Source organism: Streptomyces jumonjinensis (genome assembly GCF_009600885.1).
Taxonomy (GTDB): Bacteria; Actinomycetota; Actinomycetes; order Streptomycetales; family Streptomycetaceae; genus Streptomyces; species Streptomyces jumonjinensis.
In genome coordinates this window covers 16,006-70,663 of sequence record NZ_VCLA01000066.1, presented here as the reverse complement: position 1 = coordinate 70,663, position 54,658 = coordinate 16,006, and the positions used below count along the sequence as shown (strand labels likewise).

Below are 54,658 nucleotides of genomic sequence, written 5' to 3'. Positions count from 1 at the left end.
AGGGCACCCGCCCTGGGGCGGGTGCCCGCCACAGCCCCGATGCCCCGGCCCCGGGGTGCGGCGGTGGGGTGCCCGGACTCCGCCGGGTCACCGACCTCGGTGACCGGCAGAAGCCCGGGAGACCCCGCGCATGCCCGCAGAGCCGCCGGGGAGAAGCGCCTGGGCAGGCGGGACTCCGCCGAGGGCCCTGCCCAGGTCCTCCGGGGAGATCGGCGGCCGGGCCTCGCCAGGGGTGCCCCCGGCTCGCGGGCTCACGGGCTCGCGGGCTGGGGGAGAGGCACCGGGCGGACGGCGCGGCCGGGGAAACGGCCGAGGACGGTCAGCCGTTGCGCGGGCCGGGGAAGGCGCCCGGGCGGGCCTCCTCGCGCAGGGGGCCCGCGGTGACCGGGGGCTGAGGCGGCATCGCCCGCGCCGCCGGGACCGCCGCCGGAAGGCCGGGCCCCGGCAGGGTGCGGGTCGCCCCCTGCTCGACGACGCGGTCATCGCCGGCCACCGCCGGCTGGGCCGCTCTGCGGGCGCCGTACCGGCGGTGCACCGCCTGCTTGGTCACCCCGAGCGCCGAGCCCACCGCGTCCCACGAGAAGCCCAGCGAGCGGTCGAAGTCCACCGCCGCCGTCACCAGCGTCTCGACGCTGTCCCGCAGCTCCTGTGCGAGTCGGACCGTCGGGGCAGGGGCCCTGCCGTAGACGACGAAGCCCGTGGAGGGCCCGGAACGGCGCGGGCGGTAGACATTGCCCAGCTGGGCGGTGAGCGTGCGCAGTGCGTCCACCTGTCGGCGGACCCGCTCGATGTCCCGCACCAACAAGTGCAGACTCGCCCGGGCTTGGGCGTCGTGGGTTGCGTGGTCGGCCATTGGGAAGCCTCTCGAACCGGCGTTGGCAGGGGGTCGGGCCGCATGGCATCGGGTCGGCCCGCTTCGGTCAATCTCTCTTGACCAACGCGTCACCCGCCGATGTGGTCACGCTCCAGGGGCGTAAGCGCATATTCACAGGGCGCGCGGGCTTCCGTACGCCCCCTGTGGTGATCGCCCATAGACTGGGTCGCCGCCCGGCATCCGTACGCCGCCGGCCCACCCGGCGCGCGTCGCCCGCTCACCGAACCCACCCAGCCTGAGAGGCACTCAGCACCGATGAAGCTCGTCTTCGCAGGCACCCCCGAGGTCGCCGTACCCGCCCTGGACGCCCTGATCGCCTCCGGCCGGCACGAGGTCGCCGCCGTCGTCACCCGCCCCGACGCGCCCGCCGGACGCGGTCGGCGGCTGGTCGCCAGCCCCGTCGCCCAGCGCGCCGAAGAGGCCGGGATCGAGGTGCTCAAGCCCGCCAAGCCGCGCGACGAGGACTTCCTCGCCCGGCTGCGGGAGATCGCCCCGGACTGCTGCCCGGTCGTCGCGTACGGCGCGCTGCTGCCCAGGACGGCCCTCGACGTGCCCGCGCACGGCTGGGTCAATCTGCACTTCTCGCTGCTGCCCGCCTGGCGCGGGGCCGCGCCCGTGCAGCACGCCGTGCTCGCCGGGGACGAGCTGACGGGGGCCGCGACCTTCCTGATCGAGGAGGGGCTGGACTCGGGCCCGGTCTACGGCGTGATCACCGAGCGGGTCCGCCCCACCGACACCAGCGGCGACCTGCTGACCCGGCTCGCCTTCGCCGGGGCCGGACTGCTCTCCGCCACCATGGACGGCATCGAGGACGGGACCCTCAAGGCCGTTCCGCAGCCCGCCGACGGCGTATCGCTCGCGCCGAAGATCAGCGTCGAGGACGCCCGGGTCGACTGGCACGCCCCGGCCCTGCGCGTCGACCGGGTCGTCCGCGGCTGCACCCCCGCCCCCGGCGCGTGGACGGAGTTCCGCGGCGAGCGGCTGAAGCTGGTCTCCGTACGGCTGGACCCGGAGCGCGCCGGTCTCGCCCCCGGCGAGCTCGTCGTGGGCAAGAAGGACGTGTACGCGGGCACCGGATCGCACGCCGTCGAGCTGCTCTGGGTCCAGCCCCAGGGCAAGAAGCCGATGAGCGCGGCCGACTGGGCGCGCGGTGTGCGGATCGCCCCGGGCGAGCGCCTGGGCATCTCTCAGTAGCGGCCCCAGCCGGTCCCCAGCAGCGGCCCCGCGCGCGGCGGCACCCGCCCGTCAGGCCGCCCGGGCCTTCACCCGGTGATACCTCCCCGGCACGGTCCCCTGCCCCGGCCCCTCCCGGCCCCCTCCCGGGCCGCGGCACGGCACCGGGGGCGCCCGCCCGGGAGGGGGGACTACGCTGGCAGGGTTCGGACCCTTTCACAGCGGAGCACCTTTGAACGACCAGGCACGCGCCAATAGGCCCCGCCGACCCCACAAGCCCTACCGCCGCCCGCAGAAGGACCCCGTGCGGGTGCTCGCCTTCGAGGCGCTGCGAGCCGTCGACGAGCGTGACGCGTACGCGAATCTCGTCCTGCCGCCGCTGCTGAGGAAGGCGCGGGAACAGGGCGGCTTCGACGCCCGCGACGCGGCCCTCGCCACCGAGCTGGTGTACGGCACGCTCCGCCGCCAGGGCACCTATGACGCGATCGTCGCGGCCTGTATCGACCGGCCGCTGCGCGAGGTCGATCCGCCGGTGCTCGATGTGCTCTCGCTGGGCGCGCATCAGCTGCTGGGGACCCGCATCCCCACCCACGCCGCGGTCTCCGCGAGCGTGGACCTGGCCCGCGTGGTGCTCGGCGACGGGCGTGCCAAGTTCGTCAACGCCGTCCTGCGCAGAGTCGCGCAGGACGACCTCGACACCTGGGTGGCGCGGGTCGCGCCGCCGTACGAGGCGGACGCGGAGGACCATCTCGCGGTCGTGCACTCGCATCCCCGGTGGATCGTCACCGCGCTCTGGGACGCGCTGGGCGGCGGCCGGGCGGGGATCGAGGATCTGCTGGAGGCCGACAACGAGCGCCCCGAGGTCACCCTCGTCGCCCGTCCCGGCCGTTCCACCGCCGATGAGCTGCTCGACGCTCTCGGCGAGGAGTCCGCGCTGCCGGGCCGCTGGTCGCCCTATGCCGTACGTCTCACCGAGGGCGGCGAACCCGGCGCGGTGGAGGCGGTCGCGCAGGGCCGGGCCGGAGTCCAGGACGAGGGCAGCCAGCTGGTCGCCCTCGCCCTCGCCAACGCTCCGCTGGAGGGCCCAGACGCCCGCTGGCTCGACGGCTGCGCCGGCCCCGGCGGCAAGGCGGCCCTGCTGGCGGCGCTCGCGGCGCAGCGGGGCGCCTCGCTGCTCGCCTCCGAGAAGCAGCCGCACCGCGCCCGGCTGGTGGCGCGGGCGCTCACCGGGAACCCCGGGCCGTATCAGGTCATCGCCGCGGACGGCACCCGCCCGCCGTGGCTGCCGGGCGTGTTCGACCGCGTCCTGGTGGATGTGCCCTGCTCCGGGCTCGGGGCCCTGCGCCGCCGCCCGGAGGCGCGCTGGCGCCGTCGTCCGGAGGACCTGGAGGGCTTCGCGCCGCTCCAGCGCTCGCTGCTGCGCGAGGCGCTGAGCGCGGTACGGGTCGGCGGCGTGGTGGGGTACGCGACCTGCTCGCCGCATCTCGCCGAGACCCGGGTGGTCGTGGACGACGTCCTGCGCGGACGGGGCGGCCCGCCCGTCGCGGCGGAGTGGGTGGACGCCCGGCCGCTGATGCCGGGGGTGCCCGCGCTGGGAGAGGGGCCCGACGTCCAGCTCTGGCCGCATCTGCACGGGACGGACGCGATGTATCTCGCCTTGCTGAGGCGCACCGCTTGAGACGCGGCCGTACGGCCCGCTTGAGAGGCGGCCGTACAGCGCGGAACTGCTCCGCGAAGCCGCCGGGCCGGGCCGGGGAGACGCCCGCGGGGCATGTCACCAGGCCCGGCCCGACCGGCGGAGACGTGCGGCCGGGCCGGCGCCGACGGCCCCGTATCCGCTGTCTCACCTCCTCAGCAGTGGGGGAAATGCGGTATTTGCATGGACTCTGCTCCCGCGGAATCATGTTGGTCCGTACCGGATACCCCGCCTGGGCGGGGAAGCGCCCCGGAACATGGCAGGCTTGGGCCATGGCCGTACAGATCAATCCGAGCATCCTCTCCGCCGACTTCTCCCGCCTGGCGGAAGAGGCCAAGGCCGTCGAGGGCGCCGACTGGCTCCATGTCGATGTGATGGACAACCACTTCGTCCCCAATCTGACGCTGGGCGTGCCGGTCGTGGAGTCGCTCAGCCGGGCGACGGATATCCCGCTGGACTGCCATCTGATGATCGACGATCCCGATCGCTGGGCGCCGCAGTACGTCGAAGCGGGGGCCGGATCGGTCACCTTCCACGCCGAGGCCGCCGCGGCGCCCGTACGGCTGGCGCGCGAGATCCGCGCCAAGGGCGCGCGCGCCTCGATGGCGCTCAAGCCGGCCACCCCGATCGAGCCCTACGAGGATCTGCTCCCCGAGCTCGACATGCTGCTGATCATGACCGTGGAGCCCGGCTTCGGTGGTCAGGCGTTTCTCGACATCATGCTGCCGAAGATCCGCCGCACCCGGGAGCTGATCGCCAAGCACGGCCTCGAACTCTGGCTCCAGGTGGACGGCGGGGTCTCGGAAGCCACCATCGAGCGCTGCGCCGAGGCGGGCGCGGACGTGTTCGTCGCCGGCTCCGCCGTCTACAGCGCGAGCGACCCCGCACAGGCGGTCGGCTCGCTGCGCGACAAGGCCGCGCGGACCATCGCCACGGCGGGCTGGGCATGCCATCACTGAGAGAGCCGTAGGTGCGCACACTGAGCCACCGCGCACCCGGCCACTGAGCCATAAGCAACTGAACTCGGCCCATCGGGGCTGATCAACATCCAGCGGATCTGACAGGATGACGGATCCGTAGTGTGAACAGCAGTGAGGAGATCGCGGTGTCGACGGGCCGGTCAGCTGCGCGAATGGGACCCGCGGAGCTGGTGCAGGCGGCGGCCATGGCCCGCCGCTTCTATCTAGAGGGCAAGTCCAAGATCCAGATCGCGGAGGAGTTCGGCGTCAGCCGCTTCAAGGTCGCACGGGTCCTGGAGACGGCGCTGGAGCGTGATCTCGTACGCATCGAGATCCGCGTCCCCGCCGAACTGGACGCCGAGCGCTCGGACGCGCTGCGCGCGCACTTCGGGCTGCGGCACGCGGTCGTCGTCGAGTCGCCGGCGGAGGCCGAGGAGTCGCCCGACCCGGAGAACCTGGGCGAGGTGGCCGCCGATCTGCTCGGCGAGCTGGTCAACGAGGGCGATGTGCTCGGGCTGGCCTGGGGCCGGTCCACCATTCACATGGCCGCAGCCCTCGACCGGCTGCCACCGTGCACGGTGGTCCAGCTCACCGGGGTGTACGACGCCGGGACCGCCGAGCGCGGCTCGGTGGAGGCCGTCCGGCGTGCCGCCCAGGTGTCCGGCGGCGACGCGCACCCCATCTACGCGCCGATGCTGCTGCCCGACGCGGCGACCGCCGCGGCGCTGCGCAACCAGACCGGTATCGCCCGCGCCTTCGAGTACTTCGACAAGGTCACCGTCGCGGCCGTCTCCATCGGCTCCTGGGAGCCGGGCATCTCGACGGTCTACGACATGCTCAGCGAAGAGGAGCGCGCGCGGTACGCCTCGTACGGCGTCGCCGCCGAGATGTCCGCGCATCTCTTCGACCGGGACGGCCGCCGGGTCGGCCGTGATCTGGGCGAGCGGTGCATCACGGTGGAGGCCGACCGGCTGCGCCGTATCCCCGAGGTCGTCGCGATCGCGGGTGGAGCGCGCAAGGCGGAGGCGATCGGGGCCGTACTGCGGTCGGGCCTGGTCACCAGCCTGGTGACGGACACGGCGGCGGCCGACCAGCTGCTCTCGGGGCCCGCGGGCCCGCGCCCGGCGCTGGACCGGACGGACCCCGACGACTGACCCGGCGATCCACGGCCGCCGCCGGTCCCCGACAGGGCGCAGGCGGCGGCCGTGGACCGACCGGCTGCGCCGTACCCCGGTGCCGAGCCGCCCCGGAGCGTCACAGCGCCGCCGACGCCGCCGAATGAGGCGAGCGGCAGGCGGAGACGGCCCCCGGGGAGGGCAGCCAGGAAGCGAGCGGCTCATAGCCGCTCAGTACATCGGAGCACTGCCGGACGGCGACGTCGCAGAAGGCGTCGGCCGCGCCGGAACCGGCCTGGCAGTAGGGGGAGAGAAAGCTGATCTCGTAGTCCGCCGCCGCCAGCGCCAGCCGATCCGTCCCCCGGTGCGCCGCCCGGCCCAGCTGGAGCCAGACCGACCCGATGGGGAGATGGGGCAGCAGATAAGGGACGACCGCCTCGTCCAGAATGCGCGGGTCGCGGAATGCCGTGACGGTGATGTCGGTCCGCGCCAGCCGGGAGGCCCACTCGCCGCGGGCGGCGCTCACTTCGGCGCATTCCGCGGCCGCGCGGCCGTCGCATTCCCCGGGAAGAATCCAGGTCTGGGCGGGTACCCCCGCGATGAACAGCCCGTACGAGATGCGATGGGCATCGGGAGCGGAGCCGAGTACGGCTGCCCGGTGGAATAACATATCGGCGACCTCGTCGGAATACAGAGAACCATTCTTGAGCGGGTATCGCGGTGGGGCGTTTCCGAGGGCTTCGGAACACCCCGCTCGTCCGGGCGGTTTCGGGCATCCGGTGGATGCCGCACCCGCCGCACCCGCCGAACCCGTAACGAAAACCGGCTGCCGGAGAACGCGCGCACCACCTTTCGCGCCGGGCCCGGACCGATGAACGGATCCTGAAGCGCCGGTCAACAATTCTTTACCCTACGCGCTCCCGCCCGGACGGCGCAGGCGTCGCGGAAGGAATGTACGCGTCCTGGGCCGCGGCCCACAGGCACCGGCCCTCATCCGCCCCGGCGGAGCGTGCGAGGGGCCGCGCCGGAGTTCCGAACGGGCGCTTCACCACCGCGATGAGACGGCTCGTCAGCACTTCTTGACCGGCTCCGTCCGCCGCGCGGATACTTCTGCGGTCGGGTTCTCCGCGGGCGGCGGCGCGGGAATCGGCCGACCGCGTCCGCGGTCCGCACCGCTCAGTGCGCGCGGTCAGGGAGGTCCCCAGCGCATGACGGATCCGTCCGGCGCGATGGACGCGATGGAGCTGCCCCGGCGTGTGGCGGCACGGCTCAATCTGCTCTTCGAAGCGGTCCGGCCCGCGGCCCTCCAGCGGCCGTGGACCAGCGAGGAGGCCGCCGAGCGCGCCGGAGTCGACCTCGGCTATGTCGAAGCCCTGCGCGCGGGCACGCTCCCGCCCCCGGAGGTGGACCCGCCGATCGACCAGGGGCAGCGCGAGAAGCTGTTCGCCCAGCGCCTCGACTGTCTGTTCCGGACCCGGCTGTCCCCCCGGACGGGGAAACGGGTCACCCAGACCGAAGTGGCCCAGGCGCTCCAGACCAACAAACAGCATGTCGGGAATCTCCGTAACGGGAAGAACAACCCGTCGATCGTGCTCGCCCAGAAATACGCCGACTTCTTCGAGGTCGACGTCGGCTATTTCTGCGCGGACCCGCTCAGCGCGGTCGCCGCCTGCTTCGGGCACGCGAAGGAAGTCCTCGTCCTGGCGGACGACGACCCCTATGTCGTCCGGGCCACCGCCGATCTCCGGCTGCTGCGGGCCATGGCGGACCGGCGCGTCCGGAAGGTGGTCGGACGGCTCGTCGACCGTTACGAGGCGTCCGCCGGGGACCCCGCCGGGGAGCCAGGAGCCGACCCCGGCGCGGACCCGGACGCCGACCCCGCCGGGTCCGGCTCGCCGCCGCCCGGGCCCCGCGGATGAGCCGGCCGGAGGCCCGCCCGTCGCCCGTCGCCCGCCGTCCGCCGTCCATCGCCCACGCACTCGCCCGCCCGCACCGGGCGAGCGCCCGCCTTTGGAGGATCCGCTTGCCGCCCCGCCCCGGAGCTGGAGCTTTCTCCCACCGCCCGCACGGCCCGCCCCATGGGACAATGAAGTACGTGCGATTTCCCCGGCTGAGATGCCCGGGGGCCAACTCCGATCGACTGGGATGTTCAGCACGTGCGTTTCCTCAATGATCTGAAGCCGCCGTACGACCTCACGTATGACGACGTCTTCATGGTGCCGCGCCACTCGGCCGTGGGTTCCCGCCAGGGCGTCGACCTCTCGTCCCGCGATGGCTCCGGCACCACCATCCCGCTGGTCGTCGCCAATATGACCGCCATCGCGGGCCGCCGGATGGCCGAGACGCTCGCCCGCCGCGGCGGTCTGGTCGTCATCCCGCAGGACATCCCGATCGAGGTCGTGACCGACGTCGTCTCCTGGGTCAAGACCCGCCATCTGGTCCTCGACACCCCGATCGTGCTCGCCCCCCACCAGACCGTCGCCGACGCGCTGGCCCTGCTGCCCAAGCGGGCGCCTGCCGCGGGCGTCGTGGTGGACGCCGACCACCGGCCGATCGGCGTCGTCACCGACGCCGATCTGACCGGAGTGGACCGCTTCACCCAGCTGACCGAGGTCATGTCCACGGATCTGCTCCTCCTGGACGCAGACATCGACCCGCGTGACGCCTTCAACACACTCGACACCGCCAACCGGCGGTACGCCCCCGCCGTCGACGAGGACGGCCGGCTCGCCGGAATCCTCACCCGCAAGGGCGCGCTGCGCGCGACCCTCTACACCCCGGCCGTCGACGACCGGGGCAGGCTGCGGATCGCCGCCGCCGTGGGGATCAACGGCAATGTGGCGGGCAAGGCGAAGCAACTGCTCGACGCGGGCGTCGACACCCTGGTCGTGGACACCGCCCACGGCCACCAGGAGTCGATGATCTCCGCGGTCAAGGCCGTCCGGGGGCTCGACCCGGACGTCCCGATCGTGGCGGGCAACATCGTCGCCGCCGAGGGCGTACGCGATCTGATCGAGGCAGGCGCCGACATCATCAAGGTCGGCGTGGGCCCCGGCGCCATGTGCACCACCCGGATGATGACCGGAGTGGGCCGCCCCCAGTTCTCGGCGGTCCTGGAGTGCGCCGCCGAGGCGAAGAAGTACGGGAAGCACGTCTGGGCGGACGGCGGCGTACGCCACCCGCGCGATGTGGCCATGGCGCTCGCCGCCGGCGCGTCCAACGTCATGATCGGCTCATGGTTCGCCGGTACCTACGAGTCGCCGGGCGACCTTCAGCAGACCGCGGACGGACGCCTGTACAAGGAGTCCTTCGGCATGGCGTCCGCGCGTGCCGTCCGCAACCGCACCAGCGAGGAATCGGCGTACGACCGGGCCCGTAAGGCGCTCTTCGAGGAGGGCATCTCCACCTCGCGGATGTTCCTCGACCCGACCCGCCCCGGTGTGGAGGACCTGGTCGACTCCATCATCGCGGGCGTCCGCTCCTCCTGCACCTACGCGGGCGCGGGCTCCCTGGAGGAGTTCGCCGAGCGGGCGATCGTCGGCGTCCAGAGCGCCGCCGGATACGCCGAGGGCAAGCCCCTGCACGCCAGCTGGAACTGACCCGCCGTAACACTCCCACGCCGTCCGGCCCCGGAAATCCTGGGCCGGACGGCGTGTTTCTGCGCCGACTCGTCTTTTCCCCGGCATGGAAGGCATGAGCCTGGGTAGGCGCGCGCTGCACTGACCACGGAGCAGGGGAGGACTGAGTGTCCACGGCGAGCCAGGTCGCGACCGGACTCACACAGCCTGGAACACGGTGCCCGAGCACGGAGCTGAACCTTCCGGAAGTGCCTGATCCAGGAGCGGTCGCTCCCCGGGACGCCCGCGAGATCTCACGGATCTTCTTCTCCCGGCTGGCGACGCTGGAGGAGGGCACGAGCGACCACCAGTATGTGCGGAACACCCTCATCGAGCTGAATCTGGCGCTGGTGAAGTACGCGGCGGGCCGCTTCCGCAACCGGTCCGAACAGATGGAGGACATCATCCAGGTCGGCACCATCGGCCTGATCAAGGCGATCGACCGGTTCGAGCTCAGCCGCGAGGTGGAGTTCGTGACCTTCGCCGTTCCGTACATCGTCGGAGAGATCAAACGGTTCTTCCGGGACACCAGCTGGGCGGTCCATGTGCCGCGCAGGCTCCAGGAGCTGCGGATCGATCTGGCCAAGGCGACCGATGAGCTCTCCCAGCGGCTGGATCGCTCGCCGACCATGCGGGAGCTCGCCGAGCACCTCGGGATCGACGAGCAGGAGGTCATCGAGGGCGTCGTCGCCAGCAACGGCTACACCGCCGGCTCGATCGACCTGCCCATGGACGACTCCTCCGACCACAGCTCGACCCCGCTCTCCGACCGGCTGGGCGCACCGGACGCCGATCTGGAGATCGCCGAGAACGTCCAGGCGCTCAAGCCGCTCATCGAGGAGCTGGACGAACGGGACCGCAGGATTCTGCGGATGCGGTTCGGCGCGGAGCTGACCCAGTCGGAGATCGGCGCGGAGCTGGGAGTCTCCCAGATGCATGTCTCCCGGCTGCTGACCCGGATCACCACGCGGCTGCGCGAGGGTCTGCTCGCGGTCGGATGAGCCGGGGCGGACCGCCGCCGGAGCGCTCCAGCAGCGGGCTCAGGGCGCCGGTGACCGCGTCGGCCAGCAGGGCGTGACCCTCGTCGTCGGGATGGATCCCATCGGCCAGCTGCCCGGGGCCGAGCACATCGCGCCCCGGCAGCAGGGCCAGCAGGGAATCCTCCCGGGCCCGTTCGGCGACGGCCCGCTCCAGCGCGGAGCGCAGCTCGGCGAGGGTGGCCCCGAGCCGGTTGGGAGCGTGCTCGGCCGCCGGTCGCAGCACCGGGGAGACCATCAGCAGCGGGACGCCCGGATGCCCCTGCCGTACGACGGTGAGGAACGCCCGGACCGTCTCGTACAGCAGGGGCGGTGAGCACGGCACCTTGGACCAGCAGTTGGTGCCGAAGGCGAGGGTCAGCACGTCGGCGGGCAGGGCCGCGAGCTGTTCGGCGATGGCGAGCTCGCCGTGGGCGGTGCCCGCATAGCCCAGATTGACGGTGTCCAGGGCGAGGCGGCGGCCCGCCGTCGCGGGCCAGGAACGGGCCGGGCGGGTGGACCACCAGCCCTCCGTGATGGAGTCGCCGTGCACCAGCCAGCGCGGCCGGGCCGGTGCGGGGGCGACCGGGCCGCCCACGGCGCGCAGCCCCAGAACGACCGGTGCGCGGGGTTCGGGGAGATAGACGGTGAACCGTCCGCGCGCGCCGGTGGGCAGCGGGATGGTCACCGCGGCCTCCGCCGCCGGTTCGGCGAGGGTCTCCGAGAGGCAGCGGTCCGACTGCCACAGGGCGAAACAGTCCGGGAGCAGGTCGGGACCGGTCATCGCGGCGCGGTACCGGAGCCGGACCGCGCGGGCGCCCCCGGCGGTGAACTCCAGCCGTACGCCGGTCGGCAGCACCGCGCGATCCCAGGTGTCCCGGGGCAGCCGGCCCCGGTCCGCGGGGTCGGCGCGCACCGGCCGGCCTTCGTCGAGCCAGGCCACGCCGTGCAGAAACGGACGGGGATCGAGCCAGGTCACGAGCGCCTCCACAGGGGGATGGGGAGAGATCGGCGGACCGCGGCACCGTGCAGCAGAACGGATCATGTGTCAAGGGGGCCCCTTCAAGCCCTTGAGGCCGCTGAGCTGCTGAATCGCTGAGCTGCTGGGTCGCTGAACTGCTGGTCGCCGGGTCGCCGGCGAGCAGGGAAAGCATGCCGTGGGCGGGCCGGCCGCCACCGCCGGGGCCGGTGGCGTTCACCCGTACGCACCCGCTGTCGAGCGCCGGTACGAGGAGGGGCTTCGGGGCGGTCCGGACCGCCCGTGCGTTCGTGTTCTACTGCTTCTACTGCGGTGACGGCATCGCGCCGCATCCCATCCACCGGCCCCGGCAGAGAAGTGATCCACCCGCAGTGCGACTCAACGACCTCGACGAACGCATCGTCCACGCTCTCGCGGAGGACGCCCGCCGCTCCTACGCCGACATCGGCTCGCTGGTGGGTCTGTCCGCCCCCGCCGTGAAGCGGAGGGTGGACCGGCTGCGCTCCGTGGGCGCGATCACCGGTTTCACCGTACGGGTCGACCCGGCCGCGCTCGGCTGGGAGACCGAGGGGTTCATCGAGCTCTACTGCCGCAGCAACACCTCGCCGGAAGCCATCGAGCGCGGGCTCAAGCGCTATCCGGAGATCGCTTCCGCCTCCACCGTCACCGGCGAGGCGGACGCCATCCTTCAGGTCTTCGCCGCCGACATGCGCCACTTCGAGCGGGTGCTGGAGCGGATCGCGGGGGAGCCCTTCGTGGAGCGCACCAAATCGGTGCTGGTGCTCTCACCGCTGCTGAGGCGCTTCTCCTCGGGCTCACCTGCCTGAGCTACGAGCTCTGAGCCACGAGCCCTGAGCCACGAGCTCTGAGTCCCGAGCTCTGAGTCCCGAGCCACGCGCCACGCGCCCTGAGTCCCGGCTCCACGCACGGGTGAAAACGCCCGTCCCACGGTCTGAGCGGGGCTTCGCGCAATGAATCGCCATGACCGGCGAGGATCACGCAATAAATCGCTCATCAGCGCGCAACGGTCGCGCCTTGTCCGCACCTGAGCCCGGACCGTACCGTTTTGAACGTCTTCCCCGTCCCTTACGCCCCGCAATCATCCGCCGAGGTCAGCCATGCCATCGCTGCGCACCACCCTGCTCCAGAGCTCCGGCCGGCCGGGGTCGGTCGCCAGGAATCTCGCGGCGCTCGACGAGGCCGCCGCGCGGGCCGCGGCAGCCGGCGCGGGTCTGCTGGTGACCCCGGAGATGTTTCTGACCGGGTACGCGATCGGGGACCGGGTGCCCGAGCTGGCGGAGGCGGCCGATGGGCCGGCCGCCGGTGCCGTCGCCGAGATCGCCGTACGCCATGGCCTCGCCATCGTGTACGGATACCCCGAGCGGGACACGGTGGACGGCGGCGAGCGGATCTTCAACTCCGCGCAGCTGATCGGCCCCGGCGGCGACCGGCTCGCCAACTACCGCAAGACCCATCTCTTCGGCTGCTTCGAGCAGCGCTGGTTCACCCCGGGCGAGCAGCCGGTCGTCCAGGCCGAGCTGGACGGCGTCCGGATCGGGATGCTGATCTGCTACGACGTGGAGTTCCCGGAGAACGTGCGGGCGCATGCGCTGGCCGGTACGGATCTGCTGCTGGTGCCGACCGCGCAGATGCACCCCTTCCAGTTCGTCGCCGAGTCGCTGGTCCCGGTGCGGGCCTTCGAGAGCCAGATGTACATCGCCTATGTCAACCGGACCGGCCCCGAGGGGGAGTTCGAATTCATCGGGCTGAGCTGTCTCGCCGGGCCCGACGGTCTGGCGCGGGTGCGGGCGGGCCGCGGTGAGGATCTGGTCACCGGCGAGGTGGACCCGGAGTTCCTCGGCGGGTCACGGGCGGCCAATCCCTATCTGAGCGACCGCCGCCCCGGGCTGTACGCCTCGCTGACCGCCCCGCTCCCCAGGGACCGCTGAGCGCGCATCCGCCGCCGGTCCCTCTTTCTTCTCTTTTTTCTCGTGCAAGGAGTCCGCACCCCATGACGTCCACGGTGCCCACCGCCGTCCAGCACACCGACGCGCAGCCGCCGATCACCATGTTCGGCCCGGACTTCCCCTTCGCGTACGACGACTTCCTGGCCCATCCCGCGGGCCTCGGGCAGATCCCCGCGACCGAGCACGGCACCGAGGTCGCGGTCATCGGCGGCGGGCTCTCCGGTCTGGTCACCGCGTATGAGCTGATGAAGATGGGGCTCAAGCCGGTCGTCTACGAGGCGGACCGCATCGGCGGACGGCTCCGTACGGTGGGCTTCGACGGCTGCGGCGCGGCGGGCGAGGGGGGCGCGCTCACCGCCGAGATGGGCGCGATGCGCTTTCCGCCGTCCTCGACCGCGCTTCAGCACTACATCGATCTGGTGGGGCTGACCACCACGCCGTTCCCCAATCCGCTCGCCCCGGGAACCCCCTCGACCGTGGTCGACCTCAAGGGCGAGACGCACTACGCCGAGACCATCGACGACCTTCCCCAGGTCTACCGCGATGTGATGGACGCGTGGAACGCCGTTCTGGAGGAGGGCGCCGACTTCTCCGAGATGAACCGCGCCATGCGCGAGCGCGATGTGCCGCGTATCCGGGAGATCTGGGCGCGGCTGGTGGAGAAGCTGGACAACCAGACGTTCTACGGGTTCCTCTGCGACTCCGAGTCGTTCAAGTCCTTCCGGCACCGGGAGATCTTCGGTCAGGTCGGCTTCGGCACGGGCGGCTGGGACACCGACTTCCCCAACTCGATCCTGGAGATCCTGCGGGTGGTGTACTCCGAGGCGGACGATCACCACCGGGGCATCGTCGAGGGGAGCCAGCAGCTGCCGCTGCGGCTGTGGGAGCGGGAGCCCGCGAAGATCGTTCACTGGCCGCTGGGCACCTCGCTCTCCTCGCTGCACGGCGGAGCGCCGAAGCCCGCCGTGACCCGGCTCAACCGCACCGCCGGGAACCGGATCACGGTCACCGACGCCTCGGGGGACATCCGGACCTATCAGGCGGCCGTGTTCACCGCCCAGTCCTGGATGCTGCTCTCCAAGATCGCCTGCGATGACTCGCTCTTCCCGATCGACCACTGGACCGCGATCGAGCGCACCCACTACATGGAGTCGTCCAAGCTCTTCGTCCCGGTCGACCGGCCGTTCTGGCTGGACAAGGACGAGACGACCGGGCGGGACGCCATGTCGATGACGCTCACCGACCGGATGACCCGGGGCACCTATCTGCTGGACAACGGCCCCGACGCGCCGGCCGTCATCTGCCTCTCGTACACCTGGTGCGACGACAGCCTCAAATGGCTGCCGCTGTCGGCCAACGAGCGGATGGAGGTCATGCTGAACTCGCTCGGCGAGATCTATCCGAAGGTCGACATCCGCAGCCACATCATCGGCAACCCGGTCACCGTGTCCTGGGAGAACGAGCCGTACTTCATGGGCGCGTTCAAGGCGAATCTGCCCGGTCACTACCGCTATCAGCGGCGGCTGTTCACCCACTTCATGCAGGACCGGCTGCCCGCGGAGAAGCGGGGCATCTTCCTGGCGGGCGACGACATCTCCTGGACGGCGGGCTGGGCGGAGGGCGCGGTGCAGACCGCGCTGAACGCGGTGTGGGGTGTGATGAGCCAGCTCGGTGGAGCGACCGATCCGACCAACCCGGGTCCGGGCGATGTGTACGACGAGATCGCCCCGGTCGAGCTGCCGGAGGACTGAGCCACCTGGCGGCCCTCACCGGGCGGCGCGGCCCGGTGAGGGGTTCGGTCAGGGCCAGGGGGTGAGAAGGCAGCGCCCGACCAGCCCGGCGCCCGTGTCGAGCCGCTCGGCGAACTCCTCGGCCAGGGCCGGGAGCTCCCTGATCCGCCAGAGCAGCCGGGCCGCCGACCAGGCTCCCTCCCTGGCCCGGTCCAGACTCCACGCCCCCATCAGATGGGTGAGCGGATCGGCGAGCTCCAGCAGATCCGGGCCCGGCGTCAGATCGTCGCGCAGGCGCTCCTCCAGCAGGGTGAGCGTCTCGTCGACGCGGTCCACGTCGTTCTCCAGCTCCTCCGGCTCGCACTCCAGCAGCCGGCAGGCGTCCACCACGGCGAGCGCAAGATCATGTCCGACATGGGCGTTGATCCCGGCGAGCGCGAACTGGGCGGGCCGTACGCCGGGGTGGTGGCGGTACTGGAGCAGCGGCTGCCAGCAGGCGGGCGGTCGCAGCCCGAGATCCCCGGCGGAAACCGCCGTCAGATAGCGCTGGGCGAGGAGCGTGTCGAGCACGGTCGTTCCCCGGCGTTCGGGGGAGCCGTCCGCGCCGGTGCGCTGGGCGAGCTCCTCGGTCACCGTCAGATAGATCCGGTGGAAGACCGCGACGCCGTCCTTCGCGGGCAGACGGGAGTGGAGCGCCCGCATCCGCTCCACCGTGTCCGCTGCTGTGTCCGCCGTCGTGTCCGCTGCCTGGGGCGTACTGGCCGTGCCCGCCGTGAGCTGTTCCCTGGGTGCCATGGGGGCAGCGTCCCAGTCGCCGGGCGGATCCGGCGGAGTGCGGCCGGGACTTCCCCGGAACGGGGGAATCCGGCTATCGCTTCACCCGGCTACCGCTTCACCTGGGCGCCGCCGCTTCCCGCACCGCTGCCATCGGAGCCGGAGCCGGAGCCGGGCTCCGAGCCGGAGTCGGAGTCGTAGGTGGAGGTACCCGCGTCCAACAGCGGTTCCCGCTTTTTCATATGAGCCGGGGCGAAGGCCCGCAGCACGTGGTAGCCGGTGATGACCACGATCGTGCCCAGCGCGATACCGCTCAGCTCGAAGTCGTCGGTGATCTTCAGGCTGACCCCGCCGACGCCGATGATGATGCCCGCCGCGGCCGGAACCAGATTCAGCGGATTGCTCAGATCGACCTTGGCGTTGATCCAGATCTGCGCGCCCAGCAGGCCGATCATCCCGTACAGAATCACGGTGATCCCGCCGAGCACTCCGCCGGGGATCGCCGCCACGACCGCGCCGAACTTCGGGCAGAGTCCGAACAGCAGGGCGAATCCGGCGGCGGCCCAGTACGCGGCGGTCGAGTAGACGCGGGTGGCGGCCATGACGCCGATGTTCTCGGAGTAGGTGGTGTTCGGCGGGCCGCCGACGGCGGTGGAGAGCATGGAGGCCGCGCCGTCCGCCGCGATCGCGGTGCCGAGCTTGTCGTCGAGCGAGTCGCCGGTCATCTCGCCCACGGCCTTCACATGACCGGCGTTCTCCGCGATCAGCGCGATGACCACGGGCAGCGCGACCAGGATCGCCGACCACTCGAAGCTCGGCCCGTGGAACGAGGGCAGCCCGATCCAGTCCGCCTTCCCCACCCCGGAGAGATCGAGCCGCCAGTGGTCGGTCACCTTGCCCTCGGCCGTGGGGGAATTGATCATGCCGAAGACCCGGTCGAGGACCCAGGAGAGCAGATAGCCGAAGAGCAGGCCGAGGAAGATCGCGATACGGGAGAGGAAGCCCCGCAGACAGACCACGGCCAGACCGGTGAAGAGCATCACGAGCAGGGCCGTCCACTGGTCCTGCGGCCAGTACGTGCTGGCGGTGACCGGCGCGAGATTGAAGCCGATCAGCATGACCACCGCGCCGGTCACGATCGGCGGCATCGCGGCGTGGATGATCCGCGCGCCGAACCGCTGGACGGCGAGGCCCGCGAGGAAGAGGGCGGCGCCCACCACGAAGACCGCGCCCGTGACGGTCGCGCTGTCGCCGCCGCCCGCCCGGATGGCGGCGGCGACGCCGACGAACGAGAGCGAACAGCCGAGATAGCTGGGCACCCGGCCGCGGGTGGCGAGCAGGAAGATCATCGTCGCGACGCCGGACATCATGATCGCGAGATTGGGATCAAGACCCATGAGCACGGGGGCGACGAAGGAAGCGCCGAACATGGCCACGACATGCTGAGCGCCGAGCCCCGCCGTACGCGGCCAGGTGAGCCGTTCGTCGGGGCGTACGACGGCGCCCGGAGCGGGTGTCCGCCCGTCGCCGTGCAGGGTCCAGCGCACGCCGAGGTTCACGGGCCGCTCCATTTCTGTCCAGGGGGTCGTCGACGACCGGAATGCGATCGATGAACGCGATCGCGGAACGGCGCAATGGTAGTGCGACTTTCGGCCAGAGGTTCCCTCCGTGAATGGTGCGCACGGGATTGTCACCTCTGGCCCGCGGTCCTACGCTCACACGGTCCGGTCCATGAATCTGATTCATATATCTGACAGGGAGTGTGTGATGGCCGCAAATCCCGCACGGCGGTGGGGAGTCGTCCTCACCGCCGTGGCCGCCGCGCTCGCCGTGCTGGCGCCGACGGCTCCCTCCCAGGCCGCCCCGGCGGGCTCCGGCCCGCCGCCCCGGACGGTGGTGATCGACGGAGAGCGGCTCCAGCAGGCGAAGAGACGGCTCGACCGGGGCGACCCCGCGCTGCGCCGGGCGGCGGAGGAGCTCGCCGCCCGCGCGGACGGCTGGCTCGGGCAGGGGCCCTGGACCGTGGTGGACAAGCCCAGACCCGCGCCGAGCGGCGACCCCCATGACTATCTGAGCCAGGCCCCCTACTGGTGGCCGACCAAGCCGAGGACCCCGGAGAACCCCTGGGGCTGTCCGTATGTCCAGCGGGACGGCGAGCGCAATCCCGAGGTCGACACCGGCACGGACAGGCCGGAGATCGGCAAGGTCGTCAACGCGTCCACCACCCTGGCCCTGGCCTGGTACTACACGGGCCGCAAGCAGTACGCCGAGCACGCGGCGAGCATTCTGCGGAGCTGGTTCACGGACCCGGCGACCAGGATGAACCCGAACCTCGACCACGGGCAGTTCATCCCGTGCAAGTACGACGGCCGGGCGATCGGGATCATCGACTTCTCGCAGATGTATACGAGTGTGCTGGACGCCGTCGCGATCCTCGGCGCCGACGCGCCCGGCTGGGGGGCGGGCGACCGGGCCGCGATGCGGGCCTGGAACGTCGCGTTCCTGGAGTGGCTGCGTACCAGCGACTTCGGCAAGGAGGAGGCGGCGGCCGAGAACAACCACGGCACGTTCCACGACATGCAGCTCGCCGCGCTCGCCGTCGCGACCGGGGACCGGGCGCTGGCCCGGCGGATCGTCCGCGACGCCCGCGTCAAGCGGATCGACGCCCAGATCGCGGCGGACGGCCGTCAGCCGCAGGAGCTGCGCAGAACCCGCAGCTGGCACTACTCGACCTTCGGCCTGGTCGCCCACGTCCGGCTCGCCGCGATCGGCGCTCAGCTCGGAGTCGATCTCTGGGCGCACCGGGGCCCGCAGGGGCAGAGCCTGGCGAAGGCGGTGCGGTATCTGCTGCCGGCGGCGACCGGCGCGGCCCCCTGGCCCCACCCCGAACTGACGTTTCTGCGGTACGCGGCGACGGATGTGGTCCACGCGGCGGCGGACGCGGGGGACCCCGGGGCGAGAGCCGCGGTCCCGGGGCTGGAGCCGCCGCCGGGAGGTGACCTCTGGGCGCTGCGGCCCGCCGCCGAACAGCTCGACTCCATCGCGGGATGACCCAGGGCTGCCGCCGGCGGCCCGGCCGTAGGGAACCGTCGTGGCGGTGCGGGGGTGGGCCCGGAGTGCTCATGCCTGGTACGGGGCGGGCGCCCCGGAAGCCGGAACCCCCGGGCGGGTGTCCGTCCGGGGGGTCCTCCTCCTGGACAGGCCGGTCGTCTGTCGCGCGGAGGTCGGCGCGGCACTCGTGCCTTGTGCGGGGGTGCCCGGAAGCCGGACTCCCCGCACCCGGACCCTGGCGTGCCGGAGGCTCCCGGTCCCGCCCGGGGCCCCCGGCGTGAGGATCAGACCTTCGGCCCGGGGACGGCGTGTCCCTTCGGGGCCGCCGTGGCCGCATCGGGCGACACGCCCTCGGTCCGGGCCGAGCGGAGCACCCCCGCGCCCAGGATCAGGCCGAAAGCGAGCGCCGTCACCAGACCGAAGGACACCACCAGGCTCGTCGCGTCGGCCACCCCGCCGATCGCCGACGGCGCGATCAGCCCCGAGGTGTAGGTGATGGTCGCGACGCCCGCGATGGCCTGCGCCGGGCGCGGGCCGCTGCGCGCCGCCGCCGCGAAGGCGACCGGCACCACCACCGCCACCCCCAGCCCGATGAACCCGAACCCGGTCATCGCCAGCGCCGGAGTCGGCGCGATGACCACCAGCAGACCGCCCGCCGTCGCCAGCACCCCGCCGCAGCGGACCGTGCGCACCGCGCCGAAACGGTCCACGACCCGGTCGCCCACCAGCCGGGCCAGCGCCATCGTCAGCGCGAAGGCCGTGGTGGACGCCGCCGCGAGCCCCGCCGAAGTGCCCAGCTCGTCCCGGAGGTAGACCGCCGACCAGTCCAGGCTCGCGCCCTCCGCGAACACCGCGCAGAAGCCGATCGCGCCGATGATCACCGCGGCCTTGGGAGGCACCGCGAAGCGCGGCGGCGGCTCCTCGTCCGGAGTGCTGCGCAGATCCAGTACGCCCTGACAGGCGATCAGCCCCAGCACGGTGAGGGCGACGGCCGCGAGCGCGTGGTGCAGCCGGGCGTCGGTCCCCAGATGCGCGGCGAGGGTCCCGCCCGCCGAGCCGAGCAGCGCGCCCACGCTCCACATGCCGTGCAGGCTCGACATGATCGAGCGGCCGAGCCGGTTCTCCGTCTCGACCCCGAGCGCGTTCATCGCCACATCGGACATTCCCGACGCCGCCCCGTACACGAAGAGCGCGAAGCAGAGCGTCACCGGATTCGGCGCGAGCGAGGGCAGGATCAGCGACAGGGTCCAGAGCGCGAGCAGCCAGCGCAGGGCGGTGCGCGCGCCGAAGCGATGGCTGACCCGCCCGGCCAGCGGCATCGCCAGCGAAGCGCCGATCGCGGGGAAGGCGAGCGCGAGCCCGAGCTGTCCGGCGCTGACCCCCGCGTGGTCCTGGATCCAGGGGATGCGGGTGGCGAAGCTGCCGGTCACCGAGCCGTGCACCAGGAACGCCGCGGCTACGGCGAACCTGGCTCGTTTCAATCGTTGTGGGCCGAAGGCCGCGTCGTCCGCCATGGCGGTGTCCCTCCCTGTCGTCGGTGGAAGTAAACTATCAGGAACCCTGCCTGATAGTTAATGGTCATATCGGGGGGTCTCTGAAAGGATTCGGATATGCCCGCATCCCCGAGCACCGCCCGGGTCATCAACGACCGGCTCGCTCTCCGACTGCTCCAGAGCGAGGGCCCGTTGACGGCCGCGCAGCTGAAGGCCATGACCGGCCTCTCCCGGCCCACCGTCGCCGATCTGGTGGAACGGCTCCAGGAGTCGGGGCTGATCCGGATCGTCGGAGAGGCGGGCGCCCGGCGGCGCGGCCCCAATGCCCGGGTGTACGGGATCGTCGCGGACCGCGCCCATCTCGCGGCCCTCGACGTCCGCACCCAGGGCGTCTCGCTGGTCGTCGCCGATCTGCTCGGCGCCACCCTCGCCGAGGCGTCGCTGCCCATCGGCACGGACACCGGCACCGAGCCCGCCGTGGAACAGGTGGCGGCCCTGCTGGAGCAGACCGCGCGCGACGCGGGCGCGGCCAGGCTGCACAGCGTCGGCGTCGGCGTGCCGGGTCTGATCGACCCGGACAACGGCGAGCTCAGGGACTCCTCCGGGCTGCCGGCCTGGCACCGCAGACTGGTCGCCGCGCTCCAGGAGCGGCTGCCCGCGCGGGTCGTCCTGGAGAACGAGACCAATCTCGCCGCGCTCGCGGAGCAGCGGGCCGGGGCGGCGCGCGACCGGGACACCTTCGTCTTCCTCTGGCTCGGCCATGGCGTCGGCGCGGCGCTCTTCCTCGACGGCCGGCTGCGCAGAGGGGCGTCCGGCGGCGCGGGCGAGATCGGCTTTCTGCCGGTGCCGGGCACCAAGGGACTGCCGTCCGCGTCCGACTGCGGGGGCGGCTTCCACTCCCTGACCGGCTCGGCGGCCATCTGCGAACTCGCGCAGGAGCACGGGCTGAAGGCGCCCGAGTCGGCCGGGCCCGGAGCGGCGGGGCTCGTGGCGGAGGCGGTCGCCTCCGGGCAGGACGCCTTCCTCGATGTGCTGGCCCACCGCCTCTCACTGGGGGTGGCGGCGGTGGTGTCCATCCTGGACCCGGGGTGTGTGGTCCTCGGCGGGGAGGTGGGGCTGGCGGGCGGCGCGGAGCTCGCGTCCAGGGTCCAGGACCGGCTGGCCGAGCTCACCCCGCTGCCGACGCAGGTCCGGGCGGGCGAACTCGGCGGGGCGGCCGTGCTCCAGGGGGCCCTGCTGACGGTCCGCGACCGCGCTCAGGAGGACGTCTTCACCCAGGGCGCATGAGCCGGGGCCGGGGGCGGCTTCCTCCGGTGGGTCCTGTGCCCGGGGGCTGGCCGTCTGCGCTGGGTCCCGTGCCCGGGGTGACCGTCCCTGCCGGGTCCTGTGCCCGGGGGGCCTGTGCCTGGGGGTGACCGTCCCCGCCGGGTCCTGTGCCCGGGGGGGCCTGTGCCTGGGGGTGACCGTCCCCGCCGGGTCCCGTGCCCGGGGGAGCCGGAGTCCGGGGGCGACCGTCCCCGTCGGGTCCCCGGCCCCTCATCCGCCGACGGGCTCCCGCAGGAACTCCTCGAACGTCACTCTCCCCACCGCCCGGTCCGGGGCCAGATGGCCGCCCGCGCGGAAGCCGGCGTACGCCTCGCCGGGAAGCCGTACCGGGAGCACCGCGCGGCGGCGGCCCGTCGTGGTCAGCCAGTGGCGGGCGAAATACGACAGTGGCCGGATCTGCGGGCCGCCCAGGTCCGGGACCCGCCCCGCGGGCGGGCCCAGCGCCAGTTCCGCCAGCCGGTCAGCCGCCTCGGCCGCCGCGATGGGCTGGACGCTCACCCCGGACGGCACCGGCAGTACGGGGAGCCTCGCCGCGCTCGACAGCAGCCGCAGCACCAGCTCATGGAACTGCGTCGTCCGCAGCACCGTCCAGCCGATCCCGTCCCCTGTCCCTGTCCCGGCCCCTGTCCCGGCCCCAGCTCCAGTCCCGGCTCCCGTCCCCGGGCCCGCCCGCTCGATCATCCGCTCGACCTCGCGTTTCATCCGGTAATAGCCCAGCGGCACCCGGTCGACCCCGACGATCGAGATATAGACCAGATGCGACACCCCGGCCTCGCGCGCCGCCGTGAGCAGATGCCCGGCCGCCTCGACGTCGCCGCCGCGCGGAGTCGACGCGCAGTGGACGATCGTGTGCACCCCGTCGACCGCCGCGTCCAGGCCCGTGCCCTCGCGCAGATCGACGATGTAGGGGGAGGAGTGACGGCTGAGCACCCGTACCTCGTGCCCGCCTTGTCGCAGCCGCTCGCACACCAGCCGGCCCAGCGTCCCCGTACCGCCCGTCACCAGGATTGAGGTCATGGCGCCAGCGTAGGCAGAGGCCCGGGCGCCCGGCGCGTCGGATGCCCGCCCGGTCCGCGCCTCGGCGGGACCGGCGCGGGAATGCCCGGCGACGACAAGGGCCGGGACTCCGCCGCCGGGCATCCGTACCCCGCGCGCGTGCGGAGGTCCGCAGAGCGTAAAAGGACTAGACCAGAGGGGTCAATAGGTCAAAATCAAGCCAAGCTGATGATCCATTCCAGGTCAGCTGTGAGTCAGGCCACATGGAGTCACCCGTTTGGCGGACAGCTGCGCATGGCAGACTTGCCCTGTATCAGCAGCAGCGCACTCCGGGGTCGGTGAAATTCCGAACCGGCGGTTACAGTCCGCGACCCGTCCGCAGCCAGCGGCCGGTTGACCAGGTGAAATTCCTGGACCGACGGTTAAAGTCCGGATGGGAGGCAGTGCGCGGCGGGCGGCCTTTTCCGGCACGCCGGCCGTAGACCGCGGCTGATCGCCCCTCAGCGGCGGCGATCGGCGGCTCTCTCGGCCCGGCGCGGCTGTGCATCAGGCGTCCGCTTTCTCTGTCGTCATCGACAGGCCCCGGAGTCCGTGCCCTATGAGGCAGGAGGACCCGGTGGTCACCGCAGCCGACACCGCCGCCATGCGCCGAGCCATCGAGCTCGCCGCCCGCGGCCTCGGCGCCACCAGCCCCAACCCGGTCGTGGGATGCGTCATCACCGACGCCTCCGGCCGGACCGCGGGCACCGGCTATCACCAGCGTGCGGGCGGGCCCCATGCCGAGGTGCACGCCCTGCGCGCCGCGGGCGACCGCGCCCGCGGCGGCACCGCGTACGTCACCCTCGAACCCTGCGACCACACCGGCCGCACCGGCCCCTGCGCCCAGGCGCTCATCGACGCCGGGATCAGCCGCGTCGTCTACGCCGTCGGCGACCCCGACCGCCAGGCCGCCGGAGGCGCCCGCACCCTGCGCGCCGCCGGTCTCCAGGTCGAGTCCGGCCTGCTCGCCGAAGAGGCGGCGGCCGGAAACACCGCCTGGCTCACCGCCGTACGCCTCGGCCGCCCCCATGTCCTGTGGAAGTACGCCGCGACCCTCGACGGCCGGATCGCCGCGGGCGACGGCACCAGCCGCTGGATCACCTCCCCCGAGTCCCGGGCCGACGTCCACCGGCTGCGCGCCGAGGCCGACGCCGTCGTCGTCGGCTCCGGAACCCTCCGGGCCGACGACCCGCAGCTCGCCGTCCGGGGCGTCGACCACGCCGTACAGCCCCTGCGGGTCGTCCTCGACACCCACGCCACGCTCACGCCGGCGGCCCGGGTGCTGGACGGCGCCGCGCCCACCCTCATCGCCGTCGGGGAGCGCGCCGACATCCGCCATCTGCCCGGCGTCGACGTCGTCAGACTCCCGGCGGCCGAGGGCGGCATCGCCGTCCCCGCCCTGCTGGACGTGTTGTACGGGCGGGGCGTCCGCTCCGTGCTCCTCGAAGGCGGACCCACCCTCGCCGGAGCCTTCGTCGCGGCCGGGGCCGTCGACAAGGTCGTCGGCTATCTCGCCCCCGCCCTGCTCGGCGCGGGCCCCGCCGCCCTCGCCGGTGGCGGAATCACGACCATCACCGAGGCGTTGCGGCTCGATATGACCGACGCCGTACGGCTCGGCCCCGATCTGCGCATCACCGCCGTCCCCGCCATCGCACCCAAGGAGCGCTGAGTGTTCACCGGAATCGTCGAAGAACTGGGTGAGGTCACCGCCGTCGAGAACCTCGGCGACTCCTCACGCTTCCGGCTGCGCGGTCCCCTGGTCACCGAAGGCGCGCGGCACGGCGACTCCATCGCCGTCAACGGCGTCTGCCTCACCGTGGTCGAGACCGGCGACGGCGAGTTCACCGCCGATGTGATGGCCGAGACCCTCAAGCGCTCCAGCCTCGGCTCCCTCACCACCGGCTCCCGGGTCAATCTGGAGCGGCCCACCGCGGTCGGCGACCGGCTCGGCGGCCATATCGTCCAGGGCCATGTCGACGGCACCGGAGCCATCGCCGAGCGCACCCCGTCGGAGCACTGGGAGATCGTCAGGATCTCCCTCCCCGCCGGGCTCTCCCGCTATGTCGTGGAGAAGGGCTCCATCACGGTCGACGGCGTCAGCCTCACCGTCGTGGACGCGGGCCCGGACCACTTCACCGTCAGCCTCATCCCCACCACGCTCGCCCTGACCACCCTCGGGCTCAAGGAGAGCGGCGACCTCGTCAACCTCGAGGTCGACATCATCGCCAAGTACGTCGAGCGGCTGCTCGGGGACCGCGCCCCGGAGGCGACGCCATGAGCGCCCTGTCCACCCTGAACTCCGTCGCCTTCACGGCCTTCGGCCAGGACATCAAATGGTCCGACATGGTCGGCAACGTCATCGGTCTGCTCGCCCTGGCGCTCGGCTGGCGGCGCTCGATCTGGACCTGGCCCGCGCAGCTCGTCTCCGGCCTGGTGCTCGTGGCGGCCTACGCGTCCGCCGAACTGAGCGGCGGGGTCGGCAAACAGCTCCTCGTCGCCGGCGTCGCCCTCTGGGGCTGGCGCCAGTGGACCCTGGGCCGGCAGCGGGCCCGGGACGGCTCCATCGCCGTCCGCTTCGCCACCTGGCGGGAGCGCGCCCTGCTCACCGGCGGCGCGATCGCCGGGACCCTCGCCGTCGGCGGCCTCTTCACCCTCTATCCGTCCCTGTCCTGGAGCCCGTGGGCCGACGCCTATATCTTCGTCGGCACCCTGGTCGCCATGGTCGCCCAGGCCCGTGGCCTGGTCGAATTCTGGTTCGCCTGGCTGCTCGTCGACATCGTGGGCGTGCCCCTGGCCTTCAACAGCGGGCTCGCCTTCTCCGGCCTGGTCTACGTGATCTACTTCGCACTCGTTCTGTGGGGGCTGCGCGACTGGTGGCTCCGCACCCGTACCCCGGTTCTGAAAGGAGCCCCGGCATGACCACAGCGACCCCCGCCATGACCCCGGTGCCCGCTCTGCCCACCTGGTACTCCACCGACAACCGTGAGGACTTCGCCCTCGACCCCGTCGAGCAGGCCATCGCCGACATCGCCGCGGGCCGGCCCGTCGTCGTCGTGGACGACGAGGACCGCGAGAACGAGGGCGATCTCGTCATCGCGGCCGAGATGGCCACCCCCGAGATCATCGCCTTCATGATGAGCGAGTGCCGGGGACTGATCTGCGCACCCATGGAGAGCGAGGAGCTGAACCGGCTCGACCTCCCGCAGATGGTCGAGCGGAACAGCGAGTCCATGCAGACCGCGTTCACCGTCTCCGTCGACGCCGCCCCCGTCCACGGCGTCACCACCGGCATCTCCGCCGCCGACCGCGCCGCCACCGTCCGGCTGCTGGCGAGCGGCACCGCCGCACCCGACGACTTCGTACGGCCCGGCCATGTCTTCCCGCTGCGCGCCCAGCCCGGCGGAGTGCTCACCCGCAACGGTCACACCGAGGCGGCCGTCGATCTCGCCCGGCTCGCCGGACTGCGCCCCGCCGGCGTCATCGTGGAGATCGCGGGCGAGGACGGGGTGATGCTCCGGCTGCCCGAACTGGTCCCCTTCGCCCGCAGGCACGGACTGACGATCATCTCCATCGAGGATCTGATCGCCTACCGCATCGCCTCCGAGCCGGCCGTCCGGCGTGAGGCCGCCGTGGATCTGCCGACCTCCTTCGGCCGCTTCACCGCGTACGGATACCGCTCCACCATCGACGGCGTCGAGCACGTCGCCCTGGTCCACGGCGACATCGGCGACGGCGACGACGTCCTCGTCCGGATCCACTCCGAGTGCCTGACCGGCGACATCTTCCACTCGCTGCGCTGCGACTGCGGCCCACAGCTCCACGCCTCCATGGACCGGATCACCCGCGCCGGCCGCGGTGTGGTGGTCTATCTCCGCGGCCACGAGGGCCGGGGCATCGGACTGCTGCCCAAACTGCGCGCCTACGAGCTCCAGGAGCGCGGCCGGGACACCCTCGACGCCAACCTCGAACTCGGGCTGCCCGCCGACGCCCGCGACTACGCGGCCGGCGCGCAGATCCTCACCGATCTCGGCGTGCGCAGCCTGCGGCTGATGACCAACAACCCCGACAAGATCACCGCACTGGTCCGGTACGGCCTCACCGTCAGCGGCCGGGTGCAGATGCCGGTCCAGGCCGGTGAGCACAATCTGCGCTATCTGCTCACCAAGCGGGACCGGATGGGCCATGAGCTGCCGGATCTCGACGCGACCGCCGCCGCTGCCTGCGGCAATCAGTGACCTTCCGTACCCACCGACGAACACCCCCCTGAGGAGAAGCGTGAGCGGCAACGGCGCACCCGAACTGTCCGTACGCAACTGTGGTGACCTCCGGGTCGCCGTCATCGCGGCCCAGTGGCACGAGAAGATCATGGACGGACTCGTCGACGGCGCCCTGCGCGCCCTGCGCGAGCTGGGCATCGACGAGCCCACGCTGCTGCGGGTCCCCGGCAGCTTCGAGCTGCCGGTGGTCGCCAAGGTGCTCGCCGGACGCGGCTACGACGCGATCGTCGCGCTCGGTGTGGTCATCCGCGGCGGCACCCCGCATTTCGAATACGTCTGCCAGGGCGTCACCCTGGGCCTCACCCAGGTCTCCGTGGACACCGGAGTCCCCATCGGTTTCGGCGTACTGACCTGTGACACCGAGGAACAGGCGCTGGACCGGGCGGGCATCGACGGATCGCGCGAGGACAAGGGGCATGAGGCGGTCACCGCGGCCGTCGCCACCGCCGCCACCCTCCGCTCGGTCAGCGAACCCTGGCGCTGACCGGACCACCCGACCCCTTACCCTGGGACCATCATGGCGAACAAAACCTTCGAAGAGCTCTTCGCCGAGCTTCAGCACAAGGCGAAGAACGGCGACCCCGCCACCTCACGCACCGCCGAGCTGGTCGACAAGGGCGTCCATGCCATCGGCAAGAAGGTCGTCGAGGAGGCCGCCGAGGTATGGATGGCCGCCGAGCACGAGGGCAAGGAAGCAGCCGCCGAGGAGATCTCGCAGCTGCTGTATCACGTCCAGGTGATGATGATCGCGCGCGATATCTCCCTGGACGACGTGTACGCCCACCTCTGATCCACCCCCCCGTTCCGTTCCACCCACCGCGTAAGGAAGCCGACCTCATGCTGCGCATCGCCGTTCCCAACAAGGGTTCACTGTCCGGGCCTGCGTCGGCGATGCTCCATGAGGCCGGCTACCAGCAGCGCAAGGAATCCAAGGAACTGGTCCTGGTCGACCCGGAGAACGAGGTCGAGTTCTTCTACCTCCGCCCCCGCGACATCGCGATCTACGTCAGCTCCGGGCGGCTGGACATCGGCATCACCGGCCGCGATCTGCTGCTCGACTCCGGAGCCAGCGCCGAGGAGATCCTCCAGCTCGGCTTCGCCCGCTCCACCTTCCGCTACGCCACCAGGCCGGGCACCGCTAACGGCGTCGGCGACTTCGGCGGCATGACGGTCGCCACCTCCTACGAGGGAATCGTCGCCAAGCACCTCGCCGACCACGGCATCGACGCCTCCGTGGTCCACCTCGACGGCGCGGTGGAGACCGCGATCGAGCTCGGCGTCGCCCAGGTCATCGCGGACGTCGTCGAGACCGGCACTTCCCTGCGGAACGCGGGACTCGAAGTCATCGGCGAGCCCATCATGACCTCCGAGGCCGTGGTCGTCCGCCGCACCGGAGCCGACGCCGACGACCCCAAGGTGCAGCAGTTCCTCCGCCGTCTCCAGGGCGTTCTGGTCGCCCGCTCCTACGTGATGATGGATTACGACTGCCGAGTGGAGCACCTCGAACAGGCCGTCGCCCTCACCCCCGGACTGGAATCGCCGACGATCTCCCCGCTGCACCACGAGGGCTGGGTCGCCGTGCGCTCCATGGTCGCCGCCAAGGAGGCTCAGCGGATCATGGACGATCTGTACGAGCTGGGCGCGCGGGCCATCCTGACCACCGCCATCCACGCCTGCCGGCTCTGAGGAACCACGAGACCATGTCCACCTCCACCCGGACCCCCGCTCTCCCGGTCACCTTCCGGCCCACCCGCACCCGTGTCGTCCTGCTGGCCGCGGGCGCGGTGATGTTCTCCGTGATCACCTTCGCCGGGCTCACACTGGAACGGCTCAACCCGGGCGAGCGGATCAGCTTCGTCTTCACCGCCTTCCTCTTCGCCGGGGTGCTCGCCCTGCTCGCCCGGCCCAAGGTGGTCGCCGACGACAGCGGTGTCACCGTCGTCAACCTCACCCGGGTGCGCCGCCTCGAATGGGCGGAGATCCTGCGGGTCAATCTCCGTACCGGCGACCCCTGGGTCTTCCTCGATCTGAGCGACGGCACCAGCCTTCCCGTCCTCGGCATCCAGCCCGGGATCGCCCGGGAACAGGCGATCGGCGACGCCCGCGCGCTGCGGGCGCTGGCCGAAGCCCGCGCGGGCGACGAGCCGTAGAGCCGGTCGCCGCTCGGCTCCGGTTCCGGTGCCGGGCGGCGGAAGCGGATGCTCCGACGCGGCGCTTCCCCTGCCCGGTGCGGGGTCCGCGTGACTACTCTGGGGACGGCGGCGCCGAGCGCGCCCCGTCCCGTATCCACGCCCCGTCCCCGCCCCCCGGCGGGACACGGACGGCTCCCACGGGACTCCTGCGACCCGAGGAGTGACTCCCTCCGGCAATGGACGGATCGTCCGGTAGTACCCGCGCCGCCCCCTCCCGGGAGGCGGCGGCATGATCGTCCCCCTGTTGCCGCTCGCCGCGGCCTTTCTGCTGATTCTCGCCAACGGTTTCTTCGTGGCGGCCGAGTTCGGTCTGGTCACGGTGGACCGGCCCGACGCCGAACGGGCCGCCGCCCAGGGCGACCGCCGCGCCCGCCGGGTCGTCGCCGCACTGCGGGAGCTCTCCTTCCAGCTGTCGGGCACTCAGCTCGGCATCACCGTCACCTCGCTGGTCGTCGGCATGCTCGCGCAGCCCGCGCTCGCCCGGCTGCTGCACGGGCCGCTGACCGCGACGGGACTGCCCGAAGGGGCCGTCCCCGGCATCGCGGTGGTCATCGGGATACTGCTCGCCTCCGCTGTGCAGATGGTGATCGGCGAGCTGGTCCCCAAGAACTGGGCGGTCTCCCGGCCGCTGGAGGTCGCCCGGTTCGTCGCCGGCCCCCAGCAGCTGTTCTCCGCCGTCTTCCGCCCCGTCATCGCCCTGCTGAACGCGGTGGCCAACCGTGTCGTACGGCTCTTCGGCGTCGAGCCCGCCGACGAGCTGGTGTCCGCCCGTACCCCCGGAGAGCTGGTGTCACTCGCCCGGCACTCCGCGCGCGCGGGCGCACTGGAGCAGTCCACGGCCGATCTGTTCGTCCGTACGCTGTCGTTCGGACGGCTCACCGCCCAGCATGTGATGACGCCACGGGTGCGGATGAGCGCCCTGCACGGCGATGCCACGGCGGCGGATGTGCTCAATCTGACGCGCGCGACCGGGCTCTCCCGCTTCCCGGTCTACCGGGAGAGCATCGACGACGTCATCGGCACGGTCCATCTCAAGGACGCCCTCGCCGTGCCCGCCGGGGAGCGGATACGGGTCCCCGTCGGCGCCATCGCCGTCTCCCCGCTGCTGGTGCCCGGCACCCTCTCCGTGCAGCGGCTCCTCGAACGGCTCCGCGGTGAGCAGCCGATCGCCGTGGTGGTGGACGAGTACGGCGGCACGGCCGGGGTCGTCACCCTGGAGGACATCGTCGAGGAGCTCGTCGGCGAGGTCCGTGACGAGCACGACGCCGAGTCCGAGGCCCGGCCCTTTCTTGCCCCGGCGGCCCCGGAGGACGGCGCGCCGGCCTGGGAGGCGGACGGCAGCTGCCGGGTGCTCACCCTGCGCCGGACGGGACTCGATGTGCCCGATGGGCCGTATGAGACCGTGGCCGGGCTCGTCGCCGATCTGCTGGGGCGGATCCCCGCCCCCGGGGACCGGGCCGAACTGCCCGGCTGGCGGCTCTCCGTACGGCAGGTCGGCCGCCACCGGGCCGAGCGGGTACGGCTGGTCCGCACCGGAGACCCGGTGCCCGACCAGACCTCGGCGACAGCCGCGGCGGGGGCGGTGCGATGAGTGCTCTGCAACTCGCCTTCGCCGCCCTGCTGGTGATCGCCAACGGCTTCTTCGTCGGCGCCGAGTTCGCCCTGGTCTCGGTGCGGCGCAGCCAGATCGAGCCCTTGGCGGCGGCGGGCTCCGCACGGGCCCGGCAGGTGCTGTACGGACTGGAGAATCTGCCGCGGATGATGGCGGCGGCCCAGTTCGGCATCACCGTCTGCTCGCTGACCCTGGGCGCGGTCGCCGAGCCGGTCGTCGCCCGGCTGCTGGAGCCCCTCTTCCACCGGGCCCGGGTCCCCGAGGGGCTGATCCATCCCCTCGGCTATGTCATCGCCCTGGCGGTGGTGGTCTTTCTCCATCTGGTCATCGGCGAGATGGTCCCGAAGAACCTCGCCATGGCCGCGCCCGAGAGCACCGCGCTCTGGTTCAGCCCCGGCCTGGTCGCCTTCGCCCGGCTCTGCCGTCCGGTGACCACTGCGCTCGGGGCCTGCGCCCGCGCGGTGCTGCGGGTCTTCGGCGTGGAGCCGAGGGACGAGGTGGCGTCGGTCTTCACCAGCGCCCAGCTCGGACGGCTGGTGGAGGACTCCGGGCAGGCGGGGCTGCTGGACCCGGCCGAGCAGGAGCGCCTGGAGGACGCGCTGGAGCTGGGCAGCCGCCCGGTGACGGATGTGCTGATCGCCCGCTCGGCGCTGGTGACCGTGGAGCCGTCGGTCACCCCCCGGGAGATCGAGGAGCTGACGGTGCGCACCGGCTACTCCCGTTTCCCGGTGCGCGGCGTGGGGACCGGCCCCTATATGGGGTATCTCCATGTCAAGGACGTACTCGATCTGGAGGAGCGCGAACGGGCCGTGCCCCAGCATGTCTGGCGGCCCATGGCGACCCTGCGCTCGGAGCTTCCGCTCGACGACGCCCTTACGGTGATGCGCCGGGCGGCGACCCATCTCGCCCAGGTCGCCGACGCCACCGGCCAGGTCCTGGGGCTGGTCGCGCTGGAAGACGTCCTGGGGACGCTCGTCGGCGAGGTCCGCGACCCCGCGCACAGCGCGCATACCGCGCCCCCGACGTCCTCTCCCACGACCTGGACCACGGGGGACATCGCCCTGGTGAGCTGAGCTGAGCTGAGCTGAGCGGAGCCGGGGGGCGGGGCCGAGCCGAGCCGGGCGGCTCACCCCCCGGCGGGATCCTGCGGGCCGCGGCCGAGCGGCCCCCGGCCCGACAGGACCTCGCCGTACGCCTGCATCAGATCGGGCAGCCGCAGGGTGGCGAGATCCTCCCGGGTGGGCGTCCCGGGGTAGCCGGAGAGCCGCAGATCGCGGTAGGCGCAGCTCTTCTCGTACAGCGTGCGCAGAAACCGGCCGTTGCCCAGCTCGTCGATCCACCGCTGGTCGACCACATGCCCGCTGATGGACCGCAGTTCGTCCACGGCCTCCTCGTCCCAGACGTCGCCGTTCTCCGCGGCCAGCACCCCGCCGATCGCGGTCAGCTCCAGCGGGCGGTACGAAGGGAAGTCGACCCGGGTGGTGAAGCGGGAGGCGAGCCCGGGGTTGGCGCCGAGCAGCCGGTCCATGCCCTCGGGATATCCGGCCAGGATGACCACCAGATGATCGCGGTTGTCCTCCGCCCTCTTCAGCAGGACCTGAAGGGCCTCGTCGCCGTACGCGTCGCCCTTGGAGTAGCCGGAGTTGGCGAGGCTGTACGCCTCGTCCACGAAGAGCACCCCGCCGAGCGCCGAGTCGATCAGCTCATTGGCCTTCACCGCCGTCTGACCGAGGAACTCGCCGACCATGTCCGAGCGCTGGGCCTCCACCAGATGGTCGCCGCCGAGGAGACCGAGCGCGTAGAAGACCCGGCCCAGGATCCGGGCGACGGTGGTCTTGCCGGTGCCCGAAGGGCCGGAGAAGACGAAATGGCGCTTCGGAGGCTGCACCGGCAGCCCCTGTCCGGCCCGTAGACGTGCCATCTCCAACTGTGCGGAGAGCGCCTTGACCTGGCGCTTCACGGGATCGAGGCCCACCATCCGCTCCAGCTCGGCGAGGGCCTCGGCGAGCAGCGCGGGATCGGTGGGGCCGGCGGGAAGGAGTACGGAGCCGCCCGGCTCGGGGAGCTGCGCCCGTCTGCGGATCGCGTCGGGCAGCGGCGGGGGCGGGGGCGGAACCGGGCCCGGCGGCTGGTCCGACGGCTCGAAGCCGAAGCGGGGGTCGGCGACCGGGGCCGCCCCGTCGGTGTCGGTGCGGTCGGTCCGTTCGGTGCGGTCCGCTGTATCTACTGTGCCCGCTCGGTCCGCCGTGTCTGCTGCGTCTTCTATGGGCTCCTGGCCGAAACCAGCCAGTGACACGGCCAGCCCCGCCGACTCGTCGTAGCCGTCGATCCCGTCGTACTCCGCGATGGCGGTGAGCCGCGCCGAGGTGTCCATGAAGGCCGGATCGATACGGTGCACCGCCCGGTACAGCGGCAGGGCGGCGGCGCTGCGGCCGGTGCCCTCATGGGCCCGCGCCAGCCAGTAGCGGAGCTCCTTGCGCTGCGGCTGCTCGCTGCGGCAGCGCATCAGCGCGGCCGACAGCAGCGGCTCGGCCTGCCCGTACATCTCCAGCCGCACCCGGGCCATCCCGCCGAAGAGCCCGGCCTCGATGCCGAGGAGGGGATCGTCGATCAGCGGTTCGGTGTGCCGTACGAGCTGGTCCCAGTCCTTGGCGAGATAGGCGCGGCAGGCGTGCAGAAAGCGCACCTGCGGATCGGCGTCGAGGGGCGGCAGCGCCGCCAGCGCCCGGTCCAGCTCGGGCACATGGCGGCCGTCGAGCCAGTGCGAGGCGTGCGCGAGCAGCAGATCGCGCGGGCTCTCCAGGACGGGCTGAACCCACCAGCCCAGCCAGTACCAGGAGTTGAGGGCGCGGCGGTGGCGGGCGCGCTGCTCGCCGAAGCGTTCGCGGGAGCGGTACATCCGGAGCAGGGCGTTGGCGGTGTCGGCGCGCAGCGCGTGCAGCCCGAGCCAGCCGTCCGCCATGCCGGGGTCGAGCCGTACGGCGGTGCGGAACTCGTCTTCCGCCTGCGGGTAGGCCCCCATGGTGTAGGCGTCCACGCCGCGCACCCAGGCGAGGTCGGCCGGGGCCGGTGCGCCCTGTGCGATGTCCATCAGGTCCCCCACATAGTGCACCCGCACCGAAACGCCATGCCGTGAAGGGGAATTGACCCCACCCGGGCATCGTACCCGCGCAGGGAGGGTCGCCTTAAGAGCGCCGAGGAGTGATCCGGATCGCGGTGACCGAGGGTGAGGAGGACCCTGGCCGCGAGGGAGATGAAGGGGACAGAACGAAGCCCCCGATCACGGGGGAACAACCGGGGGCTTCGTGTCCGGGGCGGCGTGAAAGCCGCACATTGAGAACGTAAGACCTGTACGCCCCCTCGGTCAAGCGGAGTTCGGGCACTCTTGCGGCGGTTTTCCGACGGTTCAGTTCGGTGGGGGAGTGCGGTGACCCAGTGTGATGATCTGGTTCAGATGTGCGGTGGAGTGGGGGTTGGGAAGCATCTCGTATCCCTCGGGTCGCTCTCGTACCAGCGCATCCGCGAAAGGGCGTGAGGGATCGGCCGAGAAATGGCGTGACTCCGCCGCCGTCCAGGTGTCCCAGAAGGCGGTCAGGGCGTCGCCGTCGCGTTTCCGGCCGCGCTGCCAGGAGCCCGCGGCGTCCCGCTCCATCCAGAGCAGGGCGGCGAGATGGGGGCGCAGCGCCCGCCGTCCCGCTCCGACGCCCTCGATCAGGACGACGGGGGAGCCCGGCAGGGCGCGTGGTGGGGCGAAGCGGCGCTCGGTCCAGTCGTAGGGCGCGTAGTGGGCCGTCTCGCCCCGGGAGAGGGGGCCGATCACCTGGGTGAGCATCCGGTCCGTCCAGTCGAACAGCTCGCGGTGGCTGGCCAGATCGTCCAGATGGAGTACGGGGACGGTCCGGCCGGGCTCTTCGAGGGCCGCCGCGAGCCGGGCGGTGAAGGTGCTCTTGCCCGAGCCCGCGTGACCGTCGACCGCGATCAGCCGCACCGGGCCGCAGGAGGGCGGCAGGGTGCGCAGGGTTCGGGCCAGCCGGTCGGATTCGTCCACCCGGTCCACCCTACGGCGGTGCGGCATCGCAGGTCGTATCAGTGGACCAGACCAATATTGGTCGTTGGGCGAGGGGTCAGGATGCTGGCAGTAACCGGCCGCGAGCGGAGATAGTGGCGTCTAGGGAGTGTCTTCGAAGTAGCGTCGTCCGCCCGGAGGGCGGGTCTGGCGGGGTCTGGTGCCGTGCATCGCAAGGCGGAGGAAGGAGCCACTGCGGAGCATTGGCGACTGACGACAACGCGGCGAGCGTGCGTGCCAGGGCACGGCAGACAGACGGGACTTCGAAGACACGACCTGGGATCCGGCTGGATCCATTCCGGAAGAGCGCCGTCTACTTGGGGGTTCCATGGTCACTTCGCGCAGAACCGTGCTGAGCGCCGCGATCGCGGCGGCCGCGGGAGCGAGCGCGCTCTCGGCGCCGTCCGCCGCCGCCGTGCCGTCGGGAGGGCGAGCGGGCGTGCCCCCGCTCGTGGAGAACCGTTTCTGGACGTCCTACGGAGACTGGCGCCGGGGCGGTCTGGACGGTGTCCGGGCGGTCGCGGGCCCGCGCTCCGGTGTGGTCATAGCCCGCCCGGAGGGCAGTACGGAGTATCTCGATCCGCACACAGGGCGGACCGAGAGCTGGGAGTACGCCACCTGGACCTCTCCGGTCCACCGGTCCGCCGTTCCGGCGACCGAGGTCATCGCCTCCTGGAACGCGGACACCCCGGCCGGCACCTGGCTCCAGGTCGAACTGCGCGGAACCTACTCCGACGGGGTGGAGACGCCGTGGTTCGTCATGGGCCGCTGGGCGGCGGGCGACGGCGACATCCGGCGGACCTCGCTGGACGGCCAGACGGACGGCAGGGCCTCCATCTGGACCGACACCTTCTCGATCGACGACGCGTCGAGCGGGCTCCGGCTCAGCGCGTACCAGCTGCGGCTGACCCTGTACCGCAGGCCCGGCGCCAAGCTGAGCCCCATGGTGTGGCGGGTCGGCGCGATGGCCTCCGACGTGCCCGACCGCTTCACCGTGCCCGCCTCCGCGCCCCGCATCGCGCGGGAGCTGATCGTGCCCCGCTACTCCCAGAACACGCATATCGGCCAGTACCCGGAGTACGACAACGGCGGCGAGGCATGGTGCAGCCCCACCTCCTCGCAGATGATCATCGAGTACTGGGGCCGCCGCCCGAGCGCCGACGACCTCGCCTGGGTCGACCCGGCCTTCGCGGACCCGCAGGTCTGCCACGCGGCCCGGTACACCTTCGACTATCAGTACGACGGCTGTGGGAACTGGCCCTTCAACGCCGCCTACGCCGCCACCTACCGCAAGCTGAACGCGGTGGTCACCCGGCTCTCCTCGCTCACCGACGTGGAACGGCTGGTGGCGGCCGGCATCCCGGTCATCACCTCGCAGTCCTTCCGCAAGGAGGAGCTGACCGGCGCGGGCTACGGCACCGCGGGACATCTGATGACCGTGATCGGCTTCACCGCCGACGGCGATGTGATCGCCAATGATCCGGCGTCCCCGGACAACCCGGCGGTACGACGGGTCTACCTCCGCCGCGAATGGGAGAACATCTGGCTCCGTACCAAGCGGTACAACGCGAGCGGGAACGTGTCGTCCGGCACAGGAGGGGTCTGCTACCTCTACTGGCCCGAGCGGCCCACGCCCGCCCAGCGCAGGGTTCTGGCGGCCTTCGGCGTCCGCTGAGCCGGCGGGGGCTCCCGGGGGAGTGAGGTACGTCTCTACCCCCGGGGGCCGACCCGCTGGCACTGTGGTCGGGTCACCCGCGTCGCCGGGCGACCCGACCACCGCCGTCCGACCGAGCGAGACCCGCCATGAACTCCAGCACCGCCGCCCCCGTCACCCGCGCCCGCACCGGCGGACCCGACGACCGCTCCGGTCTCGTCGAGCAGATCGCCGGCTGGACCCTGGTCGTCGTCATCGCCATGCTCGTCACCCAGCTCGGTCTGCTCTAGGCGTACTGCCCTGCCGGAGGAACGGCCCCGGCCCGATCGCCCCGCCGCGGGCCCCGGCTCCCGCCCCCGCCGCCGGTGATCGACTCTCTGCCATACTGCGGGATCCTGTGTCGGCCGGGGACGAGGATACGAAGTGGACAAGAGTGAACGGCGCGGTACCAGCGAGCGATCACAGGCACGCCGCGCCGAACTCATCGCCATCGGACGCGCCTTGTTCGCGGACACCTCCTACGACGCCCTGTCGATGGACGACATCGCCCGGCACGCCGGTGTCGCCAAAGGGCTGATCTACTACTACTTCACCAGCAAACACGGCTATTACCTCGCGATCGTCGAGGACTCGGCGGCCGGTCTGCTCTCCCGCGCCGCCGCCCACCCCGAGCTGCCGCGCGCCGAGCGGGTACGGCGCACCGTGGACGGATATCTGCGGTACGCGCAGAACAACGAGGCGGCCTTCCGCACCATCGTCACCGGCGGGGTCGGCTGCGACACCGAGGTGCAGACCATCCGGGACGCGGTCCGCGAGGAACTGATCGCCGCCATCGCCGAAGGCGCCTACGGCAGACGGGACCTCCCCCCACTCGCCCGGCTCGCACTGCTCGGCTGGCTCAGCGGCGTCGAGCAGATCGCCCTCGACTGGCTCGGCCGCCGGGAGCCGGACCGCGACCGGGTCTGCGCGCTGCTGACCCGATTGCTCAGGTCCACCCTCACCGCCATCGGAGAGTTCGAGCCGAGCTGCCCCGAGCCCCCGCTCGATCAGCCGCTGCCCGCTCACCCGCCCACCGCCTCCGAACGGTGACGACAACCCTCCGACCAGTGACGGAACCGAGTTGATCGGGCATACTCAACGCGCCATGGCTGCCGTCGGGCCGTTCCGTGACCCGGAAGCGCGGCAGCGGCCCTGGCAGTAGAACCGGCGACCCGCGCCCACACTCCGCGCGTGCCGCCGAAAGCGCCCGACAGGGAGGAGAGCGCCGCAATGTCCGACCGCGTCCCGCAGCCGGTGGACCGCCAGCTGCCCACCGAGGAGGCCAGGGATCTCATCGCCCTGGTACGCGATATCGCCCGGCGGGAGATCGCGCCCCGGGCGGCCGAGGAAGAGGAGGCGGGACACTTCCCGCGAGAGCTCTTCACCCTGCTGTCCGGCTCCGGACTGCTCGGTCTGCCCTACGACAGCGCCCACGGCGGCGGAGACCAGCCGTACGAGGTCTACCTCCAGGTCCTGGAGGAACTCGCCGCCGCCCGGCTGACCGTGGGCCTCGGCGTCAGCGTCCACACCCTCGCCTGCCACGCCCTGGCCGGCTACGGCACCAAGGAACAGCAGACCGAGCATCTGCCCGCCATGCTCGGCGGCGGGCTGCTCGGCGCGTACTGCCTCTCCGAGCCGTCCTCGGGCTCGGACGCCGCCTCGCTGCGGACCAAGGCGGTACGCGACGGCGACGACTGGGTGATCACCGGGACCAAGGCATGGATCACCCACGGCGGCATCGCCGACTTCTGCACCGTGCTCGCCCGCACCGGGGAGGACGGCCCCCGCGGCATCACCGCGTTCTTGGTCCCCGGCGACGCGCCGGGCCTCACCGCCGCCGCCCCCGAGAAGAAGATGGGCATGAAGGGCTCGCCCACCGCCCAGCTCCACTTCGACGGCGTACGCGTGCCCGACGGCCGCCGGCTCGGCGAGGAGGGGCAGGGCTTCGCCATCGCGCTCTCCGCCCTGGACTCCGGCCGGCTCGGCATCGCCGCCTGCGCCATCGGCGTCGCCCAGGCGGCACTGGACGAGGCCCTCGCGTACGCCACCGGACGCCGGCAGTTCGGCCGCCCCATCGTGGACTTCCAGGGGCTGCGGTTCATGCTCGCCGACATGGCCACCCGGATCGAGGCGGGCCGCGCGCTCTATCTGGCCGCGGCCAGGGCGCGGGACGCCGGAGCGTCCTTCTCCCGGCAGGCCGCCATGGCCAAGCTGTTCTGCACCGACGCGGCGATGAGCGTCACCGTCGACGCCGTGCAGGTGCTCGGCGGCTACGGCTACACCGCGGACTTCCCCGCCGAGCGCTATATGCGCGAGGCCAAGGCGCTGCAGATCGTCGAGGGCACCAACCAGATCCAGCGGATGGTCATCGCCCGGCATCTGGCCGGTCCCGAGTCCCGCTGACCCCGTGCGGCGCGCTCCCGGTCCGCCGGGGCGTGCCGCGGCATGTCCGCACGAGGGTGCCAGGGTGTTCGGACAGCAGCGCGGCGCCGGGACGGCCGGGTCCGGACCGGCCTCGCGTCCGGACGGGGCGTCGCTCAGGCGGCGCTGTGGTCGCCCAGCGGCGGCACCCGCAGCGGACGCGAGCCGGGGCCGCCGACATGCGAGAACGGCTGCATCCGCCAGTCCAGCCCCTGAGGCAGCGTCAGCAGCAGCCCCATCTCCTGCTCCTGGACGTCGAGCGTCTCGTCGGCGGGGGGCGCCTCGGCCGCGAGGCGGCCGGTCCCGGCACAGACGGTCAGCCCGAACGGATTCCACGGGGTGGGGCAGAGAGCGTGCTCCGGCAGCACATCCTCGTCCGCGAGCAGCGCGATCGGCTGCGCGCAGTCCGGGCAGACGACCCGGTACATCTCAAAGGTGTCGTACGCGTCGAGCTCGTCCATCTCCGCCGGTTCCACCGGCTCCACCGCGTCAGCCGGATCGAGAGGCTCCGGTTCGGGACGGCCGAATTTCTTGACATTCTGCATGGGAATCTCCCCCTCGGGTGGGCCAACCAGGAATCTGTGGCCTCGACCACAGCAAGCACTTCCCATCGCGATTGACGGGTAACCATCGGGTCACGGCTTCGGGCCGGTCATTCCTGTGGCGTTCATCACATGTCGGCGGTGAAGCCCCCCGGCACGGCACACCAGGCTGTGCCGAAAGCCTTCTGGCCCTTAAGTTGATCCACATGGAGGAGCTGGATCGTCAGATCGTTGAATTGCTCGTCAGGGACGGGCGTATGAGCTACACCGACCTGGGCAAGGCCACTGGCCTGTCCACCTCGGCCGTGCACCAGCGGGTCCGCCGGCTGGAACAGCGCGGAGTCATCCGCGGCTATGCGGCGGTCGTGGACGCCGAGGCGGTCGGGCTGCCGCTGACCGCGTTCATCTCGGTGAAACCCTTCGACCCCAGCGCCCCCGACGACATCGCCGAACGGCTCGCCGACGTACCCGAGATCGAGGCGTGCCACAGCGTCGCGGGCGCCGAGAACTACATCCTCAAGGTGCGCGTCGCCACCCCGCTGGAGCTGGAGCATCTGCTCTCCCGCATCCGCACGCTGGCCGGGGTCTCCAGCCGCACCACGGTCGTCCTGTCCACCCCCTACGAGGCCCGGCCGCCGCGCATCTGAACCGGTGCCTAGGCTGGTGCCCATGACCGAGAGCACCGCCCGCGACGGCGAACACCGCACCACCCTGCTGCGCGGTGGAGAAGTCCACAGCCCCGCCGACCCCTTCGCCACCGCGATGGTCGTCGAACGGGGACATATCGCCTGGGTCGGCTCCGAAGGCGCGGCCGACGCCTTCGCCGACGGCGTCGACGAGATCATCGACCTCGAAGGGGCGCTGGTCACGCCCGCGTTCACCGACGCCCATGTGCACACCACGTCCACCGGCCTCGCGCTGACCGGGCTCGACCTCACCCGCGCCCGCTCCCTCGCCGAAGCCCTCGCCCTGGTGCGGAAGCACAGCGCGGGGCACCCGGCGGGCGCGGTGGTCATCGGCCATGGCTGGGACGCCGCCCGCTGGCCCGAGCGGCGCCATCCCTCGCGCGCCGAACTCGACGAGGCGAGCGGCGCCCGCCCGCTCTATCTGACCCGTATCGACGTCCACTCCGCCGTCGTCACCACCGCCCTGCTCGATCTGGTGCCCGGGGTCGCCGAACTGACCGGCTACCGCCCGGACGCGCCGCTCACGGGCGCCGCGCACCACGCCGTACGCCGGGCCGCCCATGCCGCGATCACCCCCGCCCAGCGCGAGGCCGCCCAGCGCGCCGCACTGGAGCACGCCGCCTCGCTGGGCATCGGCACCGTCCATGAGTGCGCCGGACCCGACATCTCCGACGAGGACGACTTCACCGCGCTGCTGGCGCTCGCCCGCTCCGGCTCCACCCCCCGGGTCGTCGGCTACTGGGCCGAGGCGGTCACGGACGCGAAGGACGCCCGCCGGGTCCGGGAACTCGGCGCGGCGGGCGCGGCGGGCGATCTCTTCGTGGACGGCTCCCTCGGCTCCCACACCGCCTGCCTGCACGCCCCCTACGCCGACGCGGCCCACACCGGCACCGCCCATCTCGACGCCGCGGCCATCGCCGCCCATGTCACCGTCTGCACCGAAGCCGGGCTCCAGGCCGGATTCCACGCCATCGGGGACGCCGCCCTGACCGCCGTCGTGGAGGGAGTGCGGGCCGCCGCGCAGACCCTCGGCCTCGCCCGGGTGCGCGCCGCCCGCCACCGGGTCGAGCACGCCGAGATGCTCACCCCCGAAACCATCGCCGCCTTCGCCGAGTTCGCGCTCACCGCCTCCGTCCAGCCCGCCTTCGACGAGGCATGGGGCGGCGAGGAGGGCATGTACGCCCAGCGGCTCGGCGCGGAGCGCGCCCGCACCCTCAATCCGTACGCGGCCCTGCTGCGCGCCGGGGTGCCGCTCGCGCTCGGCTCCGACAGCCCCGTCACCCCGCTCGACCCCTGGGGGACGGTCCGCGCGGCGGCTTTCCACCGCACCCCCGAGCACCGGATCTCGGTACGGGCCGCGTTCACCGCCCACACCCGTGGCGGCTGGCGGGCGACCGGCCGGGACGACGCGGGCGTCCTGGTGCCCGGCGCACCCGCCGACTATGCCCTGTGGCGTACCGGGGATCTCGTCGTCCAGGCCCCTGACGACCGGGTCGCCCGCTGGTCCACCGACCCGCGGTCGGGCACCCCCGGGCTGCCCGATCTGACCCCTGGAAACGAACTGCCGCTCTGTCTGCGGACCGTGGTATCCGGACAAACCATCTGGACACATCAGATGTGAGCGTCCGAACGAGTGACATACGGACATTTCGCACCGTGGGGCCCTGGTGTACAGGGTCGGCCGCGACCTGCGGATCTTCGGCCCCGCTCCAGCTGAATTGGGCAAACCGCGCAGATCGCACGACTGTTGACACGGAGCGCCCAGGGGCGGGTAGGTTCGGCCGAGTCCACCACAGGACGTCCGACCGGCAGACCTTCGCACGGTCGTCGAACGCAGCTGGGCCATGGGGCAGTGCGCCGCACCGGGGCACCGCCACTGGGAGCCAGGTCCAGCGCCCGCGCCTCGGCGGCGAGGGAAGGTTTCAGCCGGACGGCAGGTGAGACCCGGACGGGGTCCGGCGTTCAGTAGACAACGGCTCTCGGTCGACCCGCAGCCAGCGGGCCCCAGGTCGGCCCGAAGGACGCCGGATCCCTGTCCGTACCCCTGTCGTCGCTCCCCGTGATCACAGCGCTCCGCACGACACCCCAGGTCCTCTGCCGTCGCGGGGGCGCCTCCGGCGATCGCTATGGTGGGGCCCTGTGCACGGACATATAAGGGGCCAGCAGTGAACGACGCCGCTAGGGACAGCGACGCCCAGGGGAAGCGGTACGGGCCGCTCGGCAGATCCTTGGTGATCATCCCGACCTATAACGAGGCCGAGAACATCAGGGCGATCGTCTCCCGGGTGCGGGCCGCCGTGCCCGGCGCGGACATCCTCGTCGCCGACGACAACAGCCCCGACGGCACCGGAAAGATCGCCGACGAGCTCTCCGGTGAGGACGAGCAGGTGCGGGTGTTGCACCGCAAGGGCAAGGAGGGGCTCGGCGCGGCCTATCTCGCGGGCTTCGCCTGGGGTCTGGAGCACGGTTACGACGTACTGATCGAGATGGACGCCGACGGCTCCCACCAGCCCGAGGAGCTGCCCCGGCTGCTGACCGCGCTCAAGGGCGCCGATCTGGTCCTCGGCTCCCGCTGGGTGCCCGGCGGGAGGGTGGTCAACTGGCCCAAGAGCCGGGAGTTCCTCTCCCGGGGCGGCAGCACCTACTCCCGGATGCTGCTCGGGCTCTCCATCCGCGACGTCACCGGGGGATACCGGGCCTTCCGCGCCGGGACCCTCCGGGGGCTCGGGCTCGACAAGGTCACCTCCCAGGGGTACTGCTTCCAGGTCGATCTGGCCCGCCGGGCCGTCGCGGCGGGATATCACGTGGTGGAGGTGCCGATCACGTTCGTCGAGCGCGAACACGGGGACTCCAAGATGAACCGGAACATCGCCGTCGAAGCGCTGTGGCGGGTGGCCGGCTGGGGTCTCTCGGACCGTACGAACCGGATGCGCGGTCGCTCGACTCCCTGAGGCCCGCAGCTCCCTGAGGTCCGCAGCCCGGCCAGTGGGGGGCCTGCCCGGCTCCCGAGGGGCCGGGCGAGGGCCGGGTCCGGTTCCATGCCGGTACTCGGTGCGTGTGGGTGTGCGTGCGGGCCCGTATCCGGCTCGATGCCCGTGCCCGTGCCCGTGCCCGGCTTCGGTTCCAGCTCCGCTGCTTCGGTCCCGGTGGAAACGATCTTTCCCGGCCCCCTTACACCGCTCCGGCGGGCCGCCAGGCACACTGGAGGCATGACGACCGGCGCCATGCCCCCGACCGCCCCCGGCCCCAAGCGCTCTCGCGCCCGTACCCTCGTTCCGCTCGGCATCGCCGCATGGCTGGTTCTGGAGGTCTGGCTGCTGACCCTGGTCGCCGGTGCGACCGGGGGCCTGACCGTCTTCGCCCTGTTGGTGGGCGGTGCCGTGTTGGGCGGCGCGGTCATCAAACGGGCGGGCCGCAGGGCCTTCCGTACGCTGACCGAGACGCTTCAGCGGCAGCAGGGCGGCCACCCCGCCGAGACCACCCCGCCGGGGAGCAGCGGCAACGGCTTTCTGATGCTCGGCGGACTGCTGCTGATGATCCCGGGCCTGATCTCCGATGCGGCGGGTCTGCTGCTGCTGGCCCCGCCCGTCCGCTCCCTGCTGGGCCGGTACGCGGAGCGCTCGCTGGAGCGCCGGATGCGCGCCGCGGGTCCCGGCAGCTTGGGAGACGCCTTCCAGCAGGCCCGTATCCACCGGCCGGACGGAAAGGTCGTCCAGGGCGAGGTCATCCGCGAGGACGGCGGCCCCGGGCGCTCCTCCGGGGACGACGGCCCGAGGTCCCCGCTGACCCCGTGAGCCGGGCCCGTGCCCCCCTGAGCCGGACCCGCCCCGCCGCACACCCTGCCGCCGTCACCGGCCTTCCTCTCCCGGCGGCAGCCCGTACCCCACTCCTGTCAGCCGCTCCGAGATCTGCCAGAGAGCGCGTGCCGTGACCGTGTCCCGCATCGGGAGCTCATGGCGGCTGCCGCGCACCGTCGGGTTGCCGTGCCTCTGCAGCAGCCCGTCCGGCACCACATAGCTGCCGCCGGGCAGATCCGGCCTGGTCGCCGCGTACAGCGTGGTCCTCGCCCCCTCCGGAGTGGGGCTGAAGAGCAGCAGCAGCGTCAGCTTGATGAAGCCCGCGTAGAGCCGCCCCCGTTCATGGGCGCGTCCGGTGATGATGTTGGAGCGGGTGTTGCCGGGGGCGACGACCATGCTGCGCAGCTTCAGCCCGGACGCGTCCAGACGGCGCTGGAACTCCACGGCGAAGTAGATATTGGCCCGCTTCGACTGCATATAGGCCCGTCCGGGGCGGTAGCCGCGTTCGGCGTTGAGATTGCCGAGATCGACCGTGCCGAACCGCTGGCCCTCGCTGCTGACGGTGACCACGCGCGGCTCATCGCCCGCGAGCAGCCGGGGCAGCAGCAGGCCGGTGAGGGCGAAGGCGCCGAGATGGTTGACGCCGAAGTGGGATTCGAACCCGTCCGAGGTCCGCTCCAAGGGGGCCATCGCTATTCCGGCGTTGTTGATCAGCAGATCGATCCGGTCGTGGCCCAGGGCGGGCAGCTCGCGCTCGGCGAAGGCCCGGATGGAGTCCAGGGAGCCGAGGTCGAGCTCCCCGGTCTCCGCCGCCGCGCCGGGAACCTCGGCGCGCAGCCGCTCCAAGGCGGCCCGGCCGCGCTCCGGGCTGCGGCAGGCCATGACGACCCGCGCGCCCGACCGGGCCAGTTCACGGGCGGTGACATAGCCGATACCGCTGTTGGCCCCGGTCACCACGGCCACCCGGCCGGTCTGGTCGGGGAGGCGGGGAGCGGAGCCGGTTCCGGAGGCGGTACGGGGAGCACGGGGCATGGCGTTCCTTCCGGCGGGGAGCGGGCGGGGCGGGGAACGCTGACCACTCTGAACCGGCGCCCGCGATCGAGCGAGCGGCTGGAAGGTCATCTCGTGGGTATTTCTTGCCATGCCCATGACGGACGGTCTGGCGGGCGTCCGGGGCCCGGGGTCCGGGGTCCGGGCGGAGCATGGTGACGGGCAGGCGTCCGGACCCGGGCGGGGCATGGCCGTGACGGGCGTCCGGGGTCATGCCCCGGAGCGCGACAGAGCCGCGGGCCGTCTCACACGCTCGGTGTGAGACGGCCCGCGGCTCTGGTCTCGCCTACTGCTCTCGTGTTCCGGTTACGCGGACTTCCTGCTGTCCCGCGGATGCACGGCGATGTTCATGGCTCCGGAGCGAAGGACCGCCAGCCTCTCGGCCAGCACCTCCTCCAGCTCCTCGCGGGTACGCCGCTCCATGAGCATGTCCCAGTGCGTGCGCGCGGGCTTGCCCTTCTTCTCTTCGGGGCCGTCCCCGTCCACCAGGAGTGCCTGGGCGCCGCACGCCTTGCACTCCCACTCCGGCGGAATCTCCGCCTCGACCGAGAACGGCATCTCAAACCGATGTCCGTTCTGGCATGCGTACTCCACCGCCTGGCGCGGGGCCAGATCGATGCCGCGGTCCGTCTCGTAGCTGGTAACCACGAGGCGCGTGCCGCGGAGAGCTCGCTCACTCATGAATCGTGCCTCCCGGGCTTGTCGCCCACAGGACAGGTGTCGCTGTCGTCGTCATCCGGTCAACGTCCGGTCGGCCGTAAAGATTCCCGTTCCGGGTCATGCGTCGCCCGTCGTGCCGCTGCTTTCCCATGGTTGGGGTACCCACCAGTGACCGGTTTGTCACATCTGACGGAAAGTGTCACCCACTGATTCCACTTCCCCCCTGTGCGCAGTAACGGTCCGCCTGGCAGGCCAAACGCGTACACTACCGGCCTTTCACTTCACCGTCTAAATTCGGTCCGGTGCGGGATGGCCCGCGGCGGCTGCCGCGCGGGCCGGGGGGCCCGCGCCGGCCGGGGGAATCCGCGTCCGAAGAAGAGCGCGAGAGCGGTGAGCGCATCGCGATATCCGCCGGTCAGCTGGTACGCGAGGCCGAAGAACAGCGGTCCGGGCCGGCTCAGTCCACGGTCGCTCGTCTCCCGCGCCGAGAAGTGCTCCGACTTCTCTCCGCGTGGCGACGGATGTGAGAAGAGTGACCTCGGCGACTCATGGCTACCGCCCAGTACCAGCCCAATCGCCGCGGTCGGCGCGTAAAACCGTGCCGATGACGGCGCCGTCAGCGGATATCCGGCGGCCAGGATCGGCGTTCACGCCGCGGGCGAACCGAGAACTATCCGTTTCACGCCATATTTTCGCGCCAGCCGTCCTATGTCGGCGCCCCCGCCGTCACGAGCGGGACCGCCCCCGTCCACCGCCGCTTCGGCTGCCGGGGTCGGATGTGGATATGGATATGGATACGGCCCGGAAACGCGGTGCGGGCGTCGCTTGAGGGGACGGAACGGGCGAAATCGGAGGAATATCAGCCGGGTTGCTCCCGTCCGCGCCGGCCCCAGGGCGGGTCAGGGAGCGGCACCCCGCTCGGCCAGTACCGCGCGCAGCGTCTCCAGACGGTCGGTCATGATGCCGTCCACCCCCAGATCCAGCAGCGTTCTCATCCGCTCCGGATCGTTCACCGTCCACACATGCACCTGGAGGCCCCTGGCGTGGGCGGTCCGGATGAACCGGCGGTCCACCACTCGGACACCGGTCTGCACCTCGGGCACCTGGGCGCAGACCGCCCCGGCGCGCACGGCGGCCGGGATGCCCAGCGAACGCAGCCGCAGCCCCAGCACGCCCCGGACCCCGTACGAGGTGGCGAGCCGAGGGCCGGCCAGCCGCGCCGCCCGTGCCACCCGGCTCTCGGAGAACGAGCCGACGCACACCCGGTCCCATGAGTCCGTGCGGCGGATCAGATCCAGCAGCGGAAGCAGCGCGGGCTCCGCCTTGACGTCCACGTTCCAGTGCGCCCGGGGGAACTCCTCCAGCAGCTCCTCGAAGAGCGGCAGCGGCTCCCGGCCCGCGACCCGCGCCCGGCGCACCTCGCTCCACGGCAGCCGGGCGATCCGGCCGCCGCGGTCCGTGGCCCGGTCCAGCGTGGCGTCATGGAAGGCGACGAGCTTGCCGTCGGCGGTCGTATGGACATCGGTCTCGAAGTAGCGGTAGCCGAGAGCGGTCGCCCGCCGGAAGGCGGCGGCCGTGTTCTCCAGTCCGTCCGCCGCGCCGCCCCGGTGGGCGAACGCCAGCGGCACGGGATGGCCGAGATAGGGGTGGGGACGGGGCAGCCGGGTCACCGCCGAAGTATCGCGCGCTCCGGCGCGTCGGAGACGGCCGCCGCCCCGCCGCCGGCCGCTCCACCGGTCGTCATGGTGTCGGCTGCTCCATCGCCGTCCGCCGTCCCGCCGTGCCGTCGGCCTCTCCGTCGCCGTCCGTCGTGCTGTCCGCTGCGCTGTCCGTTGTGTCGCTCGTCGTGCCGTTCGCTGTTCCGTCCGTCGTGCTGCCCGTCGAGCCGCTCGCCGTCCCGCCGCCGGCCGCCGCCGTCACGCTCGCGCCGGAGACCGCGAAGACCCGCAGAAACAGCTGGGCCAGGGGGCCGATCGCCAGCGCGTACGCCACCGTGCCGATGCCCACTGAACCGCCGAGCAGGAACCCCGTGGCCACCACGGTCAGCTCGATGCCCGTACGCACCACCCGAATCGAACGGCCCGTGACCCGGTGCAGCCCCGTCATCAGACCGTCGCGCGGGCCGGGCCCGAAGCGCGCCGCGATGTAGAGGCCGGTCGCCGCACCGTTGATCACGATGCCCGCGGCCGTCATCGCGATCTGCGCGGCCGGTCCGTGCACCTCCGGGACGAGCGCCAGAGTGCCGTCCATCGCCAGACCGATGACGAAGACATTGGAGACCGTGCCCAGCCCCGGCCGCTGCCGGAGGGGTATCCACAGCAGCAGCACCACCGCGCCGACGATGATGCTCATCACGCCGATCGTCAGCCCGGTCCGCTCGGCGAGCCCCTGATGCAGCACATTCCAGGGTTCGAGACCGAGACCGCCGCGCACCAGCAGCGCGGAGCTCGCGCCGTAGAGCGCGAGCCCCAGATAGAGCTGGAACAGCCGGCGGCTGAGATGGGTGGACCCATGGGACGAGCTATTGGACACGACAGTGGCCCCTCTAGTGACAATGCCTTGACTCATGACACTCTGTGGCTATGGAACGGAAGCCAACCATGGCCAATTCCAGAAGGGTGGACTGATTTCCATGACGCAGTGGACCTCGGCGGTGGGGGCGGCTCAGCTCGCCCGTCAGCTCTCCGCCCAGCAGTCCCGCCCCGCCGTCGCCGGGGCCCGTAAGCCCCCCGCCTACCGGGCCCTCGCCGACGGAGTCCGGCTGCTGGTGCTGGAAGGCCGGGTCCCCGTCGCCGCCCGGCTGCCCGCGGAGCGCGAACTCGCCCTGGCGCTCTCCGTCAGCCGCACCACCGTCGCCGCCGCCTATGAGGCGCTGCGCACCGAGGGCTTCCTCGAATCCCGCAGGGGAGCGGGCAGCTGGACCGCCGTGCCGGCGGGCAATCCGCTGCCCGCGCGCGGTCTGGAGCCGCTGCCGCCGGAGTCGGTCGGCTCCATGATCGATCTGGGCTGCGCCGCACTGCCCGCGCCCGAGCCCTGGCTGACCCGGAGCATCCAGGGGGCGCTGGAGGAGCTGCCGCCGTACGCCCACACCCATGGCGACTACCCGGCGGGCATCCCCGCCCTCCGCCAGATGCTCGCCGACCGCTACACCGAGCGCGGCATCCCCACCATGCCCGAGCAGATCATGGTCACCACCGGCGCGATGGGCGCGATGGACGCCATCTGTCATCTCTTCGCCGGGCGCGGCGAGCGGATCGCCGTCGAGTCCCCCTCGTACGCCAATATCCTCCAGCTGATGCGGGAGGCCGGGGCCCGGCTGGTGCCGGTGGCCATGGCGGAGGGGCTCGGCGGCTGGGATCTGCCCCGCTGGCGGCAGGTGCTCAGGGACGCGGCCCCGCGACTCGCCTACGTCGTCGCCGACTTCCACAACCCGACGGGGGCGCTGGCCGACGAGGACCAGCGCCGCCGGCTGGTCGACGCGGCCCGCTCGGCGGGCACCGTCCTGGTCGTGGACGAGACCATGTCGGAGCTGCATCTGGACGAGCTGCCCGATATGCCCCGGCCGGTCTGCGCCTTCGACCCGGCGGGCTCCACGGTGCTGACCGTGGGCTCCGCGAGTAAGGCGTTCTGGGCCGGGATGCGGATCGGCTGGGTGCGCGCCTCCCCCGATGTGATCCGCTCACTGGTGGCCGCCCGCGCCTACGCGGACCTCGGCACCCCCGTACTGGAACAGCTCGGCGTCAACTGGCTGATGCGGACCGGCGGCTGGGCCCAGGCGGTCGAGCTCCGGCGCGATCAGGCCCGGGAGAACCGCGACACACTGGTCGCGGCGATCCGCCGGGAGCTGCCGGAATGGGAGTTCTCCGTGCCGAACGGCGGCCTCACCCTCTGGGTGCGGACCGGAGGGCTCTCCGGCTCGCGGCTGGCCGAGGTCGGCGAACGGGTGGGCGTACGGGTGCCGTCCGGGCCGCGGTTCGGGGTGGACGGGGCCTTCGAGGGCTTCGTCCGGCTGCCGTTCACGGTCGGCGGCCCGGTCGCGGACGAGGCCGCGGCCCGGCTGGCGGCGGCGGCCCGGCTGGTGGAGACGGGCGCGACGACGGGGGCGGAGGCTCCGCGCACCTTCGTGGCTTAGGCGTATCGCGGGGCAGCCCGGGGCTATCGGGGCGGTGGCCACCGGGGCCGGGGCCGGGGCCGGGGTCCTGGGCCGGCCGGTCCCGGTCCCGGTCCCGGGCCTGGGGCTTTGGGCCTGGGGCCTGGGGCCTTGGGCCGGCCGGTCGGCTCTCCGCCGGTCAGCTCTCCGCCGGTACGGGGGCGACCTGGGCGGGGGCCGGGTCCTGGGCCGGGACCTGATCCCCGCCGCGCAGCGGATCGTGCCCGGAGGACTGCCCGCCCCCCGGGACCCCGGTCGGCTGATGGTCCGGCAGCAGCTCCAGCACCGCCTGCCGGTGCGCCTCGCCCGTCGCGTCGTCGTACGGGTCCGGGGTCGCCGGGACCTGGAGCCGGAGCACCGGTCCGGCGCCGAGCCTGGCGTAGCCGCGCCCCGGCGGCACGCCGGGCGTCGGCGTGGTGTGCGGGGCCGTCCCCAGCACGCTCTCGATCTGCTCGAACCCGGCGGGCCCGAGCACCACCCGGGCGCGGGTGTGGCTCCGTACCGTCTCCGTGAGCGCGTCCACGCAGTCGAACTGCTCGGTCACCACCACGGTCACGGCCGCCTCCCGGCCGTGCCGCAGCGGCACCTGGAGCAGCTGCTGCGGGTCGGTGCGGCCGTCCGCGGCGGCGAGATGCCCGAAGACGCTCGGCCGGTCCACCAGGATCCACAGCGGGCGCCGGGTGTCCGCGGGGGCCGGCCGGCCCGCCTGCCGCGCCCGGTTCGCCGCGATCAGCCGCCGCTCGGTCTCGTGCGCCGCCCACTCCAGGCTGCTGAGCGCCCCGGCGAGACCGCACTCGACGGAGAGCACTCCCGTACGCCCGGTGAGACAGGCGTACTCGCCGGTTCCGCCGCCCTCCACGATCAGTACGTCTCCGTGCTGGAGAGCCTGGAGCGCGATCGAGCGCAGCAGGGTCGTGGCACCGCCGCCGGGCTGGCCCACCGCCAGCAGATGCGGCTCGGTGGAGCGCGGTCCGGTGCGCCAGATCACCGGCGGCGCGTCCCTGGTCTCCCCGCCGTCCGTCACCGGCACCGTGCGCTGCACCGAGTCCGCGTCGGTGAAGCCCAGCACGGTCTCGCCGGGCGCGGTGACGAAGCGCTGGGCCGCGATGGCGGTGGAGAGCGCGGGGAGCACGTTCATCAGCAGCTGGTTCCCCTCCTCGTCCCAGCGGAAGCGGTACTCGCGGCCACGGCCCGATTTGGCGTGCAGCAGCTGCTCGATCCGCTCCCGCGACTCCTCCTCGCCGTCCGCGAAGTAGGCCGGGTAGGCGATGCGCAGCTCGGTCAGCCGGCCGTTCCCGTCGAAGGCGTAGTCGTCGAAGACCCCGGCCCACTCCCCGCCATGGGCGTAGCGCGGGTCGGGGTCCTCGGGCGCCGAGAAGTAGGGCACCAGCGCTTCGTAGAGCGCCTGGAGCCGGGCGATCTCGGATTCGTCGGGGCCGGTCTTCACCACCGGGCGCACCCGCCCCTTCCAGGCGGCGGCGGCCATCAGCGAGATCAGGGCCAGCACCGGCCCGAACCGGATGAGCGCGACCGCCATCACCCCGCCCGCCGCCATGAGCAGTGTGGGGCCGCGCTTGTCCTTGGGCGTCTCGGCCCATTTCCGGCGGGCGATGCCGGCCAGCTCCCGCAGCCCCCGGGAGACCGTGATCAGCGGATGGAGGACGTCCGCGGCGCTGTCGGCGGCCGTCCGGGCGATCTCCCTGGTCCGGACGGCCTGCGCGGTGGCGCTGCTCAGAATGCGGGGGAGTGGTCGCCGGGCCACATCGGTCTCCTGGGGGGTGCGGGGCTGGGGCGGGTGGCAGAGCCGGGATACCCGATCGTCAGGGGTTCCTGTCCTCAGGCGTTCCTGTCTTCAGGGGCTCCTGTCTTCAGGAGTTCCTGAGCGAGTTCCCGGTGGAGTTCGCAAGGAACAAGGTCAGAATTTGATCCCGCCGAGCAGGCTGGCCAGGCTCTGGCTGCCCGCCTTGATGCTCGGGGCGATGGCGGTGCCCGCGAGAAAGAATCCGAAGAGGGCGCAGGCGACGGCGTGGGACGCCTTGAGCCCGCCCTTCCGGAAGAACAGAAAGACGATGATCGCGAGCAGCACCACGCCTGAAATGGAAAGGATCATGAGGTTCTCCTGGGTGATGGGGACGGTCACCATGAGTTCTTCCAACCTCACAGGAAGTATCTATGCGATAAAAGGTGCAAACGAGTGAAAATCTCGGTATTTCACTGCATCGGCGCACGGAGTCCGGCCTCTCAGGGGGCACACTGCGCGATCGCACGGCACAGTGCCCCCACCACCGCCGCGGCACAGTGCCCTGTCACCGCCGCGGAGCAGGCCCGCAGCCGCCCCGCGGGCAGTAATCTGTCGGTTCACTCGCACGGCTCACCACCCGGCCGTGCACCCCAGGTCAGCGCAGTGCAGGTCAACGCAGTGCGGATCAACACAGCGAAAGGCGGTCCCCGATGAGCGAGACCCCGGATCCGGAAGTGATCGAACTCGCGACCAAGGTCTTCGACCTGGCCCGCCAGGGAGAGACCGAGGCGCTCGCCGCGTATATCGACGCGGGCGTGCCCGCCGGTCTCACCAATGACCGCGGCGACACCCTGGTGATGCTCGCCGCCTACCACGGCCACCCCTCCGCCGTCGAGGCCCTCATCGCCCGTGGCGCCGACCCGGACCGGGCCAACGACCGGGGCCAGACGCCGCTCGCGGGCGCCGTCTTCAAGGGCGACGTCGCCGTCGTACGCGCGCTGCTGGCCGGCGGGGCCGATCCGGCGGCCGGAACCCCCTCCGCCGTGGATACCGCCCGGATGTTCGGGAAGACGGAGCTTCTGGAGCTGTTCGACGGCCGGTGAGACCGCCGGGCAGCCCGGTGGGACCGCCGGGCAGCGCGGTGGGACCGCCGGGCAGCCTGGTGGGACCGCCGAGTAGCCCGGTGGGACCGCCGGGCAGCGCGGTGAGACCGCCGGACAGCCCGGTGGGACCGCCGGGCAGCGCCGACAGCACGCTCAGAGGCCCCCGAGCAGGCCAGGAGCCCCTGGCAGGGGCGTCGTAAATGTGGTCGCGGTGGCGATATGGGTGGGTCATCATGACGTACGGCCCTGTCCCGGACATCACCGGGAGTTCCCCTGGGGCCACAGACGAGAGGCAGGAAGATGGTCTACAGCAAGCGGATGGCGCGGAAGACGCGGATGACGACGGGCGGCATCACATGCTGCAGCGCGGCCTAGACATCCCCAGTCCCCGGTTGCGTCGAGAGCTTGATGTGAGGCTTTCCCCATGTTCGATCCAGTCATAGCGCCGAGCGGCACGCTGCTCGGCCTGTTGCAGAGAGGCCGAGGCGACGGCACGCTGCACGCGCTCGCAGCGCCGCGCGCCGAGGCCCTCGCCGCCCTCAACCACTGCGTGCTGAACGATCCCCGCCTCGACTGGCAGGTCGAGAACCGCTCCCTCTACTACGCCCGCCTGTACCTGGATCTCCACGGCGGTCTCGAAGAGATCGAACGGCATCTTCGCGATGCCGACGACCACCTCGACACGGACGAGGCCAGAACCGGTCTCGCGCTCGCGGTACTCGGCCATCTCGCCTCGTACGGCAGAGCGGACGCCCTCCGGCTGCTGCGCGGCTATGCCGCGATCGGCGCCAACTGGGCGTGGGCGCTCGACGAGCTGGCCCTGCGCGACGACGACGCCGGGCTGCGCTCCCTCGCCGCCCCCGTCCTCGCCAGATTCCCGGCGACCCCGGAGGGCGACGCCGAGCTGGCCGCCACCGTGCGGGACGCCTTCGAGCCACGGCCCTGGCGGCTGTGGGCCGACGACCCCAGGGAGTCGGTCGGACCCCGCGTCCGCGCCGCCCAGGAAGCGGGCTCCTTCGACCGCTGGCAGCGCCAGATGCGACCCACCGGCCCACGGCCGGGCTGGAGCGTCCAAGCCGTCTTCGACTGGGCCGATCAAGGACTGGAGCGCGGCACCCCGCTGCATGTGCCCGCCGCCCGGTGTCTGTCCGCCGTCGCCGGGGCCGACGACCGGCCCGCGATCGTCACGGCGGCCCGCGAGGGAACGGACGGCGCGCGCTGCGCCGCCCTGCACTACCTCGCCGAGTCACGGGACCCCGTCGTCCTCGATCTGATCGAGGCCGCGGTATCCGTCGGCTCGCGCACCGTCGCCGAGGCCGCTGTCTCCGCCTTCGAGCGGATGTGCGGTGAGGAAGCCGTCGACCGCGCCCGGGGCTGGGTCCACCGGCCCGACGCGCTCGGAGCCTCCGCGGCGGGCGTACTCGCCTGCCGGGGCACGGCGGCCGACGACGCGCTCGTCCTGGGCGCGCTGCGCGAGACCGTACGGGCGTACGGGCCCGACGCGCCGCTGCTGTCGACCCTGGTGGACGGCGCCGGACGCCTCGGCATCACCTGCGCGGCCCCCGTGCTGCGCCATGTCTACCGTGAGACCGCCTCGTCCCAGCTGCGCGGCCGGGCCGCCAAGGCGCTGGCGGCGACCGACGCCTCCTTCGCCACGGGATTCGCCGTCGAGTGTCTGTGGGACTGCGAGGAGACCACCCGCGAGGTGGCCGCCCGGCACGCCGAGACGGGCGATGTGCGCGTCGCCGAACGGCTGCGGAGGCTCGCGGCGGACCCGGCCGAGGAGGCCGAGGTCCAGACGGCGGTACGGAGCAGAATGGGCCCGGACGCGTCGGTGGGGTGAGGCACCGGGTTCCGGGTCGG

At 72.2% G+C, this 54,658-nt stretch carries 50 protein-coding genes and 1 riboswitch; of the genes, 33 read left to right on the top strand and 17 right to left on the bottom strand.

Annotated features, from left to right (window positions below):
* Positions 1-319: 319 nt before the first annotated feature.
* Entirely contained in the window at positions 320-853 is a 534-nt protein-coding gene (locus tag FF041_RS08385) for a hypothetical protein (RefSeq protein WP_153483837.1), read from the bottom strand.
* 276 nt (positions 854-1,129) lie between these two features.
* Between FF041_RS08385 and fmt the strand changes: the two genes are divergently transcribed.
* The 4 genes from fmt (at position 1,130) to FF041_RS08365 (ending at position 5,856) form a co-directional block, all read left to right on the top strand.
* Positions 1,130-2,068, top strand: coding sequence for a methionyl-tRNA formyltransferase (fmt, locus tag FF041_RS08380; RefSeq protein ID WP_153483836.1), 939 nt, complete (start codon positions 1,130-1,132; stop codon positions 2,066-2,068).
* Between the two features lie 211 nt (positions 2,069-2,279).
* Positions 2,280-3,725 (top strand): RsmB/NOP family class I SAM-dependent RNA methyltransferase, encoded by a 1,446-nt coding sequence (locus FF041_RS08375; RefSeq protein WP_153521695.1) that lies wholly within the window; start codon positions 2,280-2,282, stop codon positions 3,723-3,725.
* A gap of 290 nt (positions 3,726-4,015) precedes the next feature.
* Positions 4,016-4,702, top strand: coding sequence for a ribulose-phosphate 3-epimerase (gene rpe, locus FF041_RS08370; protein WP_153483834.1), 687 nt, complete (start codon positions 4,016-4,018; stop codon positions 4,700-4,702).
* Positions 4,703-4,824: 122 nt separating this feature from the next.
* A complete protein-coding gene (locus tag FF041_RS08365) occupies positions 4,825-5,856 on the top strand; it encodes a sugar-binding transcriptional regulator (protein ID WP_323391449.1) in 1,032 nt (343 codons plus the stop codon).
* 100 nt (positions 5,857-5,956) lie between these two features.
* Here FF041_RS08365 and FF041_RS08360 read toward each other — a convergent pair whose 3' ends face one another.
* Positions 5,957-6,487 (bottom strand): hypothetical protein, encoded by a 531-nt coding sequence (locus tag FF041_RS08360; protein WP_153521694.1) that lies wholly within the window; start codon positions 6,485-6,487, stop codon positions 5,957-5,959.
* Between the two features lie 538 nt (positions 6,488-7,025).
* Here FF041_RS08360 and FF041_RS08355 point away from each other — a divergent pair.
* The 3 genes from FF041_RS08355 to FF041_RS08345 all read left to right on the top strand — a co-directional run bounded on the left by FF041_RS08355 (position 7,026) and on the right by FF041_RS08345 (position 10,435).
* The gene (locus FF041_RS08355) at positions 7,026-7,736 is read left to right on the top strand and encodes a helix-turn-helix transcriptional regulator (protein WP_153521693.1); all 711 of its coding nucleotides are present in this window, start codon (positions 7,026-7,028) and stop codon (positions 7,734-7,736) included.
* A gap of 237 nt (positions 7,737-7,973) precedes the next feature.
* Complete coding sequence (locus FF041_RS08350) at positions 7,974-9,416, top strand: GuaB1 family IMP dehydrogenase-related protein (RefSeq protein WP_323391448.1); 1,443 nt, start codon at positions 7,974-7,976, stop codon at positions 9,414-9,416.
* Positions 9,417-9,562: 146 nt separating this feature from the next.
* The gene (locus FF041_RS08345) at positions 9,563-10,435 is read left to right on the top strand and encodes an RNA polymerase sigma factor SigF (protein ID WP_323391447.1); all 873 of its coding nucleotides are present in this window, start codon (positions 9,563-9,565) and stop codon (positions 10,433-10,435) included.
* On the opposite strand, the gene FF041_RS08340 is transcribed toward FF041_RS08345, so the two are convergent.
* Entirely contained in the window at positions 10,395-11,429 is a 1,035-nt protein-coding gene (locus tag FF041_RS08340; RefSeq protein WP_323391446.1) for a GDSL-type esterase/lipase family protein, read from the bottom strand. The two genes, FF041_RS08345 and FF041_RS08340, sit on opposite strands and share 41 nt — an antisense overlap.
* Before the next feature lie 371 nt (positions 11,430-11,800).
* Between FF041_RS08340 and FF041_RS08335 the strand changes: the two genes are divergently transcribed.
* The 3 genes from FF041_RS08335 (at position 11,801) to FF041_RS08325 (ending at position 15,147) form a co-directional block, all read left to right on the top strand.
* A complete protein-coding gene (locus FF041_RS08335; RefSeq protein WP_323371727.1) occupies positions 11,801-12,256 on the top strand; it encodes an Lrp/AsnC family transcriptional regulator in 456 nt (151 codons plus the stop codon).
* Positions 12,257-12,547: 291 nt separating this feature from the next.
* A complete protein-coding gene (locus tag FF041_RS08330) occupies positions 12,548-13,378 on the top strand; it encodes a carbon-nitrogen hydrolase family protein (protein ID WP_153521691.1) in 831 nt (276 codons plus the stop codon).
* Positions 13,379-13,440: 62 nt separating this feature from the next.
* Positions 13,441-15,147: a flavin monoamine oxidase family protein gene (locus tag FF041_RS08325; RefSeq protein WP_153521690.1), complete on the top strand. Its 1,707-nt coding sequence runs from the start codon at positions 13,441-13,443 to the stop codon at positions 15,145-15,147.
* A gap of 48 nt (positions 15,148-15,195) precedes the next feature.
* Here the strand turns inward: FF041_RS08325 and FF041_RS08320 are convergent, their stop codons facing one another.
* Positions 15,196-15,921 carry a DUF5995 family protein gene (locus FF041_RS08320; RefSeq protein WP_228388084.1) on the bottom strand — a complete coding sequence of 242 codons (726 nt, stop codon included), beginning with the start codon at positions 15,919-15,921 and terminating at the stop codon, positions 15,196-15,198.
* 89 nt (positions 15,922-16,010) lie between these two features.
* Positions 16,011-17,459 carry a uracil-xanthine permease family protein gene (locus FF041_RS08315; RefSeq protein ID WP_323391445.1) on the bottom strand — a complete coding sequence of 483 codons (1,449 nt, stop codon included), beginning with the start codon at positions 17,457-17,459 and terminating at the stop codon, positions 16,011-16,013.
* A 208-nt stretch (positions 17,460-17,667) separates the two neighbouring features.
* Here FF041_RS08315 and FF041_RS08310 point away from each other — a divergent pair, with 208 nt between their 5' ends.
* The gene (locus FF041_RS08310) at positions 17,668-18,951 is read left to right on the top strand and encodes an alginate lyase family protein (RefSeq protein ID WP_153521688.1); all 1,284 of its coding nucleotides are present in this window, start codon (positions 17,668-17,670) and stop codon (positions 18,949-18,951) included.
* A 284-nt stretch (positions 18,952-19,235) separates the two neighbouring features.
* On the opposite strand, the gene FF041_RS08305 is transcribed toward FF041_RS08310, so the two are convergent.
* Positions 19,236-20,465 (bottom strand): MFS transporter, encoded by a 1,230-nt coding sequence (locus FF041_RS08305; RefSeq protein WP_153521687.1) that lies wholly within the window; start codon positions 20,463-20,465, stop codon positions 19,236-19,238.
* 96 nt (positions 20,466-20,561) lie between these two features.
* Here FF041_RS08305 and FF041_RS08300 point away from each other — a divergent pair, with 96 nt between their 5' ends.
* Positions 20,562-21,731 carry an ROK family transcriptional regulator gene (locus FF041_RS08300; RefSeq protein ID WP_153521686.1) on the top strand — a complete coding sequence of 390 codons (1,170 nt, stop codon included), beginning with the start codon at positions 20,562-20,564 and terminating at the stop codon, positions 21,729-21,731.
* A gap of 249 nt (positions 21,732-21,980) precedes the next feature.
* On the opposite strand, the gene FF041_RS08295 is transcribed toward FF041_RS08300, so the two are convergent.
* Positions 21,981-22,787: an SDR family oxidoreductase gene (locus tag FF041_RS08295; protein ID WP_153521685.1), complete on the bottom strand. Its 807-nt coding sequence runs from the start codon at positions 22,785-22,787 to the stop codon at positions 21,981-21,983.
* A 299-nt stretch (positions 22,788-23,086) separates the two neighbouring features.
* Positions 23,087-23,217: riboswitch (FMN riboswitch) on the top strand.
* 165 nt (positions 23,218-23,382) lie between these two features.
* Here FF041_RS08295 and ribD point away from each other — a divergent pair.
* The 10 genes from ribD (at position 23,383) to FF041_RS08245 (ending at position 31,959) form a co-directional block, all read left to right on the top strand.
* Entirely contained in the window at positions 23,383-24,474 is a 1,092-nt protein-coding gene (ribD, locus tag FF041_RS08290) for a bifunctional diaminohydroxyphosphoribosylaminopyrimidine deaminase/5-amino-6-(5-phosphoribosylamino)uracil reductase RibD (RefSeq protein ID WP_323391444.1), read from the top strand.
* Positions 24,475-25,083, top strand: a complete 609-nt coding sequence (locus tag FF041_RS08285) for a riboflavin synthase (protein ID WP_323371723.1) — start codon at positions 24,475-24,477, stop codon at positions 25,081-25,083.
* On the top strand, positions 25,080-25,724 hold the full coding sequence (locus tag FF041_RS08280) for a nicotinamide mononucleotide transporter family protein (protein ID WP_153483815.1): 645 nt from the start codon (positions 25,080-25,082) through the stop codon (positions 25,722-25,724). The genes FF041_RS08285 and FF041_RS08280 overlap by 4 nt, the downstream gene beginning before the upstream one ends.
* 17 nt (positions 25,725-25,741) lie before the next feature.
* Positions 25,742-27,040, top strand: a complete 1,299-nt coding sequence (locus FF041_RS08275) for a bifunctional 3,4-dihydroxy-2-butanone-4-phosphate synthase/GTP cyclohydrolase II (RefSeq protein ID WP_153521708.1) — start codon at positions 25,742-25,744, stop codon at positions 27,038-27,040.
* Positions 27,041-27,080: 40 nt separating this feature from the next.
* Entirely contained in the window at positions 27,081-27,566 is a 486-nt protein-coding gene (gene ribH / locus FF041_RS08270; protein ID WP_323371722.1) for a 6,7-dimethyl-8-ribityllumazine synthase, read from the top strand.
* A 33-nt stretch (positions 27,567-27,599) separates the two neighbouring features.
* Positions 27,600-27,872, top strand: coding sequence for a phosphoribosyl-ATP diphosphatase (locus FF041_RS08265; protein WP_153483812.1), 273 nt, complete (start codon positions 27,600-27,602; stop codon positions 27,870-27,872).
* Between the two features lie 47 nt (positions 27,873-27,919).
* A complete protein-coding gene (gene hisG, locus FF041_RS08260; protein ID WP_153483811.1) occupies positions 27,920-28,768 on the top strand; it encodes an ATP phosphoribosyltransferase in 849 nt (282 codons plus the stop codon).
* Positions 28,769-28,782: 14 nt separating this feature from the next.
* Positions 28,783-29,232 (top strand): PH domain-containing protein, encoded by a 450-nt coding sequence (locus tag FF041_RS08255; RefSeq protein ID WP_153483809.1) that lies wholly within the window; start codon positions 28,783-28,785, stop codon positions 29,230-29,232.
* Positions 29,233-29,503: 271 nt separating this feature from the next.
* Positions 29,504-30,865 (top strand): hemolysin family protein, encoded by a 1,362-nt coding sequence (locus FF041_RS08250; protein ID WP_153521683.1) that lies wholly within the window; start codon positions 29,504-29,506, stop codon positions 30,863-30,865.
* The gene (locus FF041_RS08245) at positions 30,862-31,959 is read left to right on the top strand and encodes a hemolysin family protein (protein WP_153521682.1); all 1,098 of its coding nucleotides are present in this window, start codon (positions 30,862-30,864) and stop codon (positions 31,957-31,959) included. Before FF041_RS08250 ends, FF041_RS08245 begins: the two co-directional genes overlap by 4 nt.
* Positions 31,960-32,012: 53 nt before the next feature.
* Here FF041_RS08245 and FF041_RS08240 read toward each other — a convergent pair whose 3' ends face one another.
* Positions 32,013-33,977, bottom strand: a complete 1,965-nt coding sequence (locus FF041_RS08240) for an AAA family ATPase (RefSeq protein ID WP_153521681.1) — start codon at positions 33,975-33,977, stop codon at positions 32,013-32,015.
* Positions 33,978-34,292: 315 nt separating this feature from the next.
* Positions 34,293-34,934 carry a uridine kinase family protein gene (locus FF041_RS08235; protein ID WP_323391443.1) on the bottom strand — a complete coding sequence of 214 codons (642 nt, stop codon included), beginning with the start codon at positions 34,932-34,934 and terminating at the stop codon, positions 34,293-34,295.
* Positions 34,935-35,280: 346 nt separating this feature from the next.
* Between FF041_RS08235 and FF041_RS08230 the strand changes: the two genes are divergently transcribed.
* The 4 genes from FF041_RS08230 (at position 35,281) to FF041_RS08215 (ending at position 39,048) form a co-directional block, all read left to right on the top strand.
* Positions 35,281-36,627, top strand: a complete 1,347-nt coding sequence (locus FF041_RS08230; protein ID WP_153521679.1) for a peptidase C39 family protein — start codon at positions 35,281-35,283, stop codon at positions 36,625-36,627.
* A 128-nt stretch (positions 36,628-36,755) separates the two neighbouring features.
* Complete coding sequence (locus FF041_RS08225) at positions 36,756-36,896, top strand: SCO1431 family membrane protein (protein ID WP_153482892.1); 141 nt, start codon at positions 36,756-36,758, stop codon at positions 36,894-36,896.
* Between the two features lie 133 nt (positions 36,897-37,029).
* Positions 37,030-37,695: a TetR/AcrR family transcriptional regulator gene (locus FF041_RS08220; protein WP_323391442.1), complete on the top strand. Its 666-nt coding sequence runs from the start codon at positions 37,030-37,032 to the stop codon at positions 37,693-37,695.
* A 180-nt stretch (positions 37,696-37,875) separates the two neighbouring features.
* Positions 37,876-39,048, top strand: a complete 1,173-nt coding sequence (locus FF041_RS08215; RefSeq protein WP_153521678.1) for an acyl-CoA dehydrogenase family protein — start codon at positions 37,876-37,878, stop codon at positions 39,046-39,048.
* Between the two features lie 134 nt (positions 39,049-39,182).
* On the opposite strand, the gene FF041_RS08210 is transcribed toward FF041_RS08215, so the two are convergent.
* Complete coding sequence (locus tag FF041_RS08210) at positions 39,183-39,611, bottom strand: hypothetical protein (protein WP_153521677.1); 429 nt, start codon at positions 39,609-39,611, stop codon at positions 39,183-39,185.
* Positions 39,612-39,814: 203 nt separating this feature from the next.
* On the opposite strand from FF041_RS08210, the gene FF041_RS08205 reads away from it, so the two are divergent.
* From FF041_RS08205 to fxsA, 4 genes are all read left to right on the top strand, one after another.
* Positions 39,815-40,255 carry an Lrp/AsnC family transcriptional regulator gene (locus FF041_RS08205; protein ID WP_153482895.1) on the top strand — a complete coding sequence of 147 codons (441 nt, stop codon included), beginning with the start codon at positions 39,815-39,817 and terminating at the stop codon, positions 40,253-40,255.
* Positions 40,256-40,277: 22 nt separating this feature from the next.
* Entirely contained in the window at positions 40,278-41,915 is a 1,638-nt protein-coding gene (locus FF041_RS08200; RefSeq protein ID WP_153521676.1) for an amidohydrolase, read from the top strand.
* Positions 41,916-42,459: 544 nt separating this feature from the next.
* A complete protein-coding gene (locus FF041_RS08195; protein WP_323371496.1) occupies positions 42,460-43,245 on the top strand; it encodes a polyprenol monophosphomannose synthase in 786 nt (261 codons plus the stop codon).
* Positions 43,246-43,503: 258 nt separating this feature from the next.
* The gene (gene fxsA, locus FF041_RS08190; RefSeq protein WP_153521675.1) at positions 43,504-44,088 is read left to right on the top strand and encodes an FxsA family membrane protein; all 585 of its coding nucleotides are present in this window, start codon (positions 43,504-43,506) and stop codon (positions 44,086-44,088) included.
* A 54-nt stretch (positions 44,089-44,142) separates the two neighbouring features.
* On the opposite strand, the gene FF041_RS08185 is transcribed toward fxsA, so the two are convergent.
* The 5 genes from FF041_RS08185 to yczE all read right to left on the bottom strand — a co-directional run bounded on the left by FF041_RS08185 (position 44,143) and on the right by yczE (position 48,333).
* Complete coding sequence (locus FF041_RS08185) at positions 44,143-45,123, bottom strand: oxidoreductase (RefSeq protein WP_153521674.1); 981 nt, start codon at positions 45,121-45,123, stop codon at positions 44,143-44,145.
* 324 nt (positions 45,124-45,447) lie between these two features.
* A complete protein-coding gene (locus tag FF041_RS08180) occupies positions 45,448-45,822 on the bottom strand; it encodes an RNA polymerase-binding protein RbpA (RefSeq protein WP_003959706.1) in 375 nt (124 codons plus the stop codon).
* Between the two features lie 260 nt (positions 45,823-46,082).
* Positions 46,083-46,364, bottom strand: coding sequence for an MFS transporter (locus FF041_RS08175; protein WP_323391456.1), 282 nt, complete (start codon positions 46,362-46,364; stop codon positions 46,083-46,085).
* A 336-nt stretch (positions 46,365-46,700) separates the two neighbouring features.
* Positions 46,701-47,471 (bottom strand): glycerophosphodiester phosphodiesterase family protein, encoded by a 771-nt coding sequence (locus FF041_RS08170; RefSeq protein WP_407698121.1) that lies wholly within the window; start codon positions 47,469-47,471, stop codon positions 46,701-46,703.
* A gap of 70 nt (positions 47,472-47,541) precedes the next feature.
* Complete coding sequence (gene yczE, locus FF041_RS08165) at positions 47,542-48,333, bottom strand: membrane protein YczE (RefSeq protein WP_323391441.1); 792 nt, start codon at positions 48,331-48,333, stop codon at positions 47,542-47,544.
* A 100-nt stretch (positions 48,334-48,433) separates the two neighbouring features.
* Here yczE and FF041_RS08160 point away from each other — a divergent pair, with 100 nt between their 5' ends.
* Positions 48,434-49,933, top strand: a complete 1,500-nt coding sequence (locus FF041_RS08160; protein WP_153521673.1) for an SCO1417 family PLP biosynthesis transcription factor — start codon at positions 48,434-48,436, stop codon at positions 49,931-49,933.
* A gap of 157 nt (positions 49,934-50,090) precedes the next feature.
* Here the strand turns inward: FF041_RS08160 and FF041_RS08155 are convergent, their stop codons facing one another.
* Together FF041_RS08155 and FF041_RS08150 are read right to left on the bottom strand one after the other, a co-directional pair.
* On the bottom strand, positions 50,091-51,713 hold the full coding sequence (locus tag FF041_RS08155; RefSeq protein ID WP_323391440.1) for a hypothetical protein: 1,623 nt from the start codon (positions 51,711-51,713) through the stop codon (positions 50,091-50,093).
* Between the two features lie 153 nt (positions 51,714-51,866).
* Positions 51,867-52,061: a hypothetical protein gene (locus FF041_RS08150; RefSeq protein ID WP_153482916.1), complete on the bottom strand. Its 195-nt coding sequence runs from the start codon at positions 52,059-52,061 to the stop codon at positions 51,867-51,869.
* Positions 52,062-52,402: 341 nt separating this feature from the next.
* On the opposite strand from FF041_RS08150, the gene FF041_RS08145 reads away from it, so the two are divergent.
* On the top strand, positions 52,403-52,795 hold the full coding sequence (locus FF041_RS08145; RefSeq protein WP_153482903.1) for an ankyrin repeat domain-containing protein: 393 nt from the start codon (positions 52,403-52,405) through the stop codon (positions 52,793-52,795).
* 424 nt (positions 52,796-53,219) lie between these two features.
* Positions 53,220-54,638, top strand: a complete 1,419-nt coding sequence (locus tag FF041_RS08140; RefSeq protein WP_153521672.1) for a HEAT repeat domain-containing protein — start codon at positions 53,220-53,222, stop codon at positions 54,636-54,638.
* Positions 54,639-54,658: the final 20 nt, after the last annotated feature.

Excerpts from the sequence above, each read along its gene's own strand:
- FF041_RS08385 (WP_153483837.1), bottom strand. The coding sequence starts at position 853 with ATGGCCGACCACGCAACCCACGACGCCCAAGCCCGGGCGAGTCTGCAC.
- fmt (WP_153483836.1), top strand. The coding sequence starts at position 1,130 with ATGAAGCTCGTCTTCGCAGGCACCCCCGAGGTCGCCGTACCCGCCCTG.
- rpe (WP_153483834.1), top strand. The coding sequence starts at position 4,016 with ATGGCCGTACAGATCAATCCGAGCATCCTCTCCGCCGACTTCTCCCGC.
- FF041_RS08360 (WP_153521694.1), bottom strand. The coding sequence starts at position 6,487 with ATGTTATTCCACCGGGCAGCCGTACTCGGCTCCGCTCCCGATGCCCAT.
- FF041_RS08355 (WP_153521693.1), top strand. The coding sequence starts at position 7,026 with ATGACGGATCCGTCCGGCGCGATGGACGCGATGGAGCTGCCCCGGCGT.
- FF041_RS08330 (WP_153521691.1), top strand. The coding sequence starts at position 12,548 with ATGCCATCGCTGCGCACCACCCTGCTCCAGAGCTCCGGCCGGCCGGGG.
- FF041_RS08325 (WP_153521690.1), top strand. The coding sequence starts at position 13,441 with ATGACGTCCACGGTGCCCACCGCCGTCCAGCACACCGACGCGCAGCCG.
- FF041_RS08320 (WP_228388084.1), bottom strand. The coding sequence starts at position 15,921 with ATGGCACCCAGGGAACAGCTCACGGCGGGCACGGCCAGTACGCCCCAG.
- FF041_RS08310 (WP_153521688.1), top strand. The coding sequence starts at position 17,668 with ATGGCCGCAAATCCCGCACGGCGGTGGGGAGTCGTCCTCACCGCCGTG.
- FF041_RS08305 (WP_153521687.1), bottom strand. The coding sequence starts at position 20,465 with ATGGCGGACGACGCGGCCTTCGGCCCACAACGATTGAAACGAGCCAGG.
- FF041_RS08300 (WP_153521686.1), top strand. The coding sequence starts at position 20,562 with ATGCCCGCATCCCCGAGCACCGCCCGGGTCATCAACGACCGGCTCGCT.
- FF041_RS08295 (WP_153521685.1), bottom strand. The coding sequence starts at position 22,787 with ATGACCTCAATCCTGGTGACGGGCGGTACGGGGACGCTGGGCCGGCTG.
- FF041_RS08280 (WP_153483815.1), top strand. The coding sequence starts at position 25,080 with ATGAGCGCCCTGTCCACCCTGAACTCCGTCGCCTTCACGGCCTTCGGC.
- FF041_RS08275 (WP_153521708.1), top strand. The coding sequence starts at position 25,742 with ATGACCCCGGTGCCCGCTCTGCCCACCTGGTACTCCACCGACAACCGT.
- FF041_RS08265 (WP_153483812.1), top strand. The coding sequence starts at position 27,600 with ATGGCGAACAAAACCTTCGAAGAGCTCTTCGCCGAGCTTCAGCACAAG.
- hisG (WP_153483811.1), top strand. The coding sequence starts at position 27,920 with ATGCTGCGCATCGCCGTTCCCAACAAGGGTTCACTGTCCGGGCCTGCG.
- FF041_RS08255 (WP_153483809.1), top strand. The coding sequence starts at position 28,783 with ATGTCCACCTCCACCCGGACCCCCGCTCTCCCGGTCACCTTCCGGCCC.
- FF041_RS08250 (WP_153521683.1), top strand. The coding sequence starts at position 29,504 with ATGATCGTCCCCCTGTTGCCGCTCGCCGCGGCCTTTCTGCTGATTCTC.
- FF041_RS08245 (WP_153521682.1), top strand. The coding sequence starts at position 30,862 with ATGAGTGCTCTGCAACTCGCCTTCGCCGCCCTGCTGGTGATCGCCAAC.
- FF041_RS08240 (WP_153521681.1), bottom strand. The coding sequence starts at position 33,977 with ATGGACATCGCACAGGGCGCACCGGCCCCGGCCGACCTCGCCTGGGTG.
- FF041_RS08230 (WP_153521679.1), top strand. The coding sequence starts at position 35,281 with ATGGTCACTTCGCGCAGAACCGTGCTGAGCGCCGCGATCGCGGCGGCC.
- FF041_RS08225 (WP_153482892.1), top strand. The coding sequence starts at position 36,756 with ATGAACTCCAGCACCGCCGCCCCCGTCACCCGCGCCCGCACCGGCGGA.
- FF041_RS08215 (WP_153521678.1), top strand. The coding sequence starts at position 37,876 with ATGTCCGACCGCGTCCCGCAGCCGGTGGACCGCCAGCTGCCCACCGAG.
- FF041_RS08210 (WP_153521677.1), bottom strand. The coding sequence starts at position 39,611 with ATGCAGAATGTCAAGAAATTCGGCCGTCCCGAACCGGAGCCTCTCGAT.
- FF041_RS08205 (WP_153482895.1), top strand. The coding sequence starts at position 39,815 with ATGGAGGAGCTGGATCGTCAGATCGTTGAATTGCTCGTCAGGGACGGG.
- FF041_RS08200 (WP_153521676.1), top strand. The coding sequence starts at position 40,278 with ATGACCGAGAGCACCGCCCGCGACGGCGAACACCGCACCACCCTGCTG.
- fxsA (WP_153521675.1), top strand. The coding sequence starts at position 43,504 with ATGACGACCGGCGCCATGCCCCCGACCGCCCCCGGCCCCAAGCGCTCT.
- FF041_RS08185 (WP_153521674.1), bottom strand. The coding sequence starts at position 45,123 with ATGCCCCGTGCTCCCCGTACCGCCTCCGGAACCGGCTCCGCTCCCCGC.
- FF041_RS08180 (WP_003959706.1), bottom strand. The coding sequence starts at position 45,822 with ATGAGTGAGCGAGCTCTCCGCGGCACGCGCCTCGTGGTTACCAGCTAC.
- FF041_RS08160 (WP_153521673.1), top strand. The coding sequence starts at position 48,434 with ATGACGCAGTGGACCTCGGCGGTGGGGGCGGCTCAGCTCGCCCGTCAG.
- FF041_RS08150 (WP_153482916.1), bottom strand. The coding sequence starts at position 52,061 with ATGATCCTTTCCATTTCAGGCGTGGTGCTGCTCGCGATCATCGTCTTT.
- FF041_RS08145 (WP_153482903.1), top strand. The coding sequence starts at position 52,403 with ATGAGCGAGACCCCGGATCCGGAAGTGATCGAACTCGCGACCAAGGTC.
- FF041_RS08140 (WP_153521672.1), top strand. The coding sequence starts at position 53,220 with ATGTTCGATCCAGTCATAGCGCCGAGCGGCACGCTGCTCGGCCTGTTG.